Origin of the sequence: Sediminicola sp. 1XM1-17 (genome assembly GCF_037203765.1) — a bacterium.
Lineage (GTDB): Bacteria > Bacteroidota > Bacteroidia > Flavobacteriales > Flavobacteriaceae > Sediminicola.
On sequence record NZ_JBBCAS010000004.1, the window covers coordinates 288,358 to 330,312 of the forward strand.

Genomic DNA, 41,955 nt, shown 5'->3' on the forward strand with positions numbered 1-41,955 from the left:
TTCCCAACAACAGTATGACCATTCGTAAAAACGACATTGCCAAAAAATCCTGTTTTTTCATATTCGGCCAAGGGCTCCATTATTGGCTCTTCTGACCTAGCCAGTACAATAGAGGGGTCTTTTAGGTCTAACAACAAGGCACCCAAACAATATCTATGTTCCTGTGTTGCCCCGTGGTAAATTGCCAACCATCCTTCTTTGGTTTTAATGGGTGCAGCTCCTGCCCCAAGTCTCTTGCTATCAAATTTAGAGGCTCTGGTTTTGGCTATACACTTATGATTGCCCCAGTGAATCCCATCAGGTGATTCCGCTACCCAAATGTAATTACCCCCCAATTCAGGGCTACTGGGTCTATGCAGCGCATAAAATTTATCATTGATTTTTTCTTCAAAAATGGCACAGTCCTTATTATGTGGACTAAATATCATTCCTTTTTTATCGAAGTTTTTCCAATTCTTGGTAGTTCTTAACCCAACACCAACGCCATTGGGAGAAACCATGGTATAGGTCAAATAATAGGTGTCCTCTACTTTTACAACCCTACAATCTTCAATCCCGTAACTTTCATAGTCTCCTTCCCCAAAAATTCCCGGATAATCGGCAGATTCAGAAAATTCTACTCCATCATTGCTAAAAAGTATCCTAAGATGTGAAATAGTAGTTAGGTAATCTACACCATCATATTTGATCACCCTTGCATCAGAAGCATCCAATTTGGGGTCATCCAGCTTAAAATCCAGTATCTCTACCTTTCCTACATTGTTGTAATATGGAACGGATATAATGCCCTCTTTTTTTACTGTTCTCTCGGCAACACGTACCAATAAGCCAATCTTTCCGTTAAATTCGAATGTCCCTGGATTAAGTAAGCACTCAATTACCATATGTTCATTGCTTGGCTTTAAATCCTTGGGCGACAACAACGGATTTTTACTGTGTCTATTTGCAATATCTGTCATTATTGTTCAATTTTAGGCTAGTCCCAGTTTTCAAATTGGAGAAGTAGCATTAAAATTTTATACTACTTCTCCTTTGAAAAACTAAACTACCAACTCAAATTATTAATACTATCGGTTTATTTAATATCCTGGGTTCTGTGTAATTGTTCCTCCAGACTTATCAATATCTCTTTGAGGAATTGGATATAAATAATTATAGTCTTGGAAATTTCTTCCCAAATCTGTTAAAACTTCTTTTGCGGTTCCCCATCTTTTTAGGTCATTGAATCTATGGGATTCAAAACCTAATTCTACTCTTCTTTCGGACATTATCCATGCTTGGATTTCCGCGGCACTGCTCGATGCAGGCCTATCCACCAAGGTTCCCGGAGGCACTATGGAACCATCTGCCGTTGCACTTGTTCTGGCCCTTGCCCTTATTTGGTTAATAATTGCCACAGCCTCAGCATAATTTCCTGTTTCGTTAAGCGCTTCCGCTTTCCAAAGCAATACATCTGCGTAACGCATATATACCTTATTGCCATAATCTATCATGTCCGTAGTTGAACCTATGATCTTATAGGAACGCTTATCATCAGGATTGGCTGTAGTAGTATATAACAATCTCGGGTCATTAGGTTCGAAGGCAGCAACAAAATCATCGGTCGGAGCAAAAAATCCCCACCCAATAACAAATCGAAGTCCATTGGTATTGTTAGGAGTTTCGTTAGAACGGTGATCGTAAGCGAATATCACTTCATTATCGGTAAATTCTTTGGCTGCATCAAAACTGTCAAAATAATTGGCATTAAGGCTGTAATTACCAAGTGCATCCAACTCGTTGATGGAATTTAGTACTGAGGACCAATTCTCATTGAACAAAGCCACTTTGGCCTCCAAAGCAATAATAGCGCCTTTGGAAACTCTCCAAGGTTCCATTGGATCTGGATACTTGGCATCGGATGCCAACGATTTTGCAAGGGCAATGTCTGAATTTACTTGGTCCATTACTTCTTGCTCAGGTGCCCTAAGTGCTACTGCCAACGCTTCCTCAAAAGAATCTGGAGTTGCACTGATCAAAGGAACGTCTCCAAAATTATTTACAAGATCAAAATAGTAATAAGCTCTTAAGAAATGCGCTTCGGATAAAAGTTGATTTTTTCTGGCATCAGTCATCCCGGCAGCTTGTACCGTTTCAGCATCGGATAAAAATCCTATGGCCAGGTTGGCCCTATTGATCCCGATATAGTCATAGACCCAAATTCCATTAAAGGCTTGGTTCTCTGGTGTAAAAGTGAAATCACCAATTTCATCCATCCATGGTTGATCCCCATCCGGATTCCATTTTTTATTCATGTCATTGGATGCGATGTCCTGCAACACAATATCATTTCTAAATACGGTTCCTAAATCCCATCTCCAACCTGGTACAACACCATTCAAAGTATTTTTTAACGGTTGGTATATAGAGCTTACCGATGCTTCCAAAGTAGAAAGAGCCAAGTCGTTGTCTATAATGTCTTCTGTTAAAAGCCCTATGGGCTCTTTTTCCAATTCGTCCATACAACCCACGGCAAGTGACGAGATGAAAATGACAATTAGTATTTTGTTAATTATATTTTTCATGATTACTTTTTTTAAAATTAAAACTTGACATTAAGTCCAAAAATGAAGGATGTAGAAGATGGGTATGTTCCCTTATCCACTAAATCTGATGCTTCCGGATCCAATCCTGTATACTTGGTAGACGTAAATAGATTTCTCCCGGATACATAAAGACGTGTGCTTTGAAATCCTTTGATACCATCAATGGTATAACCAATTTCAATATTTTTCAATCGTAGGTATGAGGCGTCTTCAACAAAGATGCTCGACACTTTACTACTGCCATTATCCTCGAATGCAACTCTAGGAATACTGTTGGTACTTCCCTCTCCATCCCAAGCTCCTAAAATGGCCGTAGTATAATTAAATGGTCTTGTATCAAAATCTATAATTTTCTTGCCATCGTTATACCTATCAATCCCTTCAACACCCTGAAATAGCACGGACATATCAAATCCTTTGTACTCCCCGTTCATAAAGATACCATAGGTAAGGTCCGGAATGGAGGAACCGATAAATTCACGATCAAAATCGGGGCTTATTTTTCCATCCCCATTGATATCCTTGAACTTAATATCCCCTGGTTTGGCATTCCCTTCCAAAAAGAGATGACTATCTATTTCTGCTTGGTTCTGATAAATTCCTTCCATCCTATATCCGTAATAAGCATCCAAAGGTTGACCAACAACGGTTCTGGATTCATTGTTAACGATATTCGGAACATTTGGATGTAATTTCTCAACATTGTTGATTACTGTAGAAAGATTGGCGTTGATGTTATATTTAAATTCTCTTTCTGAATTTCTAAAATTGACAGAAAATTCAAAACCTTTATTGCTAACCTCACCGGCATTGACTATGGTTGGCTGCAAATCTCCAAGGAAACCTGGCAAACCTATTGGCAACAATATGTCGGTTGTGCTTTTATCAAAATATTCGGCCGTAAAACCAATCCTGTTTTTGAAAAGACCTAGGTCGATCCCCAAGTTGGTCTGTGTAGTAGTTTCCCATTTAAGATCAGGATTACCATACCTTACTCTTCTTACAATCCCTTCGTTTTGCTCAATTAATTCTGCATAGGTATAGTTGTCTATATTCTGATTACCCAATTGACCCCAACTAGCTCTTAATTTTAAATCGGACAACCAATCCGTATCTCTAAGAAAATCTTCCTGTGATATGGTCCAACCTCCAGAAATTGACGGGAAATATCCCCATCTATTATTCTCGGCAAATTTTGAAGAGGCATCCGCCCTTAAATTGGCTGTCAGAATGTATTTATTATCGTAGGAATATGTGGTAGACCCAAAATAGGAGAACAAGGCAGATTCCGTACGTGTACCTCCATTATTTTCGTCTAAAGTTTCCCCTCCGAAAGACAAATACCTAAATTCCTCTGTTGAATATGGAAAACGTGCCCTACTGGCAAAAATATCCGATTGTGTCTGGGAAACGTATTCGGTACCGATTAGGGCATTAAAATCATGCTTTTCCCCAAACGTTTTATTGTAATTCAAAGTATTACTAAAGGTTAGGGCCAATGATTCACCCCTTCTTTCACTTAGATTATTAGGTCTATTTCTTCTTCCCAATCCTTGGTCGATAGCACTTCCACCGCCATCATCATCCCCGTAATTCTCATTAAAGGTCTTGTCATGAAAGAAGGTAAGGTCTACACCTACATTGGATCTAAATGTTAAAGCATTGTCCTCTAAAAATGAATACTGTCCATAAACATTACCAAACGTTTTAAATATCCTTGTCTGGTCATCTGAAAAATATGCTTGCGCAATGGGGTTGCCCACCATTTCGTACAGGGTCCTGTTCAACCCTTGATCATAACCTGTTGGGGTAAAGAATGGCATATCGGTAAAAGGATCTCTTTCAGAATAGGTTGGGTCATTTACATCTTTATAGACAGGAATAACAGGAGCCCTTAACAAAGCGAATCTTATTAAACTTTCACCCGTAGAAGGAACCTTGTCCTGTTTTGAGGAAGACAATTGAATATTGGTCCCTATTTTAAATCGATCTGTTAGATCGGCATTTACATTTGTCCTGAAATTTAGTCGTTGGAATTTGTCATTATCATAAACCACAATACCGTCCTCACCATAATATCCTACTGACATTAAATATTGAACTTGCTCACTACCGCCACTTGCAGACAATTGTAAGTTTTGTGACTGTCCAGCTTCAAATAATTCATCCAACCAGTCCGTATCACCAAAATCTGCCCGGCCCCTATCCGCAGTATATGGATTGTCTCCTGTAAATGTGTTGTTCCAAGCCTTCTCCGTAGTATTGATATACTGTTCTGCATTTAGCATATCGGGAAGGTTTGAAGCGGATTGAATTCCATACCAATATTCGGCATTGATACTCATTTTTCCCTTTATGCCACTTTTTGTAGTGATCAATACCACTCCAGCGGATGCCCTGGATCCATAAATGGATGCTGCAGCGGCGTCCTTTAGAACCGATATAGATTTAATATCGGACTGGTTTAGAAAGGTAATATCTCGAGAAGGAACACCATCCACGATATACAATGGATCGTTATTCCCAATAGTTCCAACACCACGGATACGAACTTGGATTCCGCCTCCTGGAGCACCGCTACTAGAGGCCACCTGTACCCCTGCAACTTGGCCCTGCAGGGCTTGAGCCACATTAGAAGTTTTGGCGATGTTCAAATCATCGACATCAACAACGGAGATCGCCCCTGTTAATGTTGATTTCTTTAAGGAAGAGTACCCTACAAGAACAACCTCGTCAAGAGCACTTGAATCTTGTGATAAAATAACATTGATCTGGCTTTTGCCATTAACCGGAATTGCTGTAGTCTTATACCCAATATAGCTAAACACCAAGGTTGCATTGGAGTTTACATTGGATATTACATAGTTACCATCAAAATCGGTCGAAGTTCCTATTGAAGTGCCTTCAATAACTACATTTACGCCGGCAAGTGGACCGTCTTGATCCGAAACAGTACCCGTAATGGTCTGAGCCATCAGGGAGCTTCCGAAAACAATAGCCACCAAAAAAGTTAGCTTACTGATACAATTTTTCATGTTTGATTTAAATTTGGTTAATATAGATGTTGTTTTTTCATGCCTTTAAATAAGGCTGATTTAGGTTCTAGCGCGCTTCTAAAAAAGCCCGCTTCTAGTTAAAGTAAAGTTAAAAGGAGGGTGCGGCAAAAGCTGTACACTATATGACCAAAAGTGTACACTATGATTTAAGTGATTGATTTTTAAGTATTTACAATATCACTATTGCTTGGATTTAAATTGGAGCTGATAGTTTTTCGGAGTGATATTAAACATTTTCTTAAACTCCCTGTAAAAGTAAGAGCGGTTGTTGAATCCAGATTGATAGGAAACCTGTGAAACGGTAAGTGTGTTTTTTCTTAAAAGAGCAGCGGCATGTTTTAATCTAATGGTTCGTATGAGATCCCCGGGAGAAAAGCCATATATGTATTTAATTTTTCGATAGAGTTGCGAACTACTAATTCCAAGCTCTTTCTCTATTAGAAGACTTTGGAGATTTTCATTTTCAATATTATTATGAATAATGGCAACTACCTTTTTCATGAAGTCTTTATCCTCATCATTTTCCAAACTACTTGTAAGGCTTTCAATAGGAGTTTCCTTGGATAGATGTTTCAACATTAGCTCCTTTTCCTCCAATAAGTTTTGGACTTTTATCTGCAAGTAATCGGGATGGAAAGGTTTTGGGATATATGAATTTGCCCCACACTCCAAACCTTCGATGCTGTGGATGACCGAATTTTTTGAGGTAAGCATTATCAACGGAAGGTGGCATGTAATCACATTGCTTCTTATTTCCTTACAAAATTCCAAACCGTCCATCTCTGGCATCATGAGATCACTGATGATGATGTCGGGCATTTCCTTTTTAATGGCTTCAAGGGCCTCTGCACCATTATTTGCAGTCAAAACGTTATATTTTTCTGTCAATAATTCCTTTAAAAACACCCTAACGTCTTTTTCATCTTCAACTACCAATACAACTTTGCGTTTAGAAAGGATGCATTCTAGAGAAGTTATTTTATTTGAAGCATCTGCATTGTCAGATTCATCTTCAAGTATATTTTTTAAGTGGTATGAAATATTAACCTGGCCAGAATGCTCCTCTATTTCAGTATCCTTAAAGTTCTCCTTGCCGCATGGCAGCAGAACATTGAATGAGACCCCTTTATTGACTTCACTTGCCACAGAAATATCCCCTTTTAAAACCGTAACTAGACTTTTTACATATGCCAACCCAATTCCTGTTCTAAACTTTGTGGTATCCGCATCCCTACTATCATCCAATAGTACAAATCGATTGAACACACGATCTAATTTATCCTTGGCAATCCCTTTCCCTGAATTGGAAACCATAATCTGTAATGTCCTCGTGTCATTCTGTTCAATAAAAACCTGAAGTTGAATTTTTCCTTTTTCAGGGGTATATTTAAAGGCATTGGACAACAAGTTGAAAACAATTTTCTCAATCTTGTCCTTATCGAACCAACCTTCTAAAGACGAAGGTATTTCAAGATCATATTCTATACTGTTCTGAATAGCCCATTCATCAAATAGTTCGGCAATTTGCTCAATTAAATTCACCAGGTCAAATTGCCGAACCCGTACTTCCAAATAATCACTTTCAGCTTTCCTAAATTCTAGCAATTGTTGAGTCAAAAAGAGTAATCTTGATGAATTCCTTTCAATCATTTGTATGAACCTCTGGTTTTTTTCACTTAATCCAACCATTTCAGAAAGTTTTTGAATTGGTCCGGTGATTAAAGTCAAAGGGGTTTGAAACTCATGTGCAACGTTCGTAAAAAATGTAAGACGGTTTTGATGTATTTCCTCTTCTCTTTTTTGTCTAATAATATTCTTTGCCAAAGACCTCTTTTTCTGATAGTAGCTATAGATCAACGCAAGTAGAAGCATAAAAAGAAGAATATATACCGCATATGCCACATTTGTTCGCCAAATAATTGGATCTATTTTTATGTCTATGGCTCTTGTTGGATTACTCCAAATACCATCACTATTTGACCATTTTAGCCATAGTGAATACTGACCAGGAGGTACGTTGGTAAAGGAAATGCTTTTACGGTTATTGATGTTCACCCATTCATCGTCAAAACCGATAAGCTGATAAGCATATTGGCATTTTTCACTATGTATATAGGTAAGGGCAGCTATATCTATGTCGAAATAATTTTCATCGTGTTTTAAGTTTATCGATGGAGAGGTGGTATTGTTTGGGGAGACCACCAAATTCTGATAATAGGGTATTTCCTTATTTTGACCACTTATCTTGTCAATGAATATATCTGGCAAAAATGGATCCTCCTCTATTTCTGACGGCAGAAAATAATTAAACCCTTTTATACCGCCCATAAATACATAATCCGAGTCGGTACTCTTATAAAAAGCTCCATCTGCAAACTCATTATTTTGCAAACCCTCATTTTCAGTAAAATTTATAAATCTGGATTCGTCGACTATAAAATTAGATAGACCAAAATTGGTACTTATCCAAAGGTTTGAACTTTTATCTGCAATAATTCCATGTATCGTATTGTTGGGCAGACCTTCTTTTACTGTAAAATGTTTAAAATTTGCCTGTCCATCCTTCCCTATTCCCTCCAATACATTGAGTCCAAAACTTGTCCCTACCCATAGCTTATTGCTTGAATCCATATACAGACAAAGTATATCATCATTAGATAGACTATTGGGGTCGTCCCTTTTGTTTTTATAGGTTTTAAATGAGTTCGATCTCTTGTTAAAAAGGTTCAAGCCACCCAACCTTGTGCCGATCCAAAGTTCATTTTCACTTTTTGGCAGAATTGAAAATATAATATTGCTGCTTAAACTATTTTCCTGGTATTGATTTGCGACATATTTCTTGATTTCTGACACTTTAAGCTTTTCGCCGTTACGATCAATTTTCAGACGAATTATACCATACCCATTAGTGCCCAACCACAAGTATCCTTTTTTATCCTGATACATGGCATAGGTCGACTTAAAGTATTCACTCTTTTCGCTCCCCATTATTTGGGACCAAGGTATAAGCCTTGACTTTTTTAAATCAAAAACATCAATTCCCTCCCCATCCGTACCAATAAAAATTAAGCTATCCTGACCTTTATGCAATGCATAAACCGAATTGTTGATAGGACTATTATTCTGATTAAAATTTTTGTATTGCAAAGGCTCATTTACATTCTCATAGAATTTAGCTGGAAAACGGAACAATCCCTTTCCTTTTGTTCCCACCCAAAAGGAATTTCCGTGTGCCTCAGCAAATGCTCTAACAATACCCTCACTAAACTCTGGTACCTGTGCCTTGGCTACTAAATGAAATGACTTTCGCAGAGGATATAATTTAAAAATCCCATCCCCATCTGTTCCTATCCAAATTACATTTTCATTTCCTTGCAGAATAGTTGTGATTTTCTGGTCCTTGAGGAATTTTTTCCAAGGAAGATGCACTCTCTTACCCTCACTATCAATGACCAAAAATTCTGATGAACTGGACATTAGAAGTCCTTCATTTACTATTCCAACTACATTTTTAATACTCTTTTCAAAAACCTCCTTTTTTCCTTGATTCGTTAGTGAGTATATCACCATTTTACCTGTTTTCGAAATGATACCCAACCTTTGATTTTGTAATATTTCGAATTCATCAACATCGTCCGCAACAATCTCACTTTTAGAGATCGTTTTTTGACCATCAACTCCGGTAGCTATCCCCAATCGGTATAATTCACCATTATCAAAGAGTAGAAGCAAATCGCCTGTGGAGGTAAAGACCATCTTTTTAACCGCCTTCATTGGAAGATTATGGGAATTCAATCGTTGAAATCCGTCCTTATAAAAGTAACCCACCCCCCAATCTTTTACTGCACAGAATACAGTTTGAGAAGGATCGAGTGCGATGTTAAATTCCGATTCCGATATGGGAGGGTTGTTAATCCTTGAGAAATAATAACGACGAAAGGTATTGGTTTTCTTGTTATAGCTGTTTATACCATGAATTGTGGATACCCAGATATGCCCAGATTTATCTTCTACAATTTTAAGTACCACCTGATTACTTAGACTATTCTCATTATTGGGCTCTGGACGAAATATTTTGAATTTACTACCGTCATAACGATTTAAGCCATCCCACGTTCCTATCCACAATAGGTTATCAGAATCTTGAAATATTGCATTCACGGAACTGTTGGAGAGTCCCATGGAATTATCAATCTGCTTAATTTTATATTGTAATACTTGACCAGTTTTAGCCGTATTTATTTCTTTCTCATTGTCTATGGAAATTTGATTCCTAGGTTGAAGGGAGGAATTTTGAGAATAAGCTGTTCTATCCTGCGCAATGCAAATTCCTACAAAAAGAATAGAAACAAACAGGTAATATTTTTTTACATCAAAAAACAGCATAAGACAATATAGACTAAAAATGCTTAGAAATTAGGGAACGAATTCAGAATAAAATAAAAAGTATCCAAGATAAAACTTGTTTTTCATTATCAAAATGTTCCTTGGCTATTTTGATAATATAAAATGAGGAGACTCACCTAATAGGTACATAAAGAGCGGAACGAAGCGGAGTACCATCGGGGCAGACCGTCATTGCGAGCGGAACGAAGTAGAGCGCGGCAATCTCATGAATGGAACCCGGAATGGACAGATTGCTTGGGCCAAAACGCCTAGCAATGACGGCCAGGGAAAACAGATTGCTTCACTGCGTTCGCAATGACGGTAGGAAAAAGCATAAGACAGAACAAACGGTCATTGCGAGCGGAACGAAGTGGAGCGCGGCAATCTCATTAATGGAACCTGCAATGGACAGATTGCTTCGGCCAAAACGCCTAGCAATGACGGCCAGGGAAAAACAGATTGCTTCACTGCGTTCGCAATGACGGTGGGAAAAAGCAATAGACAGAACAAACGGTCATTGCGAGCGAAACGAAGTGGAGCGCGGCAATCTCATGAATGGAACCCGGAATGGACAGATTGCTTCGGCCAAAACGCCTAGCATTGACGATGGAAAAAGCAATAGACAGAACAAACGGTCATTGCGAGCGAAACGAAGTGGAGCACGGCAATCTCATGAATGGAACCTGCAATGGACAGATTGCTTCGGCCAAAAGGCCTCGCAATGACGGTGAAAAAAGAAAAAGGCAGATCAAACTGTCATTGCCAATATAAAAATGAGAGACCCCCTTATCATCCATATATGTATTGATTTCAGTTTTTTCATTTAAAAGGTTATAGGACAAATGGGCCAGTTCCATTTGTCCCAAAACTACCGGGGATGCAAAAAACAGGCCTACCCATATTATTTGGAGGAGTATTCTTTTCATAGTCTTTTGATTGTTGCCATTGAAATTAAGGTATTTATAGGTGATGGGCTAAAAGTGGCAGGACTTTTCGTAGACAATAATCAGAAAGGCTATGGTCCATTCCCCAGCCAATATCATATATCATCCCTGCGGTAGAGGGCAGTATTTCCCGTACCGAAAAATTCCGACCACAACTCCCTAACAACCAACAAAATAGAATTTAATCGTAGAATTAGGACCCTGATAAAGGAATATATTCTCTATGTTTGCGTTAAACCAACATATCATTTAATTAACCTAAAAAACCAAAAGCATGAAATTTTCACTTTACCTATTATTTTTCTTTACCGTCAGCTTATCCTTTGCCCAGACCCATTTGTACGTTCATGACGATGCGGATGCCTATGTTACCAAAACAGAGAATATGGCCATTATCCCTTTTGATGTGCAGGTCAAACTACGACCAAAGCAGTTGAAAGATTTTACCTCGGAGCAAATTGCGGAAATGGAATTCAATGAGGGGCTCGATGTTCAAAGAGCCATGCATTCCTGGTTCTTGAAACGCAAAAAAAGGGGATCCATGTCCATCGAAGTACAATCCCCTTCCAAGACCAATGCACTCCTTAAAAAAGCCGGAATTGACCTTCATGAACTGGATGCCTACCTAGTCAGTGAATTGGCAGAAATTTTAGGGGTAGACGCCATTATCAAAGGGTCCATGGAGACTTCCAAACCCATGTCCGACGCTGCCAACATTGCCATTGGGGTATTGTTTGGCGGATTCGGCGCCTCTAGCCAAGGGATCATCAATATGGATATTGTAAACGCTGAAGACGATGAACTAGTGGTGAATTACAACAAGAAAGTAAAAGGCGGCCTGGGAACCAATGCCGATGATATGATCAACACACTGATGCGCAAGGTCACAAGGCGTATTCCTTATACCCAATAAAAAAATCTTTTTCACATCACAAAAGGTCCCAAATATCGTTTGGGGCCTTTTTTTATACCCACTTTCCAAGGTTATTGAACATTAAAACATTGACAAATTTCAATTTTTCCTTTCCAACATATACTATGCATCGTAATTAATCGTTTAATATGAGAATTTATTCTATTTTAATACTAAAGACTCTATTAAAACCAACCCTATGTTTAAAGATCCATTTTCATTTGAAGGCCGAATCAGAAGAACCGAATACGGTTTGAGCTATCTGATATATATGATATTCTATTTCTTTGTCATGACCATACTACAGTTAAGAGGAAAATATGCGTTGCTTATCTTTGCCCTGTGCAACATTCCCCTCCTATGGTTTATGTGGGCTCAGGGAGCCAAGAGATGTCACGATCTGGGCTATAGTGGGTGGTACCAATTGATCCCTTTCTTTAATTTATGGCTCTTGTATGCGAAGGGCAAACCGGGCTCCAACGAATATGGTGATCATCCAAAAAATCCTGAAGCAAACACAAGTTTGGATTATCAGGATTCATCCTTAAAGTAAACCCCAGTATTACTCCAAAACAAGTGGAAGCTCGTGGAGCCATGAAAGCCTATAAGAGGAACAAATTACATCCATTAGAACGGCATTGGGAGCGGAACGGAGTGGAGTGCGGCAATCTCATGAATGGAACACGAAAGGAACAAACTGTCATTGCGAGCAGACCGCAGGGGAGTGCGGCAATCTTTTCAAAGGAACTCTTAAGGAACATACTGTCATTGCGAGCGGAACGAAGTGGAGGGCGGCAATCTCACCATCGGAACCTGGAATGGGCAGATTGCTTCACTGCGTTCGCAATGACGGCAGAATAAAAGGTCATTGCGAGCAGACCGCAGGGGAGTGCGGCAATCTTATGAATGGGACACGAATGAAACAGATTGCTTCACTCCGTTCGCAATGAGGATGGAAAAAGCAAAAGACGGAACAAACTCTCATTGCGAGCAGAACGGAGTGCAGCGCGGCAATCATATGAAAGAACCGGAAACATACAGATTGCTTCGGCCAAAAGGCCTCGCAATGACGGTTGAGAATAGGAAAGGCAGAAAAACTGTCATTGCGAGCGGAACAGAGTGGAGCGCGGCAATCTCATAAATGGGACACGAATGAAACAGATTGCTTCGGCCAAAAGGCCTCGCAATGACGGTCGGATAAAAATTAAAGATGGTCCAATAAAAAAAGCCTCTCATAAATGAGAAGCTTTCTTGCTAAGTACAGGCGGGATCCCGATCCCGATAGCTATCGGGATATCGGGACGAACTCTCACACCTCACGGCACTAGATCCTAAGTCTAACGGTAGATAAGCGTTATTTTTTATATTGCTCATTTTCAATGCTTTAAAAAATTCAATACGGCCAATATAAGGCAAAAAAAGCTAAAAACATACTCTTTTACATACTCAAACAAATATTTTTAATGATCTGATAATCAGTTTCTATGATGCCCTATTGCATGATTTATTTTGTGGCAGATTTTCAAGATATTATTGTTTTCTTTAACCAAACCTGAACAACTAGGACCTCTTAGAAACATTCATATTTATACCTTTTTTTGATAAAAAATTAGGTTAAAACCATTGATACTTTTTCGTCGATTAGCATGTAAGAAAATTCGTTTAGTTGCGTTTATATGCTATATTAGTCGGCTAAAGAGAAATAGTTCACTCTAGCCGAACGTTAGCCTACATATGAAAAACTGCCTTCTTTGCGACAATAATCCAGCTGATAAAACAGGCTCTCACATTGTACCTCATTTTTTGTCAAAAAGGATTGATACAGAACCAGGACAAAAGGGTAGAGATAAAGAATTAGGTTTTGTAATTACAGAAGATTCTACATCATCTTATTTTGGAAGAGCAGTCCAACCTGAAAAATTAGAAGAAATTTATGGTGAAGTCACAGATGAATTGATTTCTGAAAACAAAGTAAAAGGAATTGTTGACAATTATTTTTGTACGGATTGTGAAAAAAATTTAGGACTTATAGAAAGTGAATATTCCAAAACCATAAATGGGCAAAGTAAAATTGATGTTTTGTATGAAAGCACAAACAAACCTTTCATTTCATTCTTGTTTTGGGCATCCATTATCTGGCGATTATCAATTGAAGAAAACAGTGGATTTAAATTAAAGCCAAAGGATGAAAAAAAATTAGGTAGAATTTTAAAAAAATACTTGAATTCTGACCTTTCAAAAATCAATGCTGACCCAAAAGACTCTGATTTAAATGATATTGGTTACAAAATATTAAGAGCACCTAATTACTCGGACAAAAATAGCACTTGGTTGCATTGGTCAACAAATTATGAAAGACCATATTCATTAATTATTGATGAATACCTATTATTCTTTTATTTTAAGAAAAGTTATTTGAAAGGAATGGTTTTAGATTTTTATGGTTCTGAAAAAGAGAAGCAATTGGCAGAATTAAATACACCTTTTAAAGGAGAAATCATTTATGGAATTTCAGATTTAAAGTATAAGGAAATAAGTGATAATATAACAATGTTTGGAGTAAGAAAAAGAATGTCATCATTAGGTGAAAAACTTGACTTATTACATCAAAAATTAGGAGGGAAAGGAAAGGAAATGTATCCAGCACTTAAAAATGAAATTCTTAAAAGAATTGCAAATTCGAACGTTAAATTAGGTAAAAAACATACGACTGAAAATCACATAAAGATTATTTCAGAAACAATAATGGAATTAAAAATTACGTAGGCTAACAATGGCTATAAGTAATTGCTTGTTCTCGCATACTTCTAAAAATCCTCGCGGATTTTCAGTTTGGTGCGTACTTGCGAAGTTAAGCACTAACCCACGCAACTACTCATAGCCGAGACCGTTAGCAGCAAGGTGAAAAAACAAACAACCAGAACAATGAGTGACAAAACGAACCAGAATCCATTACTAGCAGCTCAACGAGAAAAGGCAGGTTCTGAAACGTTTGAGAAATATTCTTATCAATATCATTGGGCTTTGTATCGGATTTTAAACGCCCATATTAAAACCAATGAATATGCTGTTTTCGTAGAACTTCACGAAGATGTGGTCGTAAGTGACTCATTAGATGCTTCAAAAGCTAAATTTGAGTTTAATCAAGTTAAAACTACAAAAGGGCGCTTTACTGCACATAAATTAGTTCATCAAAAAAAGAACAAAAAATGCGTGTTAGGTAAACTTATAAGTAGTGGTTTTGAAAAACCATTTAAGGATAAAATAACAGATTTAAATTTGGTTGCACTTAATAATTTTTCACTTACTCTTAAAGATGAAGGATTAAGTCTCAATAAAATAACATTAGATGACTTATCTGATGCTCAATTTAAGGAACTAGAGGAAGCTATAAAAAAGGAAATGGGTATTTCAACATTACCTTCTAATATTCAATTTATCGTATCCGAGTTATCTGAAAAGAATTTTCAAAATGATGTAATTGCCTCAATTGCAAAGTTAGTATCAAATCTATTTCCTAGTTCTCATTGTAGTCCTGTCGAGATATACAGATTACTAATTGATGAGATTAATCGAAAAGGAAAAGTTACTTATGATTTTACAAAATGGAATGATTTATTAACTAATAAAGCTCTCACATCTATAACAGTTACGGAAGTTATTAATTCATTTACTAAGATTAAAGACGAAACAAAAGTTGAAATTGAGTTTCATACCATATGCTCAGAAATAGGATTAAATTCTATTAATTCGAAAGTGTTAAAACGCTCATTCGATAGATATAGAAGAAAAAGAATAAGCAATAGTAGTACTCTTCAAATGGATACTACTAAATACCTTGTTGATGAAATTCAAATAAATATCGATAAAGGAGTCGATGTTCTAGAGCAATTAATCGAAAATGTAAGAATTAAAATTCCTAAAAAAATTTTAAGACAATTTAATAACGATTCAGAGATTAAAAGTGCGATAATTTGTGAATATATAATGATGTCATAATGAGCAAAGAAAATTTTAAAATATTAATTAGAAACCTAAGAACTGCCAAAAATGCCAAACTTAAAATTCAAACGTCTGCTGATTCTATCAAATTCAACAAAATCAGCAAATCAATTCGAATTCAGCGAAACTTTGAATCTAATAACGGCAGTTGATAATAGTGTAGGTAAATCTACATTGGTTAAACTATTGTTTTGGGGTGTTGGATGTGAACCAACTTTAGATACAAATTGGAGTACAACCGATAGCAAAACTATTGTAGAATTTAGTGTTGAAACTGAAAATTATATTGTTAAACGATACAAAAATCAAGTTTCTCTCAAAATCAATGACAGCGATTTTGTTGATTACGAAAAAATAACTGGAGAATACTCTAAAAAAATAGCTGAGATTTTGGAATTTAAGGCTCTTCTTCCAAATCGTAGCTCAGGTTTAATGGAAACCCCACCACCTGCATTTTATTTTTTACCCTTTTATATTGACCAAAAAAGAAGTTGGTCAAAAGCTTGGGACAACTTTGAGAAATTAGAACAATTTTCCAGCTGGCGAAGTACAATAATAAAGTACCACGTAGGGTTGCTTACGCCTAAACATTTTGAACTTGAAAGTGACAAAGCTGAGAAAAAGGATACGAAAAAAGTTGTGCAGACTCAAATCGATAGAATTGAAACAACTTTAGAAGTTGTTGAAGAATATATTCCACATATTACTAATGCAACAACTGAAGCAAAAGAATTCGAAGTATTAACTGAAGAAATTAAAGTTGATTTAAAAAAATTACAAGAAGAACAAGAAAAAATACTTAGTCAACTAACCTCTCTAAATGGTGATAGAGTATATTTAGAGCAGCAACAAATAATTACTGAAAAAATCATTTCGGAACTCGATAAAGATTACACATTTACAATTGAAAATATAGAAGAAGATGAAGTAGAATGTCCTTTATGTGGCGTTGTTCACGAGAATTCAATAATAAATAGAACTTCAATAATGACGGACAAAAGTCAAGCGGAGAATCAATTAGAATCGATTGTAACTGAACTTGACAAGATTAACAAAAAACTTAGTAATTCTAATATCAATTTAAATAAAGCAAGAGAAAGCATCCTTCAAATAAATGAGAAATATATTATAAATGAAGAACTACCAGTTACCCAAGAAATCCAGAATGAGAATTCTGAAAAAAGCGATGATATAGAACATAGAGATTTTAATTTTAATCAAATCATAGAAAACATTGCTGGTAATTCAATTAAACAGAATGTATTAAAAGATAAAATTCAAAAAATTAATTCTGTAGAAACACTCAAGAAAGACATAAGGGAAATAGGTAAAGAACAAAAAGGTTTAATTACTCTTGAAGATATAGAAAGCATTAACAGCTCTTTCAGTTCAATTTTTTCTGATTATATAGAATTACTAGATGCTGAAGCGGTTAATATTTCATCAATTGATTCGCCCCTAGATTATAATAAAGTCATAAAAGAAGGTGGAGCAGCTGAGGGTTCTAGAGCCATTTTAGCATATTATTTAAGCATTTTTACAATGGTTGAAGAATATGGAAACGAAGTCAAATCTGCATTAGTGATTGACACTCCAAATCAACAAGAACAATCTGACACAAATTATGAAAAGATAGTGAACTTGCTTACTAATAGAACATCGAAAAAAACACAAATATTATTATGTGCGATGGAGAATGAACATCTAGACCAATTTAAGAAAAAAGCAAAAGTCATTACCCTGACAAAAGATAGGTTAATGCTTAAATCAGAGTATGAAAGGGTAAAGAAAGTATTCGATAATAAGTAAAACCCAGCTGCTAACAGTGTATATAAAAAATAGGCGAAACAGCAATAAATTAAAGGGTTTTGGCTCGTATGAAGGATTGTGCTTAACCGAAAGTTTAGTGCTTCGAAATCGCCTATTTTTCATATACTAACCGTAGTATTTCATTAAAAAACAATGACTGAATTTCAAATAAATGATCCAAGTTTAGAATCTCAATGGAGAGCCTTAATCCTATTTGGGAAAAATTCAGCTACCTATAAATTTGCCTTTGCTAAAAGTCTTTTAGAGTTAATAGAAAAAGAAACTACATCAATCACATTATCTGAATTTGCAAAACCATTTGCGCGGAACATTACGGAACACTTAAAACAAAGCGATAAACAAGGAAATTCAAGTTCGAGTAAATTTCTGAACTTCTGTAGAGATTACAACAAAGGAGTTATTAACGAAGCACAGCTTTTAACCCATACCGAAAAGCTAGGTTTTGTAAATGTGGTTGACGCATTTCAAAATGTAAATGGGGGACACATACCAAACTTGTTCTACGAGAAAGACTATTCTAAAAGAAATAAGAAAATAATCATCAAAGATGATTTACTAAAACTTAAAGAAAACTTTCACTTTCAAAACTTTGAAAACGAAACTGAAGCAAGATGGAAGTTAGTTGAAACTGCTTGGAATCTTCAAATCAACCCTAACCTTTTGGAGGTAAAATATGACGAAGCATCTTCTCTCTTCTTTCTTGAAAACCAATTCATGAGAAGAGTTGATATAACTTCAGTTAGGGATTCATTAAATGGCTATCAAAAAGGAAAATGTTTTTATAGTTCTCTGGACATTTCAATACTTCAAGGGAGTTCAGATATTTGCCATGTTGACCATTTTCTTCCTCACCTTAACAAGCAAAAACATTCTGAAAATGGCACAAATATTAATGGTGTATGGAATTTGGTATTAGCACATTCATCAATGAATAACACAAAGGAAAAAGGAGCCAAAGTTCCAGATAGAAAATATTTAAAAAGGCTCTTTAATCGAAATGAGTTTTATATCAGTAGTAAACATCCATTAGCTGAGACCATTATAAACCAAACGGGCAATACAAAGGAAAGGAGAAGAATTTTTTTAGAAAAGCAATACAACCTAGCTTTAGAGAATTCTATTGTAACTTGGACTCCAAGCGAAGAACATGAAGGAACATTTTAATGAGTGTATTTTCAAACATATCAGATGATAAAATAATCCATAAAGCACATAACTTCTTTATGATTTATGATTCATTTCCCGTCTCTCCTGGCCATATCTTGATTATTTCCAATGAGGAAAAAGTGGATTTTTTCTCATTGAATAAAGAAGATAAAGAAGAGTTGGTTTCCTTAATTGAGATGGCTAAAATATTTATTGAAAAAGACAGAAAACCTGATGGATATAATATTGGAATGAATTGTGGTGAGGCAGCTGGTCAAACAGTTATGCATTTTCATTGTCACGTAATCCCTAGATATTTGGGAGATATGGAAAACCCTAGAGGTGGAATAAGACACTGCGTAAAAGACAAAGGGTATTATTAAAATTAAACGCAATACAACACTGTATAAACCCCATGTTTTGGGGAGGTTTTAAAACTAACCGATTGCAATTGAACCAAGGTGGCTTTCTTATTGATGATAGAACAAATAATGGAGCTGAGAAATTTACCTGCGAGTCGATCTTATATGGATCAGAACAATTTCCAATTTGGCAATTAGTGACCAATTATTTGCTAAATAAGTAATACCTAAGAAACTTTCATCTACAATAACTATAGAGCTTACAAAATGAATATACTTTACATACACGGCCTTAATGGTAGCTTAAGCGATGATAAAAGAGTTATTCTCGAAACATACGGTACTGTTTATTCACCATCTATTGATTACGAAGCGGATTCTAATAGCATAGAACATTTAAAAGAAGAGTTTCAATATAAAGATATCAATGTAGTAATGGGCAGTAGTATGGGTGGCTTTGTTGGGTATCACCTATCTATTGCTTTTCAAAGACCGGCTTTATTATTCAACCCTGCTTTGGTAACCCGTTCTGTATTCCAAAATATACCGGTTTACAACAACCTTCATCGCTCTTTCAAAAAAATAGTTTTAGGAGCGCAGGACGACGTGGTGTACCCTAAAAACACTTTGATCTTTATTGCAGATAGAATAAATGACAACACGGACTATCAAATCACTCTTAGGCAAGATTTAGCCCATAGAATACCATTACAAATATTTAAAGAAGAAGTAGCGGCATTTTTTAATGATTATACTATTTGAATTCAGTGGGCTATTGAAATATAATTCCCTGATATTACTTATCCAATGCTTTCAATATCCTCTCCTCATTGATTACAATATCACGAAACAAAATATGAGGAAAAGTCTTAAATTTAGACACCTTAAAAGCATCTGATATTTTCAATAAAGTGGATGCCGTTAACAGGGATAAATTCAATTCAGTATCCATTTCACAGTCGGTTATAAAATCATCACTGAATTCTGGTGCTATTAAAAGAACTTTCAATACTCTTAGATCGTTTTTTAAGGCAAGATCATGGTAGGATTTAAGCTGTCTTGAAACAGAGCTGAATTTATTGTAACCACTCTCTTTGCTTGTTTTACATTCAACAATAATAATTTCATCGTTGTCAAGATTCAATAAAATATCAATTTTATCCTTTCTTGTATTTAGTTCATTCTTAAGATTTTCGTCCACATTAAAACCGAGTTTGGTAAATATAACTTTAGTCAAATGCTCGAACTTCATACCAAGTTCACTTTCCTTAATTACCAGCCCATTCTCCTTTAATAAATTATAATCTCTATAGCCAACATTTTCATAATTTTCCAAATAAAGATTTTCAGCATCTTTGTAATGTTCAAGAATATTTAAAATATTATCTCCTCTTTGTTTAATTCCTTGTTCTTTTATAAAATGTAATATTTCAGTTTTATCAATGAGATCCAATATATCTCTGGGTTTGATATTGAAATCAAGTAAAAAATTGGCATTCAAAACGAACTCTTCTTGCAGTTCAAATTGTTCCTTAATTTGCTTATTTAATTTTGGCAATGAAGAGTTTAATTCTGTTAACAATTTTTCAAAACCATCTAAGGAAATCCCTACCTTTTCATCAGTTTCGGTATTATCAAAATGTTCAATTAAACTTGATATTTTCTCTTCTAAGGTACTACCCCTCAAATTTGAAATATTTAAGCCTTTTTCGCATAGTTCATTAAGCTCTTTTTTCCGTTCCGTTAATGTACTCCCCTCTTTGAAAATATCATTGGTTAACATTCCCTCAAAGGAAACCCCGACCTTTATAATCTCTTCTATCTTTTGAGAAATTGTTAATTTTCTATCTATGCTATGTCTTTTGGCAATTTGATTAATTATTGGCTCTCTAAGAAGTTTTAAAGTACGTCGGAAAAACTTATCCGCAACCTCTTTCTCGCGAAGTTCTCTTAATAACCTTACCATTTCATCAGCTATCAATAAGGTATTCTCTTTCTTGGAAAAGAAGACAACACCCATATTTTTAAGACTATTGACAACCTCCTGGATCTCCACCTTTTTAACAGGAAGTATCGAGTAATTTATTAACTTGATTTCCTCTTGAGAGAGCTCTAATTCCTTGGAAAGTTTTAACAGTATGGAAAGTTCATCAGATGAGACTTTAGCCTCTCTATTGTTTAGCAAGTCGTTATTATATGCCGTTTCCAAGCATGCTTTATAAATTTTGTAATCTCTTTTTCTAATTGGACTTAATTCAGATTTATCGCTTTCGATTTCAGCGTTAAGAAATTTTATTTTTTCCTTTAGACTTTTAATTTCTTTATCATAAAGTCTAGAAAACCAATCTTGCTTCATAATACAATTACCATCCCTTATTATGATATCTATCAAAATATCCAATTGGGAAGAGGTATCCTGAAACTCACTTTTAACATGTTGTAAAAATTCATTTTTTGTAAGGTTGAAAATATTTGACACATTTTGATTATCAACCGATTTCAGGCCCTTATCCGCGGAAATTAATATTTTATCAATCTCCTTAATGTTCTTAGGATTGTTTACAATTATATTGTCTATAATTTTAATAAATGAGTTTTTTTCTAATGAGCCTAGTCTATCAAGGATACTTTCTAATTTCATCTTAATGATTGGGAGTTTGGTAGTTATGTGAATAATGCATTTAATAAAAAAAAATAACGAGAATAAATGTAGGTTATTTTCTTTGGTCAGAAAATATTCAACTAACTTGTGCTAGATTTTCATCGCAGAATTATTCGATTCTTTATTGAAAACATATAAACAAAACATAATTCCGTAGCATCGTGATGGTGCAGTTTTAATCCGGTTAGTCAGGGTGTTTTTTCGCCCAATGTTACATACATAAACCGATGCAAATAGCTATAGAAATGTAAGACATATGGCTTTGATAAAAATATATTCACTTCACGGCTAAAACCTCATTTCGTTACCAAAAATAGTAGTGGTTATTAATTCTATATCAATCTTATAATATCTCAGATTAAAAGGAATCAGCCTTCCTTATTCAATTATAAACTTCGCACGTCAAACCGAATTTCATTTGTTTTGATTAAGTAAGAAAAAACGCAATAAAGTAATTAAATTGCGTTTATATACTATATCAGGCAATTTAAGTTAACCTATTTACTTTATCTAAACGTTCGCCCAGATTAATATGTTGAATAAAGAAAAATTAAAAAGCCATTATACCGTAGCCGAGTTGAAAATGCTTTCAACTTCAGTAATAGTCGATAACATTAAATGTATCCTTAGCGATAAGATAAATTGTACGGAGTTTTCAAACGGTCAAGTTATTTCTTGGAATAAATCTATTGACTTAATTAAGAACCTTTTTGAAAAGAATAATAAAAACTGGAATATATTTTTTGAGTTTCTCATTCCCTTATCCAGTGGTAAGCGACCTGATATATTACTCACTAACGGTGTGACTATTTTTATTGTTGAAGTAAAAAATAAGTCGAATTATTCTTTGGCCGATTTAGATCAAATAAATGGATATAAACTTGATTTAGAGTTTTACCATAGCACAGCCACCCATTTTGAATTTAAACCAATTCTATTATTGCTACAGGCTGAGGATTTTAAAAATTATGAAGGAGAAGTTGTCGTTTTAAGTCCAAATAATTTAAAAAGTGTTTTACTTGAAAATTATAAAGACTATTTAATGGTAAATCCTAATAGTCTAACCGAAGGAAATTTTAAACCAGTACCTGCAATCACTGAATACGCTAAGGCAGTATTTGAAAACAAAGAAATAGCCCATATAGAAAAGGCTTGTTTTGTAGATTCTAGTCAAATAAGTATTGATTTAAATACTATCTATAATGAAACCAAGACTAAAAAAGAGCATGCAATTGTTTTTCTAACAGGTACCCCTGGTTCTGGCAAATCAGCATTAGGATTAAAATGTGCATTTAACAATAATGGATTATATGTTACCAAAAACAGGCAATTTGTTGAAAATTTAAATGCTGAAATTGGAGTCTGTTCTAATATTAAGACAAGTCATAATTTCCTCTCAGAATATTCAAAAAAAGAAAGTTCTCCATTTTGGAATTTGGTCGTATTTGATGAAGCACAGCGTTTCTGGAGCCGAGGTAAAATGTATAAATACTTTGGCTCACAAAAAAGTGAAAGCGAATTGGTCTTGGATTTATATGAGTCAAGAGAGTGGTGTGTTTTAGTTGTTCTAATAGGCGATGGACAAGAACTAGGTTGGGGAGAGTATGGGGGATTTTATCAATGGCAGGAGGCTATAAATAGTACAGGTAGAAAATGGATGATTTATGGTTCAGAAAAAACGAAAAAAGAGATCGGTCATAGCAAAAAGTTAAGCTTTTTCGAAAGAAACAATTTTGATTTATCAAATTCATTTAGAAATTTTAAAACTCCCAGTTACCCTTTATTTATTAATAAGCTACTCAATTTTGAAGGGGCTTTAGATTCATACTACTTTAATAAGTTTAAGAAGGAGTTTATTGAAATTAGCAATAATGGATTTAAATTAATTATTACAAGAAATATAGATAAGGCAATAGAATATTGTAAGGATAGATACCAACATAGACCTAATTCCTATTGTACACTAACATCGTCTGAATCTGAAATCAATGGAATCATCAACTTAAATTTTAAAAGTAATGTGCAATATGATTATGATAAATCTAGCAGGTTAGAAATTAATCAATATTTTAATAATAATGGGGTATGCGATGCCTATAATGGCGAATTACTCCCGCTAAGCGAATTTTCTGCAATTGGCTTTGAAATACAAATGCCAATTGTTGTTTGGGGTACAGACTATATTTGGTATAAAAACAGATGGAATTATGAATTTATGCGCTCTATTATGGGCAATACCGAACTTAGACAAAATACTTATAGAATATTGCTGACTAGGGGTAGAGATGGTGTTATATTATATTTTCCTCCTATTTGGCAACTCAATAAAACTTATGAATTTTTTAAGGAGCTTGGAGCTTCAACCATATAAATTAATATTAAAAAGAAATAATCTGGATAAGAATTAAAATACAGAAACGTCACATTACTTAACTAATTTTACAAATATTGCTTTATTATATTTTAAGAAGAAATCAGCATTTGAGAATAGAAACCCATTTTTGATTATATAAATAATCCTAAATGTGTATATTTTCAAAATAGATTTCAAAACAGCCAAACAACCTTACGAGAAGCCTAAAATGTGATTGGAGTAAAAAAAGTTAAAAATATAAGTCAATGAATGATATTAAGCAAATTACTGAAGAGTTAATCAAATTCAGAAATGAACGAGACTGGGAACAATTTCACAATCCTAAAGACTTGGCCTTAGCCATTAATATTGAATCAAGTGAATTGCTGGAAGAGTTCTTATGGAAAAAATCTGAAGAAGCTAAAATTGAAAAAGTGAAAGAAGAATTGGCAGATGTTTTTGCCTATGCCTTTTTGCTTGCAGATAAATATGACTTTAATGTAAAACAAATAGTACTTGATAAAATAAAAAAGAACGGAGAAAAATACCCAATTAAAAAAGCAAGAGGTACTGCTAAAAAGTATGATGAATTATGAGTTTATCCTTTGACCTATCTATAGACGTTTCAGAGCGTTATGATTTTGATAAAAAGTCCTTAGATAAATTGAACAATAATCCTTGGGTAAAAAATCAATGGCCATTAGTGTATTTCATTCAAAATGAATCTAAAAGGGTAGCTTATGTTGGTGAATCAACCAACTTTTCTAACCGATTTAAAAATCATTTAGCTAATCCAAAAAAAGCCAATGCCTTTAATCAAATTTCAATAATTGGTTCAGATAAATTTAATAAATCGGCCACCCTTGATATCGAATCAAAATTGATTCAATACATTTCATCAGAAGGCACCTATGAATTACAAAATGGAAATCACGGGTTAATTAACCATAGTTACTATCAACAAGACCTATATAAAAACCTTTTCAAGGACATTTGGGGTAAGCTAATTGAGAATAAAATAGTAAGTAAATCACTTGAAGAAATTGAAAACTCTGAGCTTTTTAAATATTCTCCATACAAATCCCTAAATGAAGACCAATACAATTCAGTTTTAGAAATTATTGAAGCCCTAACACAAAAAGAGTCTAGCATAATATTTATAAAAGGTAGTGCTGGTACAGGAAAAACAATTCTTGCTACTTATCTAATAAAACTACTTGGTTCTGATGTTTCAGATACTAGTATGGATGATTTTAGTGATAATGAAATCTTAGAAATAAACTTAATAAGAGCATTTAAAAATAAATACCCTAATGCTGAAATTGGATTTGTTGTGGCAATGAGTTCTTTACGCAAGACTTTGCAAAATGTATTTAGGAAAATTCCGGATTTAAAATCCTCAATGATTATTAGCCCATCAGATACTTTTAAAAAAAAGTATGACTTACTGATTGTTGATGAGGCACATCGTTTAAGGCAATATAAAAATATCGGATGGATGGGTGTTTTCAAGAAAAACAACCGGAAATTAGATTTAGATGATACTGGAACTGAACTAGATTGGATAATTGCAAATAGCAAAAATCAGATTTTTTTTTACGATTCAGCACAATCAGTTAAACCTTCCGATATTCCTTCATCTCATTTTCAGGATCTAATAAGCAAACAAAACACCATTGAGATTGAATTGCAATCTCAAATGCGATCAAAAGGTGGAAATGACTACATAACATTTGTGGATGACTTATTAAATATTAAACGTGAAAATAAAAGTTTTTTTACCCCTGAAAAATATGACTTAGTTGTCTTTGATTCTATGAAAGACATGTATTCACAATTAGCTATACAAGAACAAAAACATGGCTTGTGCAGATTAGTTGCAGGATACTCATGGCCTTGGTTATCAGACCCTAAAAAAAAACCTAAACCAGATCTTGATGCAATTGATATTGAGATTGATGGCGTTGAATTACAATGGAATAAAACTGATAAAGATTGGATAAATTCAGAAGGAGCTTTTAAAGAAGTTGGTTGTATACATACCACTCAAGGATATGATCTGAATTATACAGGTATCATTTTTGGAGAAGAAATAACATTTAACAAGGTTTGTAGGCAAATAGAAATTGATAAATCAAAATACTTTGATAAGAATGGGAAAAGAGGAATTGATGATATCGAAGACCTAAAAGAATACATTGTCAACATTTATAAAACAATAATGTACAGGGGCATAAGAGGTGCTTATATCTATGCGTGTGACAAAAATCTACGAGAATACTTTAAAGAACATATTTCCTCTTACCAAGCTGAAAGCAAGCTTAGAATTTTACCGATTACAGATGTTAGACCATATGTAAACTCAGTACCTCTATTGGACATCTATGCTGCTGCTGGAGGATTTAGTGATTTACAAATTCAGTCCAATTTCGAAAATTATGACTGGGTAGAATTACCTGTAAATATATCTGCAAGAGAAGGTTATTTTGTATGTCAGGTTTTAGGAGAATCGATGAACAAGAAAATTGAAAATGGTTCATATTGTTTATTCAAAAAGGACCCTGGAGGTTCCCGCGAAGGTAAAATTGTATTGGTTGAACATTATAATATTCAAGACTCGGACTTTGGTTCTGGATTTACTATAAAATCTTATCATAGTAATAAATTCGCTTCAGAAGAAGGTTGGCATCATAAATCAATTGTACTTAAACCTCTATCGCTTAATCCAAATTACACGGATATTGTATTAGATGAAAATGAATTGGAAGAATTAAAAGTTATTGGGGAATTTATTACCGTATTAGATATTTAAAGTCAAAAATGAAAACCGTAAACTTTGTCAATTCATCCAAGAATAATTTATATGGCGAAATTTCACGATAGCATATGTCTACTCTACTTTTTATATATTTAAGCAGATATGATTAATGAATAATTTATGAAGGAAATAAGTGTAGTAGCTGCAATTATAAAACACAATAATAAAATCTTGTGCGTACAGCGAGGTGAGAACAAGTATAATTATATATCAAAGAAATTTGAGTTTCCGGGTGGCAAGATAGAAGATGGAGAAACTTTAGAAGAAACCATCATAAGAGAAGTTCGGGAAGAATTGGTTATGAATATTAAAACAGAAAAACAATTTCTAACAGTAAAACATCAATATCCAGATTTTCTCATAACAATGTACAGCTTCATATGTTCTTGTGAAGACCCTACAGTGTCCTTAACGGAACATATAGCATACAAATGGCTAGCCCCATCAGAATTAGAAGAATTAGATTGGGCAGCAGCTGATATTCCTATGGTGAATAAATTAGCAATGAATGGATAAAAAATACCAAATTTTTAATAACAGCTTACAAACGGGTTATGTGGATAAAACCATTTTATCCAATATTGACTACCAACCAGAGTTGCTTGTTAATCAAAAAAATCCACCTAAAAAGGTTCTTTCTACAATTATTCAGGAGCTTGAAAATTGCTGTCAGTTTTTTATATCTGTAGCTTTTGTAACCACCAGTGGTGTTGCAACAATAATCAATAAGCTTAAAGAACTAGAAAATCGGGGAATAAAGGGAGAAATTTTAGTCTCTCAATATTTAAACTTTACGCAACCAGAGGCCCTAAAAAGATTAGCCCAATTCAGAAATATAGACCTAAGAATTGCAACAACAGGAAATGCGCATGCAAAAGGGTATATCTTTAAAAGCAAGGGACATTATAATCTAATTGTGGGTAGTAGTAATTTAACGGCTCAGGCTTTGTCTACTAACAAGGAATGGAATATTAAAGTATCCGCATTAGATGAAAGTGGTCTTGTTGAAAAAGTACTCGGTGAATTTCACTCTGATTTTGATAAAGCAACTCCCGTAACCCCAGCATATATCTTGTCTTATGAGGAAATATATCAGAAGCAGTTTCTTCTACGAAAGACAAACAACATTGAATACCCTACTGAGCCTTTAACCATTATTACGCCAAATTCAATGCAAGTGGAGGCATTGAAAAACCTAAGTGACTTACGAGCTGATAATAAGAGTAAAGCTTTGTTAATTTCTGCTACTGGAACAGGTAAAACCTATTTATCAGCCTTTGATGCCAAAGCTTTTAAGCCAAAAACATTATTGTTTGTGGTGCATAGGTTAACTATTGCAAAAGATTCATTAAATACATTTAGAAGTGTCTTTGGGAAGGATAGATCTATGGGGCTATTTTCTGGAAATCAAAAGGAATTAGAATGTGATTTCGTGTTTTCCACTATTCAAACTATTTCAAAAACTATAAATTTAGAAAACTTTTCAAAAGACCATTTTGAATACATAATTATTGATGAAACCCATAGGTCAGGGGCCGATTCGTATTTACGATTATTAGATTACTTTGAACCTAATTTTCTATTGGGAATGACGGCCACTCCTGAAAGAACTGATGGGAACGACATATTTCAATTATTTGACCACAATATTGCTTATGAAATTAGATTAAACAGAGCAATGGAAGAGGAAATGCTCAGTTCATTTCATTATTATGGAGTTACGGATTTATTAATTGACGACAATACCATTGATAACAAGTCAGATTTCAACCTATTAGTTTCCAGCGAAAGGGTTGATAGGATCATTGAACAAGCAAATTTCTACGGAAGCGATAATGGAATAACTAGAGGTCTAATCTTTTGTTCAAGAAAGAATGAAGCAATTGAATTATCCGCTTTATTTAATTTAAAAGGATATAAAACTGTTGCTTTAACAGGGGATAGTTCTGAAGAACAAAGAGCCGATGCTATTGAAAAATTAGAATCGGATAATATAAGCGACAAACTAGATTACATTTTTACTGTTGATATATTCAATGAAGGGATTGATATTCCAAAAATCAATCAGATCATAATGCTACGACCTACATCGTCAGCAATTATTTTTATTCAGCAATTGGGGAGGGGTTTAAGAAAGGTTGAAGGAAAGGGCTATTTAACGGTCATTGATTTTATAGGAAACTATGAAAACAATTACTTAATTCCCGTTGCGCTTTATGGTGATACTTCCTATAACAAAGACTCCTTGAGGAAATTAATTAGTGAAGGTAGTAGGATGATCCCTGGGGCTTCGACTATTAATTTTGATGAAATCACAAAAGAAAAAATATTTCAATCCATTGATTCTGCAAACATGCAGTTGTTATCTGATTTGAAAAAGGATTACAACCTGTTGAAATTTAAGTTGGGAAAAATTCCGATGATGATGGATTTTATAGAACACGGTTCTAGAGACCCTTATTTATACGTGGATTATTCCAATTCCTATTATAATTTCATTGTCAAAGTCGAGAAAGAAAATCCTTTGGAATTATCTAAACAACAAGTGAAACTTTTGGATCTATTTTCTAAGGAAATAAATAATTCAAAAAGGGTCGAGGAAAGTTTAATAATCAAATTATTAATTGAATCTGGCAAACTATCTATTAACGATTTAAAAGAATTCGTTTTACAAAAGTATAAGTATTCCATTTCAGACGAAACCATTACATCTTGTGTCTCAAATTTAAATTTTGAATTCATTAGAGAAAAAAAAGGTGGCAAATTGCTTTCAGCTAAAAAGATTTATGATCTGGATATTATAAAATTAGAAAATGGAAAATTTGTCCTCTCTAGTGCGTTTCAATCATATCTAAGCCAAGGAACATTTAAAAGATTTCTACTAGATTCCACTAATTATTCAATCCATGAATTCGACAAATTATTTGACCCGGATAATTGGCAGGATGGTTTTGTACTTTACAGAAAATACTCACGTAAAGATGTTTTTAGAATATTAAATATATCGGAAAACCCTGTTGCCCAAAATGTGGGAGGTTATTTAGTTTGTCCCGATAATTCTCATTGTCCAATTTTTGTGAATTATCATAAGGAGGAGGACATTTCAGAGTCAACAAAATATGAGGATGAATTTGTAAATAATAAAGAATTTGATTGGATGTCTAAGTCCAACAGAAAAATTGAAAGTAATGATGTTCAATCTATTTTAGGCAAAAACGGACCTATCCGCCTACCTTTATTTATTAAAAAAAACAATGATGAAGGAATGGATTTCTACTATATGGGAGAGATAAGTCCAGACTTGAACCATGTTGAGCAAACCACAATGAGCAATGATAAGGGTAAGCAAATTTCAGTTGTAAAAATCCGTTTCATTTTAGCAAATCCTGTTACAGCCACGATGTATAATTATTTACACGAAAAAGGAAAGGTAGCTGCATCCAAGATAGAAAAGAAAGACACTATAGTTCCAGTACAAGGAACATTCAATTTTGAGCAAGAGTTAAGAAATCCCATCCCATTTTATGATTTTTATGCTGCTGCTGGTTCGTTTAGTGAAATGCAATCAAATAAAAATTTCACCTTAATTGAAGGACCGGAAAATGGTAATCCAAACAGCGATTATTTTGCTTGTAAAATAATTGGGGAATCAATGAACAGAGTAATCCCAAATGGTTCAATTTGTTTATTTAAACCAGATGCTGGGGGAAGTAGAAATGGAAAAATTGTTTTGGTAGAAAACATGGATATCCAAGATCAAGATTTCAATTCAGCTTTTACCATCAAGACCTATTCAAGTGAAAAAGTAAATACCGAAGAAAACTGGAAACACACTGCTATTGTTTTAAGGCCCAATTCGTTTGATAATTCTTATAAAAACATCATTATCAATGAAGAAAATGGTGCAGAAATGAGGGTTGTAGGGGAATTTGTTGAAATTTTAAAGCCAGTTCATAACAAAGTGTAAAAAATTAATAAGGTAAATACTAATGTTCAGGAAAAGCAGAGGTGATCAGTGGTTATTTGTGGTTATTGGTGGTTATTGGTGGTTAACGGTGGTTATTTGAGCTATTTTTGGTGGTTAAATGCTTTGATTTAGTGGTTTTCTGACATAATTAATGAGAACTAAAAAAGTGGTTTTTGGTGGTTAATGGTGGTTAACTGTTTTTTACCAAATTAAATAATAACAAAAAAATACCCTCGAAGGGGTATCCTTAATTTGACCGTTTTACTTTTTATTAGAAACAAGGTAATAGAGCTGTACTCTTGAGGCCGAAACCTTGACTTGACTATTTATACTCGTATTTCTTTAAAAAGATATTTGTACCATCATCCTCCGATATAGCTGTAAAAGATGCTGAAGTAGGATAATCATCTTCATCATAAATATAGTCCCCTACTAACTGATAGGTGATTTTCCCCCTCTCAACATCGGTAACCACTATTTTTTTGATGTTGTTCAATGGCAATAATTTTCTTGCCTGAATAAGGTCCGGTGATTGTGGCGACATACTTAAATTGAACTGAACCTTATCCAAAACATCTATCACCCCAGCTGCCTTTAATGTATAGAAAAATGGATTGGGTGTTGGATCATAGGATATTTCAACCTTGTATTCATAAACATTACCGTTATAGTCTTCCTCAAGTAACCTTATCACAGATGGGTTCTTATTGGAATCAAATTCTACAACTTCTCCGAATTGGAAAATATCATAAGGCATTTGATAAAATTCACTGGTTTGCATCGGTTCACTGCCCCCGGATATTGTAGAAAGCTCATCATCCTCATACACTAGTATAGTTGAGTCATTCCCATCTGTAAAACTGCTCACCCTATTCTTTGAATCATAGTTAATAAATAAGGCGCCGTTGTCATCTGAATCTTGGGCAGAAGTGATATCCATCCGGGTAACTAATTTTTCAGCCACCTTTCCGTTGGCTTGTTCAAATTCATCTGATGCAGATTCCTTACTACAACTCCCCAATATTAAAAGCATTGAGGATACTACTACTGTTGACATTGTTTTCATAAAATTCTTAAGGTTATAAATTGATTTGGTGTTTGGCAATATTGCCAGGGTTAAAATTAATATAGGCAAACCACAATCTATTATGGATTCCCGTAAAACGGCCATAATTTAAATATTGATAATGATTTATTTCGTTTGAATGAACGGACAAATATTGAAAAAATTTTCTACAAAAAGAATATATTTTCTATTTCTCTTATAGTCAGGATCTTAGAATTTAATCTTTATTACCTAGAGTTTTTCGAAGAATAAAGTCTATAATTTGCCGTTTACCTCTTAGATTATAAATTTTTCAACCTTTTAAACCATTACGAATGAAAATTACAATGTATCTAGTTTTATTTTTTACAGTTAGTTTATCCTTTGCCCAAACCCATTTGTATGTCCATGACGATGCCGATGCCTATGTTGCCAAAACGGAGACCATGGCAATCATCCCCTTTGATGTACAAGTTAAATTGCGACCAAAACAACTGAAGGATTTTACCTCTGAGCAAATCACTGAAATGGAACAAAATGAGGGTCTCGATGTTCAAAGAGCAATGCATTCTTGGTTTTTGAAACGCAAAAAAAGAGGATCGATGGAGATCAACGTGCAATCACCGTCAAAAACCAATGCCCTATTAAAAAAAGCAGGCATAGACATTAATGAATTGGATGCCTATTTGGTAAGTGAATTGGCCGAAATTTTAGGGGTAGATGCCATTATCAAAGGTTCTATGGAAACCTCCAAGCCCATGTCCGACGCTGCAAATATTGCGATTGGGGTATTATTTGGTGGTTTTGGTGCTTCTAGCCAAGGAATCATCAATATGGATATTGTAAACGCTTCAGATGATGAACTGGTCGTTAATTATAATAAGAAAGTAAAAGGTGGTTTGGGCACCAATTCTGATGACATGATCAATACCTTAATGCGCAAGGTAACTAGACGAATTCCTTATACGCAATAATTGGTACTACTTTAAAATAATAAAAGGGTGATAGTTAGTGCTATCACCCTTTTTATTTGGGGTAATCTGCATATTCTATTTTTTTAATTTTACTGCTGTCCCATAAACATACATTCCTGAACCCCCTCCAATTCCTACTCCTATAATTGCGTCATATCCTTGTTGAATGCATTCATCAATTAGCATGTTGGATGCATCATACATATTTATACCAGCCATTAAAACAAATTTGCTATCTAATATTTCTCCTTTAAAGGCTAGATCTGAAGTATACATTTTAAAATCCTTAAGTTTTTTATCTAGCTTCTCACTTTAGTTATCTCCAAAAAATCCCATAATTGTTTTATTTTATTTAGTTTAAATATATAGAATATATACATTACCAAAGCATCTAGTTTTACTATTTTTTATTAGAATATATGAATAAACCAATCAACTATTAATTCCTCATTTTTATCCATTAATACACTTTAAAATGCAGTTAGTTATATGAAAAATTGAAGAAAATTGACTTTTTTAGATGGTTTCAGGTGTTACATGCCTTGATTTGACGGTTAAACCAATCACCACCTCCATCCATCCCGATATCCCGATAGCTATCGGGAGGGATATCGGGACCTCTAAAAACCCATATTATAACTACTGGACCAATCCTCGGGTACTACCGCCCCAATATCCCTTAAATAGTTTCTCAGTGCAACCTCACTCTTATGACTGGTTAGGTTCATCAAATTACCAATGGTTTCGTTCTCCGATTGCCTGCTGGCCACAAAACTTTGGAAGAGATGCAAGACCGCAATGTACTGGAAGGTAATTTCATGTACAAAATCCTTGACTTGACAACATTTATCGCGAAAATATTCTTAATTATTCTATGTTTGGAATCATACCAAAAACAAAATTTCTCATTTATGAACAATCTATTAGAACAAGGCCTAGAATCAAAATATATTGAATACGTTGAAAACCTTCCTTTAAAAGATAAAGCTCTCCAAAAAAGTTTTATAGAATTACTTAATGAAAATGATTGTCTAAAACGAGAAAAAATATGGCAATCAGTAAGTGTGCAAGTCGAAAATATGAAGGAAATGAATCAACTAGCCAATCCCTTTTATCTAGGTTTTGGAAACCCTGATTCAGACCTTCTTTTTATTGGGAAAGAAAAAGCATTTAACATAATCAATAGTCCTGGCTTATTCATAAAGGAGAGTGTGAATAATACTGCACAATGGCATAAACTTAAAAAAACCAAGGAGCCTCTAGACCATCAAAATTTGAACAATGAAATTGGGTTCAATCCAATGTTCCCAAAGGCATACCATACAGGTGTTATAAAGCAGCGCCATACATGGGGAATGTATGCTACTATCGCTTCAGGTCTAAAAAATAAGGACACGAAAACACATCTAAATTCAATGGACTATAATACTTCGTTTTTTCAAGATTGCTTCATGACTGAATTTAATCATATGCCATCAAAATATAGCCCTGGAAAAATGAAAATCAATAAGGAGAGAAAAGACCTACTATCAAGTGCTTTTTATAAAAGGTTCAAGACAGTAATTATAGGCGCTCAAAACTATGTTACAAAAGAATTATTAGCCGAACTTTTCGATATACAGGAAGATGGTACAATTCACATAGTCGGAAGAAATAAAAGAGGTGATATAAAGGTTGTCAAATATCAAAATGCTCATGGGCAAACTTTTATTACATGTAATCAACTAAGCGGAGCTGCCGGATGGACCGACGATTCAGTGAAAAATTTGATTCATTTGGTAAGATCCTAATTCCTCTATAGTTAAGGCCCATGAAAAAAATCGTTATAAGTATTTCAGACGAACAATATGAAAAAATGGACGCTCATATAAAAAAGGGATCCGCACTCAATCTGAACAATGAAACCTTCTCCGGTTATGGCCTAATTCTAAATAATGCGGAAGGCGGTTTTTCTTGGTTAGAAGTAGATATGTATACCAATTTGGATTTAGGAGATGTGAATTGGAGTATTGAGGAAAGTTAAGAACTACTTTTCTTTCAACTTATGTCTTTTATAAATCAAATTGATTCCAAATTCAGTAAGTGATATTTTTGGAAATAAAGACTGGTTTAATCGCCCAGTTTGCTAATAACATGAAAGTTAATTTACAAGACAGGAATCTTTGATTTATAAAACCAGTTGACGAGGAATACTATTTTTGATTGAAACCAAGATATATCGCAATTTGGATGGAATCTATTAGTTAGTAAACCCCATAACTACTTAAATTTGTATGCCTTTAGAGAACAGTGGTTTTTTGAGGCATATATAAGGTAGTTTTCAGTGGTTATTCGGATATTTGGAAATGGTGGTAATTGGTGGTTAAACCAAACACCACCATTAACCACTAAAAATTCATATTGTAACTACTGGACCAATCTTCTGGTACCACCGCCCCGATATCGCGCAAATAATTTCTAAGGGCATCCTCGCTCTTGTGACGTGTAATGTTCATCAAATTACCAATGGCCTCGTTTTCCGATTGCCCACTAGCCACAAAACTTTGGAACAGGTCCACAGCAGCATTGTGCCTAAAAGAATAGGTGGTCTTGTTGGCATCAAATCCAAAGTGTTCCTTAATGGCCAAAAACCTTTTGCTGAAATAGGCAACCCTTCCCTTTTCCGAAGAATTCCAAGCTCCTGGTTTTCCCGAAGGAGTGAACAGTAAATCGTTCTTCTTGCACTTATGCAACTTCTTGGTCAACAAGAATTGGTACATGGGCTCTATCATCAAGATATGGGACATCGTATCGGCTTTGGTCGGGATGGAGACCAAACGTTTCTCCATATCTATATGCTTTACCTGTATCCTTACGATCTCTTGGTTCCGCAAAAAGGAATAAAAAATAAAGCGGAGAAAATCGTATAGCACTGGCTCGTGCTCCATACAATGGTCCCTTATAATTTTGACCTCTGCCTTTGTAAAAGGCTGGTTCTTTTCGGGCTTACCCTTTTTGGTCTTGATGTCAGGGAAGAAATTCTTGGGCACAATTTTATCCTCGTACAATTTGGCCATGATAGCCCCCAAGTGTCTTTTGGTGTTGGCAACCGATGTAGGTTTCAGCCCCCTTCCACTTGGTGGGTCCCTTCTTAGATAATTGAGGTAGTCGATGATGTGGGATTGTTCCAGTTCCAAGATATCCAACTTGTCCAATCCCATATCGTCGCACCATGCCAAGAAGAGGGTCACATAATTGTAATAGCCCTTATAGCTACCAAGCTTCAAGCTCCCTTTTTTGTGTTCAAGGCCATGTTCAAATGCCAGCCTTACCGTCATGATATTCTTAGTGGAATCTTCTCCTTTGATACCTGTGAGGTTCTTTAAATCTTCATCATAGGGCGAGTACCCCCCTTTGAGCATATCGTACATGATATCGCACATCATCTTCCCTACCTTCTTTCGTTCTTTAATGGAGTTTAGGGAATTTAGTTTCCTGTAGATCTTAAAAGGTCTGTTGCCCATTTTCCCGGTAGCGGGATTTCGGAAATAATAAAAGACGTACCACCGCTTTCCTTTTTCTATCGTGGCCACCTCCTTGCCATTTTTCCTCTTGGTGGAGATGTACAACTTTGGTTTGGAGAAATAATTGACCAGTTCGATCCTCGGGCGATTTACATACTCTTCTACATACTCATTGGTAAATTTCTTGTGGAGCCCTTTCATATCAGAAAGGTTTTAGAAACGACAAAACCCTTGTGTTTACAAGGGCTTTGAGCGATTGTACAGGCGGAGAGACTCGAACTCTCACACCTCACGGCACTAGATCCTAAGTCTAGCGTGTCTACCCCCCGATAGCTATCGGGGCCACCACTTCAATCAATTCCAAAAAAAAAGCTCCTCATAAATGAGAAGCTTTCTTACTAAGTACAGGCGGAGAGACTCGAACTCTCACACCTCACGGCACTAGATCCTAAGTCTAGCGTGTCTACCAATTCCACCACGCCTGCATTTCAATACCTCCTTTTAAAAACCAGATTTTTAACTCCGATGGGCAAATTTACAATTGGCTGTAAAGCGCCTCGCCTTCAAAAGGACTGCAAATATAAAGCAAATTTTGTATTTTGAAATACTTAGGCAATAAAAAGTTCTTTTTTGTATTTTTATGCCTTATTAAAACATTCTATGCAAGACATATCAGCTTACGTTACCAAGAATAAAGAACGCTTTATCAATGAGCTAATTCAACTTCTAAAAATCCCATCCGTCAGTGCCGATCCCGCTTATTCCCAAGATGTTATGGACGCCGCAGCTTCCGTAAAAACATCCCTTTTGGAGGCCGGTTGCGATAAGGCGGAAATCTGTGAGACCAAAGGATATCCCATTGTTTACGGCGAAAAAATAATTGATGCCAACCTTCCCACCGTTCTGGTCTACGGACATTATGATGTGCAACCGCCAGATCCCATAGACCTGTGGGACTCCCCTCCTTTTGAGCCGGTCATCAAAAATACCGACCTCCACCCGGAAGGGGCCATTTTCGCCAGGGGCGCCTGTGACGATAAGGGGCAGATGTACATGCACGTAAAGGCATTGGAATACATGGTGCAGAACAACCAGCTTCCCTGCAACGTAAAATTCATGATCGAAGGGGAAGAAGAAGTAGGGAGCGAAAACCTATCGGAATTTGTGGCCAACAACAAAGAAAAACTCACCAACGATATCATCCTTATTTCAGATACGGGTATGATCGCCAAGGAAGTTCCCTCCATCACCACGGGACTTAGGGGACTCAGCTATGTGGAGGTAGAAGTCACTGGCCCCAATAGGGACCTGCACTCCGGACTCTATGGCGGTGCCGTGGCCAATCCCATCAATGTACTGACCAAAATGATCGCATCCCTACACGATGCAGATAACCATATTACCATTCCAGGATTCTATGACAAGGTAGAAGAACTTTCCAAGGAGGAGCGGGCAGAAATGGCCAAGGCCCCCTTTGATCTGGAAAAATACCAAGACGCCCTAAAAATAGCATCGGTTTACGGAGAAAAAGGGTATACCACCAATGAACGCAACTCCATTAGACCTACTCTGGATGTCAACGGGATCTGGGGCGGTTATATCGGCGCCGGCGCCAAAACCGTGATTGCCAGTAAGGCCTATGCCAAAATTTCCATGCGTCTGGTCCCCAACCAAGATTGGAAGGAGATCACCCAACTGTTCAAGTCGCATTTTGAGAGCATCGCCCCGGCAGGGGTAACGGTCAAGGTAACGCCCCACCATGGCGGACAGGGCTATGTGACCCCTATTGACCATATCGGGTACCAGGCAGCGTCCAAAGCCTATGAGGCCACCTTTGGAAAAACACCCATTCCACAGCGCAGCGGGGGCAGTATCCCCATTGTGTCCCTGTTTGAAAAGGAACTGAACAGCAAGACCATTTTAATGGGCTTTGGACTCGATAGCGACGCCATTCACTCCCCCAATGAGCATTTTGGGGTGTGGAATTACCTGAAGGGAATTGAAACCATTCCGCATTTCTACAAGCATTTTACAGAGCTTTCCAAATAAGCATAGGTCCATGGGCGGAGTCGGGAAAAATCAACCTCTCGACTCCGCTCGAGGTGACCATGCTGGCTAAAACAATAACAGGCGCTAAGCTTCAGCTGTCAGTTTGAGCGCAGTCGAAACCTTCATGACAGCAACATCCAAAATACCTCTCGACTCCGCTCGAGGGGACCATGCTGGCTAAAACAATAACAGGCCCTAAGCTTCAGCTGTCAGTTTGAGCGCAGTCGAAACCTCATTGACAGCAACATCCAAAATACCTCTCGACTCCGCTCGAGGGGACATTATGGATAACTCGCTTAAAAGTTACAACGCAGTTGCTGTCAGTTCGAGCGGAGTCGAGAACTACGTGACAGCAATCGTAAAATCAATAAAATCTTGTCGCAACAAATATAATTGCCCAAGACCTCTCTACTCCGCTCGAGGGGACCATGCTGGCGAAAACAATAACAGGCGCTAAGCTTCAGCTGTCAGGTTGAGCGGAGTCGAAACCTTCATGACAGCAGTGCTAAGAATGAACCTCTCGACTCCGCTCGAAGGGATAATTGACAGCTACACTACTTCTCAGTCTGGCGTTCCCCTGCGGGTCGCTCTTTCCGCTATATCTTTTAATAATAGGCCTATCTAATAGCATAAATCCGAACCACCCCTTATTAAAAGGATGCCGCTGCAATAGCTAACGCATTCGCAACTTTTTACACTCTACATTTGTAGAATTCATAAATTTGCTCTATGTTTGTAGAACACTATAGCCCATAGCCCATGAAACTCTCCAAAAGCGAAGAAGAACTGATGAACCACCTCTGGAGTATGGAAAAGGCCTTTATGAAAGACCTATTGGAGGCCTACCCAGAACCCAAACCTGCCACCACCACCGTGGCCACCCTTTTAAAGCGCATAAAGGATAAGGGATTTGTGGACTACACCATGTCGGGCAATGCCAGGGAATATTATCCACTGGTAAAAAAGAAGGACTACTTTTCCAAGCATGTCAACAGCCTTATCAAGAATTTTTTTAACGACAGCGCCTCCCAGTTCGCCTCTTTCTTTACCAAGGAAACCGATCTTACCAGGGAAGAGTTGGAAGATCTAAAGGCCATTATAGATAACGAACTCAAAAAGAAATAACCATGTGGATCTATCTCTTAAAATTTAGTGCACTTCTGGCCATCTTCCTGCTGTTCTACAAGGTATTTTTGGAACAGGCTACCATGCACCAATTTAAACGATTCTACTTATTGGGGGCCTTCCTTCTTGCCATGGGCATTCCGGCCATTACCTTCACCGAATATGTTTTGGTGGAACCGCAAACCTTCAGTACAGATTTTGTACAAGCCTCCACCTTAGCGCAAAATCCCACCCTTATAAATGAACCCATTACTTATTTTCCCTATATCCTATGGGGTCTCTATGGACTTGGGGTAGTCTTGTTCTCCATCAAATTTTTAATCAATCTATCAGGGGTCATCAAAAGGATCAAAAATAATCCGAAAGAAAAGTCCGGTCACTGCCAACATGTTTTACTGCAAGATCCAATAGCACCACATACCTTTTTCAGCTATGTATTTTTCAACAAGAAAAAATACATATCCCACCAGATTCCACAAGAAGTTTTTTGGCATGAGGAGACCCATGCCAAACAAAAACACAGTCTGGATATCCTTCTGCTTGAGCTCCTGCAGATTGTTTTATGGTTCCATCCCCTGATCTATATTGCCAAGCATTTTATAAAACTGAACCACGAATTCCTGGCGGACGAAGGCGTACTGCACAAAGGGGCAACGACATCTACCTATCAAAAAATATTACTGGCATTTTCTTCTCCAGATAATCCAGAACCAGTTTTATCAAATTCAATCAATTATTTATCAATCAAAAAACGAATCATCATCATGAAAACACACACTTCTCAAAAAGCCCTTTGGCTCAAAAGTCTATTGCTGTTGCCTTTATTGGCACTATTGCTCTTTAGTTTTAGCAATAGGGAAATTGTGGAATTGGAACAGAAGACCACAGCACAACAAATAACGACCCCATCCAAAATAGCAACGGAGATACCCACGGAAAAAGCAGAAATCATTGAGATTCTCATCAATAAAAATGGACAGTTATTGGTCCATTCACAGTTGGTGGAGCTCAAAGACCTGGGTTCTTTTTTATTGAAGTACAATATGGACCTTTCCAAAGAAGAACGCTCACAAACGGTCCCTTCCATCATCACTATAGATCGGGAAGCCCCAAAAAAAGTCATCCAAGCAGTGGAGGCTATCCTTACGGAATACGGGGTGGCCACCATCAACATTAAGGGGAGGACGTACTCCCAACAAGAAAAAGGGGCCACCAATACGGAGATCAAAGAATACAATGCCTTGGCCAGAAAGTACAATTCCCAAGCAAAAGGAAAGTACGTGATCAAAACAAAGGACGTGACACGCTTAAAGCAGCTTTATGACCGTATGACCCTGGAACAAAAGGCATCAGCGGAACTGTATCCCAACTTTCCACCTCCGCCACCAGCAGTTGCAACTCCCAAAACGCCCAAGGTGATGAAAAATTCGGATTTGCCTGCGCCACCGCCATTACCTGCCGATGCCCCTGAAGTCGCAACTCCAAAAACGCCCAAGGCTGCAGAAAACTACAAAAAGGGCAACCCCAAACCGGTCTATGACCATAAAGGTAGGGATGGAGAAAATTTAGCAGTAGTTGTCACCACCGATGAGAACCAGATTGCCCCGCCTCCTCCACCAATGCCCCCTTCTGCCGATTTGGAAAAACTGGCGGAACAAGGAGCGACATTCTTCCTGAATGGAGAGCCCATTTCGGCTGAGGAAGCCATCAAAATTGCCAAGAAAAACAAGGATATCAACATCAATATTGAAGGGGTAGATTCTGAGCCGCCAATGGTGAAGATCACGACCAAGTCATGGAAGAACTGAGCAGTATCAAAACCTCTCGACTCCGCTCGAGGGGACCATGCTGGCGAAAACAATAACAGGCGATAAGCTTAAGCTGTCAGGTTGAGCGGAGTCGAAACCTTCATGACAGCAGTGCTAAGAATGAACCTCTCAACTCCGCTAGAGGGGACCATGCTGGCTAAAGCTATAATAATCGCAAAGCTTAAGCTGTCAGGTTGAGCAGAGTCGAAACCTCATTGACAGCAACATCCAAAATACCTCTCGACTCCGCTCGAGATGACATTGGGAAGTACGACCTCTCGACTCCGCTCGAGGGGACCACGCTGGCTAAAACAATAACAGGCGCTAAGCTTAAGCTGTCAGGTTGAGCGGAGTCGAAACCTCATTGACAGCAACATCCAAAATACCTCTCGACTCCGCTCGAGATGACATTGGGAAGTACGACCTC

Annotated in this window: 30 protein-coding genes and 1 tRNA gene (1 of these 31 only partly in view); 21 read left to right on the forward strand and 10 right to left on the reverse strand. The window is 36.0% G+C overall.

The features are described 5' to 3' along the window. The 4 genes from WAA86_RS08355 to WAA86_RS08370 form a co-directional block, all read right to left on the reverse strand. Window positions 1-959: the 5' portion of a glycoside hydrolase family 130 protein gene (locus tag WAA86_RS08355; protein WP_337300544.1), read on the reverse strand. 100 nt of this gene lie to the left of the window's left edge; 959 of the gene's 1,059 nt are visible here — the first part of the coding sequence; its start codon is at window positions 957-959; its stop codon lies off the left edge, out of view. A 120-nt stretch (window positions 960-1,079) separates the two neighbouring features. Further along, complete coding sequence (locus WAA86_RS08360) at window positions 1,080-2,564, reverse strand: RagB/SusD family nutrient uptake outer membrane protein (RefSeq protein WP_337300545.1); 1,485 nt, start codon at window positions 2,562-2,564, stop codon at window positions 1,080-1,082. A gap of 17 nt (window positions 2,565-2,581) precedes the next feature. Then, complete coding sequence (locus tag WAA86_RS08365; protein ID WP_337300546.1) at window positions 2,582-5,620, reverse strand: SusC/RagA family TonB-linked outer membrane protein; 3,039 nt, start codon at window positions 5,618-5,620, stop codon at window positions 2,582-2,584. A gap of 201 nt (window positions 5,621-5,821) precedes the next feature. Further along, window positions 5,822-10,027 carry a hybrid sensor histidine kinase/response regulator transcription factor gene (locus WAA86_RS08370; RefSeq protein WP_337300547.1) on the reverse strand — a complete coding sequence of 1,402 codons (4,206 nt, stop codon included), beginning with the start codon at window positions 10,025-10,027 and terminating at the stop codon, window positions 5,822-5,824. Between the two features lie 606 nt (window positions 10,028-10,633). Here WAA86_RS08370 and WAA86_RS08375 point away from each other — a divergent pair. The 10 genes from WAA86_RS08375 to WAA86_RS08420 all read left to right on the forward strand — a co-directional run bounded on the left by WAA86_RS08375 (window position 10,634) and on the right by WAA86_RS08420 (window position 19,986). Further along, complete coding sequence (locus WAA86_RS08375) at window positions 10,634-10,798, forward strand: hypothetical protein (RefSeq protein ID WP_337300548.1); 165 nt, start codon at window positions 10,634-10,636, stop codon at window positions 10,796-10,798. Window positions 10,799-11,245: 447 nt separating this feature from the next. Then, window positions 11,246-11,884, forward strand: coding sequence for a hypothetical protein (locus tag WAA86_RS08380; protein ID WP_337300549.1), 639 nt, complete (start codon window positions 11,246-11,248; stop codon window positions 11,882-11,884). A gap of 199 nt (window positions 11,885-12,083) precedes the next feature. Then, on the forward strand, window positions 12,084-12,437 hold the full coding sequence (locus WAA86_RS08385; RefSeq protein WP_337300550.1) for a DUF805 domain-containing protein: 354 nt from the start codon (window positions 12,084-12,086) through the stop codon (window positions 12,435-12,437). 41 nt (window positions 12,438-12,478) lie between these two features. Beyond that, window positions 12,479-12,745 (forward strand): hypothetical protein, encoded by a 267-nt coding sequence (locus tag WAA86_RS08390; RefSeq protein WP_337300551.1) that lies wholly within the window; start codon window positions 12,479-12,481, stop codon window positions 12,743-12,745. Between the two features lie 873 nt (window positions 12,746-13,618). After that, window positions 13,619-14,650, forward strand: coding sequence for a hypothetical protein (locus tag WAA86_RS08395; RefSeq protein ID WP_337300552.1), 1,032 nt, complete (start codon window positions 13,619-13,621; stop codon window positions 14,648-14,650). Window positions 14,651-14,809: 159 nt separating this feature from the next. Beyond that, entirely contained in the window at window positions 14,810-15,883 is a 1,074-nt protein-coding gene (locus WAA86_RS08400) for a DUF4297 domain-containing protein (RefSeq protein ID WP_337300553.1), read from the forward strand. Window positions 15,884-15,934: 51 nt separating this feature from the next. Beyond that, on the forward strand, window positions 15,935-17,695 hold the full coding sequence (locus WAA86_RS08405) for a hypothetical protein (protein ID WP_337300554.1): 1,761 nt from the start codon (window positions 15,935-15,937) through the stop codon (window positions 17,693-17,695). 153 nt (window positions 17,696-17,848) lie between these two features. Then, window positions 17,849-18,880, forward strand: a complete 1,032-nt coding sequence (locus tag WAA86_RS08410) for an HNH endonuclease (RefSeq protein WP_337300555.1) — start codon at window positions 17,849-17,851, stop codon at window positions 18,878-18,880. Next, the gene (locus WAA86_RS08415) at window positions 18,880-19,245 is read left to right on the forward strand and encodes an HIT family protein (RefSeq protein WP_337300556.1); all 366 of its coding nucleotides are present in this window, start codon (window positions 18,880-18,882) and stop codon (window positions 19,243-19,245) included. The genes WAA86_RS08410 and WAA86_RS08415 overlap by 1 nt, the downstream gene beginning before the upstream one ends. Window positions 19,246-19,491: 246 nt before the next feature. Continuing rightward, entirely contained in the window at window positions 19,492-19,986 is a 495-nt protein-coding gene (locus WAA86_RS08420; RefSeq protein WP_337300557.1) for a YqiA/YcfP family alpha/beta fold hydrolase, read from the forward strand. 34 nt (window positions 19,987-20,020) lie between these two features. On the opposite strand, the gene WAA86_RS08425 is transcribed toward WAA86_RS08420, so the two are convergent. Further along, a complete protein-coding gene (locus tag WAA86_RS08425; RefSeq protein ID WP_337300558.1) occupies window positions 20,021-21,865 on the reverse strand; it encodes a hypothetical protein in 1,845 nt (614 codons plus the stop codon). A gap of 553 nt (window positions 21,866-22,418) precedes the next feature. Between WAA86_RS08425 and WAA86_RS08430 the strand changes: the two genes are divergently transcribed. The 5 genes from WAA86_RS08430 to WAA86_RS08450 all read left to right on the forward strand — a co-directional run bounded on the left by WAA86_RS08430 (window position 22,419) and on the right by WAA86_RS08450 (window position 31,024). Next, window positions 22,419-24,257, forward strand: coding sequence for a DNA/RNA helicase domain-containing protein (locus WAA86_RS08430; RefSeq protein WP_337300559.1), 1,839 nt, complete (start codon window positions 22,419-22,421; stop codon window positions 24,255-24,257). A gap of 248 nt (window positions 24,258-24,505) precedes the next feature. Continuing rightward, on the forward strand, window positions 24,506-24,835 hold the full coding sequence (locus WAA86_RS08435; RefSeq protein ID WP_337300560.1) for a nucleotide pyrophosphohydrolase: 330 nt from the start codon (window positions 24,506-24,508) through the stop codon (window positions 24,833-24,835). Continuing rightward, complete coding sequence (locus tag WAA86_RS08440) at window positions 24,832-27,051, forward strand: DNA/RNA helicase domain-containing protein (RefSeq protein ID WP_337300561.1); 2,220 nt, start codon at window positions 24,832-24,834, stop codon at window positions 27,049-27,051. Before WAA86_RS08435 ends, WAA86_RS08440 begins: the two co-directional genes overlap by 4 nt. 126 nt (window positions 27,052-27,177) lie before the next feature. Next, a complete protein-coding gene (locus tag WAA86_RS08445) occupies window positions 27,178-27,573 on the forward strand; it encodes a (deoxy)nucleoside triphosphate pyrophosphohydrolase (protein ID WP_337300562.1) in 396 nt (131 codons plus the stop codon). After that, window positions 27,566-31,024: a DUF3427 domain-containing protein gene (locus tag WAA86_RS08450; RefSeq protein ID WP_337300563.1), complete on the forward strand. Its 3,459-nt coding sequence runs from the start codon at window positions 27,566-27,568 to the stop codon at window positions 31,022-31,024. Before WAA86_RS08445 ends, WAA86_RS08450 begins: the two co-directional genes overlap by 8 nt. 322 nt (window positions 31,025-31,346) lie before the next feature. Here the strand turns inward: WAA86_RS08450 and WAA86_RS08455 are convergent, their stop codons facing one another. After that, window positions 31,347-32,081 carry a hypothetical protein gene (locus WAA86_RS08455; protein ID WP_337300564.1) on the reverse strand — a complete coding sequence of 245 codons (735 nt, stop codon included), beginning with the start codon at window positions 32,079-32,081 and terminating at the stop codon, window positions 31,347-31,349. A gap of 323 nt (window positions 32,082-32,404) precedes the next feature. On the opposite strand from WAA86_RS08455, the gene WAA86_RS08460 reads away from it, so the two are divergent. Further along, window positions 32,405-33,043 (forward strand): hypothetical protein, encoded by a 639-nt coding sequence (locus WAA86_RS08460; protein WP_337300565.1) that lies wholly within the window; start codon window positions 32,405-32,407, stop codon window positions 33,041-33,043. 75 nt (window positions 33,044-33,118) lie between these two features. On the opposite strand, the gene WAA86_RS08465 is transcribed toward WAA86_RS08460, so the two are convergent. After that, the gene (locus WAA86_RS08465) at window positions 33,119-33,319 is read right to left on the reverse strand and encodes a hypothetical protein (RefSeq protein WP_337300566.1); all 201 of its coding nucleotides are present in this window, start codon (window positions 33,317-33,319) and stop codon (window positions 33,119-33,121) included. A gap of 344 nt (window positions 33,320-33,663) precedes the next feature. Continuing rightward, window positions 33,664-33,834: a hypothetical protein gene (locus WAA86_RS08470; protein WP_337300567.1), complete on the reverse strand. Its 171-nt coding sequence runs from the start codon at window positions 33,832-33,834 to the stop codon at window positions 33,664-33,666. Window positions 33,835-33,954: 120 nt separating this feature from the next. On the opposite strand from WAA86_RS08470, the gene WAA86_RS08475 reads away from it, so the two are divergent. Next, the gene (locus tag WAA86_RS08475) at window positions 33,955-34,833 is read left to right on the forward strand and encodes a hypothetical protein (RefSeq protein ID WP_337300568.1); all 879 of its coding nucleotides are present in this window, start codon (window positions 33,955-33,957) and stop codon (window positions 34,831-34,833) included. Between the two features lie 20 nt (window positions 34,834-34,853). Continuing rightward, window positions 34,854-35,066, forward strand: a complete 213-nt coding sequence (locus tag WAA86_RS08480; RefSeq protein ID WP_337300569.1) for a hypothetical protein — start codon at window positions 34,854-34,856, stop codon at window positions 35,064-35,066. 364 nt (window positions 35,067-35,430) lie between these two features. Here WAA86_RS08480 and WAA86_RS08485 read toward each other — a convergent pair whose 3' ends face one another. Both WAA86_RS08485 and WAA86_RS08490 read right to left on the reverse strand, forming a co-directional pair. Then, window positions 35,431-36,747 (reverse strand): tyrosine-type recombinase/integrase, encoded by a 1,317-nt coding sequence (locus WAA86_RS08485; RefSeq protein ID WP_337300570.1) that lies wholly within the window; start codon window positions 36,745-36,747, stop codon window positions 35,431-35,433. Window positions 36,748-36,949: 202 nt separating this feature from the next. After that, a tRNA-Leu gene (locus WAA86_RS08490) sits at window positions 36,950-37,031 on the reverse strand. Between the two features lie 175 nt (window positions 37,032-37,206). On the opposite strand from WAA86_RS08490, the gene WAA86_RS08495 reads away from it, so the two are divergent. From WAA86_RS08495 to WAA86_RS08505, 3 genes are all read left to right on the forward strand, one after another. Beyond that, a complete protein-coding gene (locus WAA86_RS08495; protein ID WP_337300571.1) occupies window positions 37,207-38,595 on the forward strand; it encodes a dipeptidase in 1,389 nt (462 codons plus the stop codon). A 759-nt stretch (window positions 38,596-39,354) separates the two neighbouring features. Beyond that, entirely contained in the window at window positions 39,355-39,720 is a 366-nt protein-coding gene (locus tag WAA86_RS08500; RefSeq protein ID WP_337300572.1) for a BlaI/MecI/CopY family transcriptional regulator, read from the forward strand. Between the two features lie 2 nt (window positions 39,721-39,722). Continuing rightward, on the forward strand, window positions 39,723-41,528 hold the full coding sequence (locus tag WAA86_RS08505) for a M56 family metallopeptidase (RefSeq protein ID WP_337300573.1): 1,806 nt from the start codon (window positions 39,723-39,725) through the stop codon (window positions 41,526-41,528). Window positions 41,529-41,955 lie beyond the last annotated feature (427 nt).

What these genes read in the sequence shown, in the direction of transcription:
- WAA86_RS08360 (WP_337300545.1), bottom strand. Translation starts at nt 2,564, where the DNA reads ATGAAAAATATAATTAACAAAATACTAATTGTCATTTTCATCTCGTCA.
- WAA86_RS08365 (WP_337300546.1), bottom strand. Translation starts at nt 5,620, where the DNA reads ATGAAAAATTGTATCAGTAAGCTAACTTTTTTGGTGGCTATTGTTTTC.
- WAA86_RS08370 (WP_337300547.1), bottom strand. Translation starts at nt 10,027, where the DNA reads ATGCTGTTTTTTGATGTAAAAAAATATTACCTGTTTGTTTCTATTCTT.
- WAA86_RS08375 (WP_337300548.1), top strand. Translation starts at nt 10,634, where the DNA reads ATGGAAAAAGCAATAGACAGAACAAACGGTCATTGCGAGCGAAACGAA.
- WAA86_RS08380 (WP_337300549.1), top strand. Translation starts at nt 11,246, where the DNA reads ATGAAATTTTCACTTTACCTATTATTTTTCTTTACCGTCAGCTTATCC.
- WAA86_RS08385 (WP_337300550.1), top strand. Translation starts at nt 12,084, where the DNA reads ATGTTTAAAGATCCATTTTCATTTGAAGGCCGAATCAGAAGAACCGAA.
- WAA86_RS08390 (WP_337300551.1), top strand. Translation starts at nt 12,479, where the DNA reads ATGAAAGCCTATAAGAGGAACAAATTACATCCATTAGAACGGCATTGG.
- WAA86_RS08395 (WP_337300552.1), top strand. Translation starts at nt 13,619, where the DNA reads ATGAAAAACTGCCTTCTTTGCGACAATAATCCAGCTGATAAAACAGGC.
- WAA86_RS08400 (WP_337300553.1), top strand. Translation starts at nt 14,810, where the DNA reads ATGAGTGACAAAACGAACCAGAATCCATTACTAGCAGCTCAACGAGAA.
- WAA86_RS08405 (WP_337300554.1), top strand. Translation starts at nt 15,935, where the DNA reads ATGCCAAACTTAAAATTCAAACGTCTGCTGATTCTATCAAATTCAACA.
- WAA86_RS08410 (WP_337300555.1), top strand. Translation starts at nt 17,849, where the DNA reads ATGACTGAATTTCAAATAAATGATCCAAGTTTAGAATCTCAATGGAGA.
- WAA86_RS08415 (WP_337300556.1), top strand. Translation starts at nt 18,880, where the DNA reads ATGAGTGTATTTTCAAACATATCAGATGATAAAATAATCCATAAAGCA.
- WAA86_RS08420 (WP_337300557.1), top strand. Translation starts at nt 19,492, where the DNA reads ATGAATATACTTTACATACACGGCCTTAATGGTAGCTTAAGCGATGAT.
- WAA86_RS08425 (WP_337300558.1), bottom strand. Translation starts at nt 21,865, where the DNA reads ATGAAATTAGAAAGTATCCTTGATAGACTAGGCTCATTAGAAAAAAAC.
- WAA86_RS08430 (WP_337300559.1), top strand. Translation starts at nt 22,419, where the DNA reads ATGTTGAATAAAGAAAAATTAAAAAGCCATTATACCGTAGCCGAGTTG.
- WAA86_RS08435 (WP_337300560.1), top strand. Translation starts at nt 24,506, where the DNA reads ATGAATGATATTAAGCAAATTACTGAAGAGTTAATCAAATTCAGAAAT.
- WAA86_RS08440 (WP_337300561.1), top strand. Translation starts at nt 24,832, where the DNA reads ATGAGTTTATCCTTTGACCTATCTATAGACGTTTCAGAGCGTTATGAT.
- WAA86_RS08445 (WP_337300562.1), top strand. Translation starts at nt 27,178, where the DNA reads ATGAAGGAAATAAGTGTAGTAGCTGCAATTATAAAACACAATAATAAA.
- WAA86_RS08450 (WP_337300563.1), top strand. Translation starts at nt 27,566, where the DNA reads ATGGATAAAAAATACCAAATTTTTAATAACAGCTTACAAACGGGTTAT.
- WAA86_RS08455 (WP_337300564.1), bottom strand. Translation starts at nt 32,081, where the DNA reads ATGTCAACAGTAGTAGTATCCTCAATGCTTTTAATATTGGGGAGTTGT.
- WAA86_RS08460 (WP_337300565.1), top strand. Translation starts at nt 32,405, where the DNA reads ATGAAAATTACAATGTATCTAGTTTTATTTTTTACAGTTAGTTTATCC.
- WAA86_RS08465 (WP_337300566.1), bottom strand. Translation starts at nt 33,319, where the DNA reads ATGTATACTTCAGATCTAGCCTTTAAAGGAGAAATATTAGATAGCAAA.
- WAA86_RS08475 (WP_337300568.1), top strand. Translation starts at nt 33,955, where the DNA reads ATGAACAATCTATTAGAACAAGGCCTAGAATCAAAATATATTGAATAC.
- WAA86_RS08480 (WP_337300569.1), top strand. Translation starts at nt 34,854, where the DNA reads ATGAAAAAAATCGTTATAAGTATTTCAGACGAACAATATGAAAAAATG.
- WAA86_RS08485 (WP_337300570.1), bottom strand. Translation starts at nt 36,747, where the DNA reads ATGAAAGGGCTCCACAAGAAATTTACCAATGAGTATGTAGAAGAGTAT.
- WAA86_RS08495 (WP_337300571.1), top strand. Translation starts at nt 37,207, where the DNA reads ATGCAAGACATATCAGCTTACGTTACCAAGAATAAAGAACGCTTTATC.
- WAA86_RS08500 (WP_337300572.1), top strand. Translation starts at nt 39,355, where the DNA reads ATGAAACTCTCCAAAAGCGAAGAAGAACTGATGAACCACCTCTGGAGT.
- WAA86_RS08505 (WP_337300573.1), top strand. Translation starts at nt 39,723, where the DNA reads ATGTGGATCTATCTCTTAAAATTTAGTGCACTTCTGGCCATCTTCCTG.